The 57,671-nt window shown below is 43.9% G+C and carries 40 protein-coding genes and 1 tRNA gene (1 of these 41 running past the window's edge); 10 read left to right on the top strand and 31 right to left on the bottom strand.

Annotated elements, in window-relative coordinates; all coding sequences use genetic code 11:
- From serB to hemJ, 6 genes are all read left to right on the top strand, one after another.
- A protein-coding gene (gene serB / locus ACTXGL_RS06130; RefSeq protein ID WP_443525604.1) for a phosphoserine phosphatase SerB crosses the window boundary here: on the top strand, positions 1-1,034 show its 3' portion. It extends 154 nt beyond the left edge of the window; only the last 1,034 of its 1,188 coding nucleotides appear in the window; the start codon falls outside the window, past its left edge; the stop codon is at positions 1,032-1,034.
- A gap of 219 nt (positions 1,035-1,253) precedes the next feature.
- Positions 1,254-2,249 carry a DUF368 domain-containing protein gene (locus ACTXGL_RS06125; protein ID WP_443525603.1) on the top strand — a complete coding sequence of 332 codons (996 nt, stop codon included), beginning with the start codon at positions 1,254-1,256 and terminating at the stop codon, positions 2,247-2,249.
- A 289-nt stretch (positions 2,250-2,538) separates the two neighbouring features.
- Positions 2,539-2,931 carry an AciT family ciprofloxacin tolerance protein gene (gene aciT, locus ACTXGL_RS06120; protein ID WP_443525601.1) on the top strand — a complete coding sequence of 131 codons (393 nt, stop codon included), beginning with the start codon at positions 2,539-2,541 and terminating at the stop codon, positions 2,929-2,931.
- A 189-nt stretch (positions 2,932-3,120) separates the two neighbouring features.
- Complete coding sequence (locus tag ACTXGL_RS06115; protein WP_443525599.1) at positions 3,121-3,627, top strand: SCP2 sterol-binding domain-containing protein; 507 nt, start codon at positions 3,121-3,123, stop codon at positions 3,625-3,627.
- A 299-nt stretch (positions 3,628-3,926) separates the two neighbouring features.
- The gene (bioB, locus tag ACTXGL_RS06110; RefSeq protein WP_443525597.1) at positions 3,927-5,048 is read left to right on the top strand and encodes a biotin synthase BioB; all 1,122 of its coding nucleotides are present in this window, start codon (positions 3,927-3,929) and stop codon (positions 5,046-5,048) included.
- Between the two features lie 319 nt (positions 5,049-5,367).
- A complete protein-coding gene (gene hemJ / locus ACTXGL_RS06105) occupies positions 5,368-5,802 on the top strand; it encodes a protoporphyrinogen oxidase HemJ (protein ID WP_319050960.1) in 435 nt (144 codons plus the stop codon).
- 111 nt (positions 5,803-5,913) lie between these two features.
- On the opposite strand, the gene ACTXGL_RS06100 is transcribed toward hemJ, so the two are convergent.
- From ACTXGL_RS06100 to ACTXGL_RS06075, 6 genes are all read right to left on the bottom strand, one after another.
- Positions 5,914-6,684, bottom strand: a complete 771-nt coding sequence (locus ACTXGL_RS06100) for a hypothetical protein (protein ID WP_443525595.1) — start codon at positions 6,682-6,684, stop codon at positions 5,914-5,916.
- A gap of 263 nt (positions 6,685-6,947) precedes the next feature.
- Positions 6,948-7,439, bottom strand: a complete 492-nt coding sequence (locus tag ACTXGL_RS06095) for a hypothetical protein (protein ID WP_443525594.1) — start codon at positions 7,437-7,439, stop codon at positions 6,948-6,950.
- Positions 7,440-7,556: 117 nt separating this feature from the next.
- The gene (gene rph / locus ACTXGL_RS06090; protein ID WP_194364566.1) at positions 7,557-8,273 is read right to left on the bottom strand and encodes a ribonuclease PH; all 717 of its coding nucleotides are present in this window, start codon (positions 8,271-8,273) and stop codon (positions 7,557-7,559) included.
- Between the two features lie 182 nt (positions 8,274-8,455).
- Positions 8,456-10,255 (bottom strand): AMP-binding protein, encoded by a 1,800-nt coding sequence (locus tag ACTXGL_RS06085; RefSeq protein ID WP_443525593.1) that lies wholly within the window; start codon positions 10,253-10,255, stop codon positions 8,456-8,458.
- Between the two features lie 501 nt (positions 10,256-10,756).
- The gene (locus tag ACTXGL_RS06080; protein ID WP_443525592.1) at positions 10,757-12,484 is read right to left on the bottom strand and encodes an AMP-binding protein; all 1,728 of its coding nucleotides are present in this window, start codon (positions 12,482-12,484) and stop codon (positions 10,757-10,759) included.
- 354 nt (positions 12,485-12,838) lie between these two features.
- The gene (locus ACTXGL_RS06075) at positions 12,839-14,482 is read right to left on the bottom strand and encodes a vWA domain-containing protein (protein WP_443525590.1); all 1,644 of its coding nucleotides are present in this window, start codon (positions 14,480-14,482) and stop codon (positions 12,839-12,841) included.
- Between the two features lie 567 nt (positions 14,483-15,049).
- Between ACTXGL_RS06075 and parC the strand changes: the two genes are divergently transcribed.
- Positions 15,050-17,356, top strand: a complete 2,307-nt coding sequence (parC, locus tag ACTXGL_RS06070) for a DNA topoisomerase IV subunit A (RefSeq protein ID WP_443525588.1) — start codon at positions 15,050-15,052, stop codon at positions 17,354-17,356.
- A 231-nt stretch (positions 17,357-17,587) separates the two neighbouring features.
- Here the strand turns inward: parC and ACTXGL_RS06065 are convergent, their stop codons facing one another.
- From ACTXGL_RS06065 to ACTXGL_RS06055, 3 genes are all read right to left on the bottom strand, one after another.
- Positions 17,588-18,049: a BLUF domain-containing protein gene (locus tag ACTXGL_RS06065; protein ID WP_443525587.1), complete on the bottom strand. Its 462-nt coding sequence runs from the start codon at positions 18,047-18,049 to the stop codon at positions 17,588-17,590.
- Positions 18,050-18,359: 310 nt separating this feature from the next.
- Positions 18,360-18,833, bottom strand: coding sequence for a BLUF domain-containing protein (locus ACTXGL_RS06060; protein WP_319050971.1), 474 nt, complete (start codon positions 18,831-18,833; stop codon positions 18,360-18,362).
- Positions 18,834-19,265: 432 nt separating this feature from the next.
- Entirely contained in the window at positions 19,266-19,805 is a 540-nt protein-coding gene (locus tag ACTXGL_RS06055; RefSeq protein WP_443525586.1) for a hypothetical protein, read from the bottom strand.
- Between the two features lie 319 nt (positions 19,806-20,124).
- On the opposite strand from ACTXGL_RS06055, the gene ACTXGL_RS06050 reads away from it, so the two are divergent.
- Complete coding sequence (locus ACTXGL_RS06050; protein ID WP_443525584.1) at positions 20,125-20,964, top strand: HAD family hydrolase; 840 nt, start codon at positions 20,125-20,127, stop codon at positions 20,962-20,964.
- A gap of 66 nt (positions 20,965-21,030) precedes the next feature.
- Here the strand turns inward: ACTXGL_RS06050 and ACTXGL_RS06045 are convergent, their stop codons facing one another.
- A complete protein-coding gene (locus tag ACTXGL_RS06045) occupies positions 21,031-21,828 on the bottom strand; it encodes a 3-oxoacyl-ACP reductase (RefSeq protein ID WP_443525583.1) in 798 nt (265 codons plus the stop codon).
- A 368-nt stretch (positions 21,829-22,196) separates the two neighbouring features.
- On the opposite strand from ACTXGL_RS06045, the gene ACTXGL_RS06040 reads away from it, so the two are divergent.
- Entirely contained in the window at positions 22,197-23,324 is a 1,128-nt protein-coding gene (locus tag ACTXGL_RS06040; RefSeq protein WP_443525582.1) for an ABC transporter substrate-binding protein, read from the top strand.
- Positions 23,325-23,418: 94 nt separating this feature from the next.
- On the opposite strand, the gene ACTXGL_RS06035 is transcribed toward ACTXGL_RS06040, so the two are convergent.
- The 11 genes from ACTXGL_RS06035 to pilM form a co-directional block, all read right to left on the bottom strand.
- Complete coding sequence (locus tag ACTXGL_RS06035) at positions 23,419-24,630, bottom strand: FUSC family protein (protein ID WP_443525581.1); 1,212 nt, start codon at positions 24,628-24,630, stop codon at positions 23,419-23,421.
- 203 nt (positions 24,631-24,833) lie between these two features.
- The gene (locus tag ACTXGL_RS06030; protein ID WP_319050978.1) at positions 24,834-26,255 is read right to left on the bottom strand and encodes an FAD-dependent oxidoreductase; all 1,422 of its coding nucleotides are present in this window, start codon (positions 26,253-26,255) and stop codon (positions 24,834-24,836) included.
- 265 nt (positions 26,256-26,520) lie between these two features.
- Positions 26,521-30,984 carry a glutamate synthase large subunit gene (gltB, locus tag ACTXGL_RS06025; protein WP_443525580.1) on the bottom strand — a complete coding sequence of 1,488 codons (4,464 nt, stop codon included), beginning with the start codon at positions 30,982-30,984 and terminating at the stop codon, positions 26,521-26,523.
- Positions 30,985-31,866: 882 nt separating this feature from the next.
- Positions 31,867-32,982: a hypothetical protein gene (locus tag ACTXGL_RS06020; protein WP_443525579.1), complete on the bottom strand. Its 1,116-nt coding sequence runs from the start codon at positions 32,980-32,982 to the stop codon at positions 31,867-31,869.
- 163 nt (positions 32,983-33,145) lie between these two features.
- Positions 33,146-34,255 (bottom strand): 3-dehydroquinate synthase, encoded by a 1,110-nt coding sequence (gene aroB / locus ACTXGL_RS06015; protein ID WP_443525577.1) that lies wholly within the window; start codon positions 34,253-34,255, stop codon positions 33,146-33,148.
- A gap of 106 nt (positions 34,256-34,361) precedes the next feature.
- Positions 34,362-34,922, bottom strand: a complete 561-nt coding sequence (gene aroK / locus ACTXGL_RS06010) for a shikimate kinase AroK (protein WP_443525576.1) — start codon at positions 34,920-34,922, stop codon at positions 34,362-34,364.
- A gap of 203 nt (positions 34,923-35,125) precedes the next feature.
- Positions 35,126-37,480, bottom strand: a complete 2,355-nt coding sequence (pilQ, locus tag ACTXGL_RS06005) for a type IV pilus secretin PilQ (protein ID WP_443525574.1) — start codon at positions 37,478-37,480, stop codon at positions 35,126-35,128.
- Positions 37,481-37,507: 27 nt separating this feature from the next.
- Positions 37,508-38,041, bottom strand: coding sequence for a pilus assembly protein PilP (locus ACTXGL_RS06000; RefSeq protein ID WP_443525573.1), 534 nt, complete (start codon positions 38,039-38,041; stop codon positions 37,508-37,510).
- On the bottom strand, positions 38,041-38,760 hold the full coding sequence (locus ACTXGL_RS05995; RefSeq protein ID WP_319050985.1) for a type IV pilus inner membrane component PilO: 720 nt from the start codon (positions 38,758-38,760) through the stop codon (positions 38,041-38,043). Before ACTXGL_RS05995 ends, ACTXGL_RS06000 begins: the two co-directional genes overlap by 1 nt.
- Complete coding sequence (locus ACTXGL_RS05990) at positions 38,757-39,404, bottom strand: PilN domain-containing protein (protein WP_443525571.1); 648 nt, start codon at positions 39,402-39,404, stop codon at positions 38,757-38,759. Before ACTXGL_RS05990 ends, ACTXGL_RS05995 begins: the two co-directional genes overlap by 4 nt.
- Positions 39,404-40,459: a type IV pilus assembly protein PilM gene (pilM, locus tag ACTXGL_RS05985; protein WP_319050987.1), complete on the bottom strand. Its 1,056-nt coding sequence runs from the start codon at positions 40,457-40,459 to the stop codon at positions 39,404-39,406. The genes ACTXGL_RS05990 and pilM overlap by 1 nt, the downstream gene beginning before the upstream one ends.
- A gap of 192 nt (positions 40,460-40,651) precedes the next feature.
- On the opposite strand from pilM, the gene ACTXGL_RS05980 reads away from it, so the two are divergent.
- On the top strand, positions 40,652-43,306 hold the full coding sequence (locus tag ACTXGL_RS05980) for a penicillin-binding protein 1A (RefSeq protein ID WP_443525570.1): 2,655 nt from the start codon (positions 40,652-40,654) through the stop codon (positions 43,304-43,306).
- Positions 43,307-43,420: 114 nt separating this feature from the next.
- Here the strand turns inward: ACTXGL_RS05980 and ACTXGL_RS05975 are convergent, their stop codons facing one another.
- From ACTXGL_RS05975 to ACTXGL_RS05930, 10 genes are all read right to left on the bottom strand, one after another.
- The gene (locus ACTXGL_RS05975) at positions 43,421-43,945 is read right to left on the bottom strand and encodes a DUF6586 family protein (protein WP_319050989.1); all 525 of its coding nucleotides are present in this window, start codon (positions 43,943-43,945) and stop codon (positions 43,421-43,423) included.
- A gap of 166 nt (positions 43,946-44,111) precedes the next feature.
- Positions 44,112-48,329 carry a DNA-directed RNA polymerase subunit beta' gene (gene rpoC, locus ACTXGL_RS05970; RefSeq protein ID WP_443525568.1) on the bottom strand — a complete coding sequence of 1,406 codons (4,218 nt, stop codon included), beginning with the start codon at positions 48,327-48,329 and terminating at the stop codon, positions 44,112-44,114.
- Between the two features lie 151 nt (positions 48,330-48,480).
- Entirely contained in the window at positions 48,481-52,599 is a 4,119-nt protein-coding gene (gene rpoB, locus ACTXGL_RS05965) for a DNA-directed RNA polymerase subunit beta (protein ID WP_443525566.1), read from the bottom strand.
- 753 nt (positions 52,600-53,352) lie between these two features.
- Positions 53,353-53,724 (bottom strand): 50S ribosomal protein L7/L12, encoded by a 372-nt coding sequence (gene rplL / locus ACTXGL_RS05960; RefSeq protein WP_319050992.1) that lies wholly within the window; start codon positions 53,722-53,724, stop codon positions 53,353-53,355.
- A gap of 132 nt (positions 53,725-53,856) precedes the next feature.
- Positions 53,857-54,384 carry a 50S ribosomal protein L10 gene (rplJ, locus tag ACTXGL_RS05955; RefSeq protein ID WP_057761724.1) on the bottom strand — a complete coding sequence of 176 codons (528 nt, stop codon included), beginning with the start codon at positions 54,382-54,384 and terminating at the stop codon, positions 53,857-53,859.
- A gap of 475 nt (positions 54,385-54,859) precedes the next feature.
- Positions 54,860-55,561, bottom strand: coding sequence for a 50S ribosomal protein L1 (gene rplA / locus ACTXGL_RS05950; protein WP_319050993.1), 702 nt, complete (start codon positions 55,559-55,561; stop codon positions 54,860-54,862).
- Positions 55,562-55,993, bottom strand: a complete 432-nt coding sequence (gene rplK, locus ACTXGL_RS05945) for a 50S ribosomal protein L11 (protein ID WP_058025423.1) — start codon at positions 55,991-55,993, stop codon at positions 55,562-55,564.
- Between the two features lie 87 nt (positions 55,994-56,080).
- Entirely contained in the window at positions 56,081-56,611 is a 531-nt protein-coding gene (gene nusG, locus ACTXGL_RS05940) for a transcription termination/antitermination protein NusG (RefSeq protein WP_319050994.1), read from the bottom strand.
- Positions 56,612-56,682: 71 nt separating this feature from the next.
- Positions 56,683-57,168: a preprotein translocase subunit SecE gene (gene secE, locus ACTXGL_RS05935; protein WP_443525565.1), complete on the bottom strand. Its 486-nt coding sequence runs from the start codon at positions 57,166-57,168 to the stop codon at positions 56,683-56,685.
- A 51-nt stretch (positions 57,169-57,219) separates the two neighbouring features.
- Positions 57,220-57,295 (bottom strand) — tRNA-Trp (locus ACTXGL_RS05930).
- Positions 57,296-57,671: the final 376 nt, after the last annotated feature.

Here is a 57,671-nt window from a genome sequence, read left to right as displayed (position 1 = left end):
CGACGCAAGTGTCAGCAATCGATATTCATCAATATATTCAGTCTTGGGTAGATGAACAGCCAAGCTGGCATTTGGTGACTGTCGCAGAAGATACTGATGCCAGTTTTGTCAATATCACAGTATCTGATACGGAGCCGACGGCGGCAGATGCACAGCGCCTCCCTTTTACCAATGCTCAAGTGTACCGCTATTTGCTAGTACCCGTGACTGATACCCTGATGCATCCTGGCAAAAAGACTGCCGCCGCCCACATCATCGATGATCAGCTAACCACTCGCCTGCGTCATGATTTGTCTGAACAATACAACACTGGTATTGCAGATAGTGCTGTCGACCTAAACGTTGTCGATTGTCATATTTTGTCTGTCGGTCATATGCTGCGCACCCATAAGCTTGCTTGCTTTGACATGGATTCGACTTTGATTGAACAAGAAGTCATCGTAGAACTGGCAAAAACGGCTGGTATTGGTGAAGAGGTCGAAGCCATCACTGAAGCTGCGATGCGCGGCGAGATTGATTTTGATGAGTCATTTGCTCAGCGTGTGGCGTTGCTAAAAGGCACCTCTACTGAGGTACTTGATGATATTTGTAACCGCTTAACATTATCAGTTGGTGCACGTACCACCATCAGTGCGCTAAAAGCATTGGGCTATCATACGGTGCTGGTCTCAGGCGGTTTCACTTATTTTGCCCGCTATATCGCTGAGCAGCTGGGTATCGATGAAGTCCATGCTAACGCCTTGGATATTGAAGACAATGAAGTAACTGGTCATGTGCAGTTTCCTATTGTTAATGGTGCCAAAAAAGCCGCTATCGTCGAGCATACTGCTGAACGCTTGGGCATCAAGATGTCACAAGTGGTCTGTATCGGAGATGGTGCTAATGACCTGCCGATGATGGCGCTTGCTGATCTAGGGGTTGCCTATCATGCTAAGCCAATCGTGCAAGCACGTGCAGATGCCGCTATTAATGTGACTGGTCTTGAGGGTACGCTTTATGCACTCGGCTATCCAGCGCTTGCGCCTACTGAGTAATCACTAAACATTCTAGAGTACCTGCTAAGCTGGATTGATGTTTTTTTCATTGATCCAGCTTTTATGCGTTAGTGCATGCCTTATGAGATGGTTTTACTTCGATGGTTTAATATTCTAGTAGTACCCACCACTTATATTTTTCATTGCTTATTAGTCATTCATGCTTAGATGACACTTACTCTCAAACCATACTCACTTCCAAAAAATAAAGGACTGTTCATGACGGCACCACAATCTCCACGGCCAAACCAGCCGTCAGCAGCGCAGCTACTTGATACCAGCACGGCTCCTGTACGCAACGACAACCCAAAACAACTTTTGGGGGTTTATCTCAAAGGAATGGCTATGGGAGCCGCTGATATCGTACCTGGTGTTTCTGGTGGTACCATTGCACTGATTGCCGGCATCTATGAGCGCTTGATTAATGCGCTTAGTAGCATTGGTCCCAATCTATGGCAGATATTTCGCCAAGAAGGCGGCATCAAAGGATTCGCTGCGATTTGGCGCCACGTTGATGCGACATTTTTGTTGTGCTTACTACTTGGTATTGTCACAAGTTTTGCTACGCTAGCTGGTATCATCAAGCATCTACTGGACAACCAACCGCTCCTCATTTGGTCGTTCTTTTTTGGGTTAGTTGTCGCGACCGTATTTATCTTATTGAGTGAAATCAAGCACTGGAACATAGGCCGTGTGGCATTGTTTACTATTGGATTAATTACTGCTGTGGGCGTTAGTAGCCTGCCACTACTCGCAGCCACACCCAGTCTGCCCTATTTGTTTTTTGCAGGGGCAATCGCTATTTGTGCCATGATCCTGCCAGGTATATCAGGGTCTTTTATTTTGCTACTGTTAGGTGCTTACGATGCGGTACTAGAAGCAGTCGACACGATGAATCTAAGCGTCATCCTAACTGTCGTCGCAGGTATGGCGACTGGATTGTTGTTATTTACTCGCGCATTAAAGTGGTTATTGTCCCGCTACTATCAAGCAACATTGGCACTGCTGACAGGGTTTATCGCAGGCTCTCTAGTAAAAGTCTGGCCGTGGAAAGTAGATGTTTCGGGTGCGCTTAACAGCGAGGCAATCAATAACGTCATGCCATGGCAATATCCTACTGGTCCACACTGGGTCACCACAATTGGTCTTATGCTGATCGGCGCTGTTTTGGTGTCCTTACTATCGTGGTGGGGCAATCGTACCAATCGAGTCTAAGCGTTTGGCAGACTGTCAATTCTAAAACTGACAATCATATTAGCGAACTTACCAGCTAACAGATGACATCCCAAGCAAGCAAAACCATTTCCGTATCACTCAAAATGAGCGCCAGTCCTCACGGCGCTTAGCCTAAAACCTAGCCATCAAATATCTTAAAAACAAACTAAAAAAATCAAACGTCAACGGTTGTCGCAAAGTCGCCTATACCCTCTTTAGCTTTGTCCGATAACCTTTCATAATAGCTTCATTGGAGTTCACCTTATGAATAGCGAGATGAATGATGGTAATGACGGTTTTTTCTTTTATTGGTGTAGAGGCATGGAGTAGCACAGCTTGGCTGGGCTATGGCTTGCTGGTAGGGATGATTGTGGCACTCGCCTTATCATCACAGCGTTGGCTTTTATGGTATCTGTTTGGCGGGATGGTTTATTGGCTGAGCGTTGAGGTTATCCAGAATATCTTGGCAGGTCGCTCGATGTTATCTGCACTGTCAGAATGGCACAGCTATGTCATTGCTATGGGTATCAGCTGGTTGCCTTTGGCAGGTTGGGTGTTGTATCGAGCATTGCGTTACGACGATGTGAGCCAGTCAGTGAGTCAGCAGCGCGAGCTGGAAGCGGCACGTTATGTTGAGCATACACCTGTTTACGATGATGATTACCATCCACGCTTTCACTAATCCTGTCTTATATATGCCGCTGTCTCATTCATAATACTGACATCGAATGTTACAAGATACTTAACGCACTCTACTTAACTCCTAAAGAGTTCAAAGCATCTGATAGTTTATAATCTAATTATATATTTATTATAAAAACTGGTATAAAGTACGTTTTATTTTTATGCCCCATCCTTTAGGAGTTCCACTATGTTTACTATTCCTGTATTAGATATCAAATCTGACCCATTAGATGCATTGCTCGCAGTCGTTGGCTACCGTCTATCTATGCTAGCTGATAGCGACAACGAAGATGTCAAAGCATTGTTTGCTGATCGCAACGTCACCATTGAGTTTGCCAGTACCGAATCTGATATCGCTCGTTCTTTTAGCTTTGATAACGGACAGTTTAGTCAACAAAGTGGTCATGCAAAAGACGCAGATCTTACCATCACTTTTAAAGACTCTATGACTGGTGTAAAGCTATTGACCAAAGGCAGCTTACCTGCGTTTATGACAGCTGTTCAAGAAGGCAATCTGAGCATTGAAGGTGACTACAGCTTAATGATGTGGTTCAATAAACTGGCTAAACATATCGTGCCAGCCGTACCAGAAGAGTGCAAACCATACCTCCAAAAAGCCAAGCCTTATGTTTATAAAGCACAGCAGCTTGCTGGACATTGGGTTGGGGTTGCTAAGCATAAATTGGGTAAATAAATAATCGTAAGTCAGGTCAAATAAATCAGAGATTTAGTATTGAGCTGGTTACATAAACGGCTAATGTATTAGATCATAGTAAGTAGTAAAAAGTTTGTCATGCAGTTGAGCAGAATATAAATCCTTACTATTTATGTGCGCTACTGTGACATTTATACATACTCTCTAGCAGGGTTCTGATTTTCTAAAAAGGTTGCGGTATACTATACTGCAACCTTTTTTGTTACCTTATAAATGACAACAGATAACAATATTGATTTTACCCAATACTAACTAATATCTATAAAAGGACTTACCTTATGGCAGGACTGCTTAGCATCTCTGAACCAAACGCCGATAGCCTAATTGATGACGGCGCAATCGAGGATAGCCTAATCAATGATAGTACTTCGACAATATATAGCCGTGACGATATCGCTCAGTTGTTTGACCTTCCGTTAATGGATTTGCTGCTACAAGCGCAAACTATTCATAGAGAGCATTTCAAAGCCAATGAAGTACAAATCAGTACACTACTGTCTATTAAGACGGGTAACTGTCCTGAAGATTGTGGCTATTGTTCTCAATCGGGTCACCACCGCGACACGACAAAGCTACAAGCAGAAAAACGCATAGAAGTGGACAAGGTCATCGCTGCAGCAAAACGTGCTAAAGCAGCTGGCTCCTCACGCTTCTGTATGGGTGCGGCTTGGAAGCATCCAAGCGCCAAAGATATGCCTTATGTGGTAGAGCTCGTTAAGGAAGTCAAAGCATTGGGGCTTGAGACCTGTATGACGCTAGGTATGCTCGATACCAATCAAGCAACGCAGCTCGCCGATGCAGGACTGGACTATTACAATCATAACTTAGATACTTCGCGTAGCTATTATGAGCAGGTGGTCAGCACACGTAGCTATGACGAGCGTTTGGATACGATAGAAAACGTGCGCAACTCTGGCATCAATGTCTGTAGTGGCAACATCGTTGGCATGGGCGAGAGCCGTGATGACCGTATTGATTGGGTTCACGAGCTACTCAAGATGCCAAAAGCACCTGAATCTATTCCTGTGAACTTGTTGGTTCCTATTGCTGGGACACCAATTGGTGATAAAGTGTTGGCGGAAGGTCAATTGTCAGTACTTGAGTGGATTCGTACCATTGCTGTGGCGCGTATTTGCTGTCCAACCAGTTACGTGCGTTTGTCTGCTGGTCGTGAGAGTCTATCAGACTCTGAGCAAGCCCTAGCCTTTATGGCAGGTGCCAACTCTTTCTTTTATGGCGACAAGTTACTGACGACTGGTAATGCAAGTCAATCAGGCGACGATAGACTCATGCGTGAGCTTGGTCTAACCAAGCAGTTTGCCGCCCCAAGAGCACCTAAAGTGTTACCTGTAATGGATGCAATGAACGGTCATCAAACCCAAGTGGTATTGGCTGACTAATGTGGCCATGTGCAGTTGCTATGCATTAACAACATGCATCAGTAACCTGCATCCATAATCTGCATTTGACGTATCAACAGTTAGCCCTAACAGACAGTATATGAAAATAAGCCTAGGGCGTTTCCCTATTTTAAAAATGGAGATAGAAATAAGATAAATCGCAGGCAAACAAGGAAAATGGTACAGACAATATCGAGATATTGACCAGCTATTTGACGCCGTTTGTCAAAGATTTAACCATTTTTAGCCCATTTAGTGATAAAAGTTTGAATTAGGGACACGCCCTAGTAACACATGGCTAATAACAAGAGATTAAGTAATGGCAGATTATTTCAACTGGATCAAGGCGGCACATATTATTTCGATGGTCTGCTGGTTTGCGGCGATTTTCTACTTGCCGCGCCTGTTTGTTTATCATGCAATGAGTGATGATACCATTAGCCAAGAGCGCTTTTCTATTATGGAGCGCAAGCTATATCGCGGTATTATGACACCATCGATGATCGCGACATGGGTATTCGGTCTATGGATGTTGGGGCTGGGCTGGGATGTCTACAAAACCCAAGGCTGGTTACATGTCAAATTGCTATTAGTAGTGCTGCTGTCAGGCTATCATGGCGCTTGTGGGTTTTATCGTAAGAAGCTGATTGATAATCCGCATTATAAAACTCATAAATTCTGGCGCTGGTTCAATGAAGTACCTGTCTTTGCCTTAGTGATTATCGTGATTTTGGTCGTGGTAAAACCGTTTTAGGTTCAGAAGAACCATTTAACCTGTAAAACAAAAGCGTCCGTAACTTCAATGAGTTGCGGACGCTTTTTTATTCAATTATAGAACATGTTGTCAAACTGGAAATATCAAACACTAAACACTAGGGCGCATAATTTGATAAACATTGCTTAAATCATAAACACGGTAGCGCGCAGGCTCACGGCGATTTTCGCCAGCATAGCTCAGTATTAATGCTTGCTTGGCACGCTCATCGACCCAACCGACGAACAGTCCACTATGCTCGACGCCATTGTAACCATGATTGATATAATAGAGCCAGTCGCCTGCTTCAATCTCACTGCTACTAGCATAGGGCCCTTGCGCATAAGTGCCTTTGTGTATGGTATCACGCGATACCCCTGCCCGATTAAATACAGCATTTAAATAGTCCCAGCAGCCACCTTGAATAATCGTGCGCTCGTTAAGTGCCATTTTGCGGGCCGTACTCACTACCTCACGCGCAGCCCTACTGCTTTGCGTTTCAGCACTACTTAGTAGCGGCAAATACTCGTTATCGACGTTGTCATAATTCCCTGATAAAAACGCAGGCAATATTTGAGGCGCCTGACGCTGCATCTCAGGGTACTGATAAGTAGAACTCGTAGCGTAGTTGTTATTGTATGTTGGCAATACTTCGGTAGAGCGTCGAGGTAAGCTTGCACGTTGAATGGTAGAGTGTGTACTTACTTTGACAGCAGGGACTGCTGGATAGGATGATGTATAGCGTGTATGGGTATCAGACTGAACTGACTTTTGCGCAATAAGTGCACTCATACTATCTGCATGGGCTTGTCCGGTGATACTACAGGTAAATAACAACAAACTGCACGACGCTGCGACTGACGGTATAGACAAACGCGACATGACTAACTCCTGGTCAAGAAAGTATCAATGACAGTATAAGTAATAGTAGGATTAATGTTTATACGCTTACTTATAAACCATTTAGATAGGCGTCTGCAAGCACTATTCGCTTTAGATGGGCGATAGACGGTGCAAATATAATGATGGATGGCACTATTGGAGAGGCGCGCAGAGTAGAATTTAAAATGACATTTGGGTTAGGAATTTAGATGATACGAAGATAATAGCTGTGATTTCGCACCGTATGAGAGTGAGCGATCATATCAGTTACTTTTCATTTTGATATTTACGTGACGTTTGGTCAGCGCCTGCCCTTCTAATATAGCTTTCGTTGCTTTTACTTCTTGAATACTTTCAAAACCTGCAATATGGTATTTACGGACGTCACTATCATCAACAATCTGTAGGGTGTCACCATTTATCACGATTTTATCATTATCAGTGAGATGGATATGCTCACGCTTGCCTAAATTGTCATGAACCAGCTCACCAGCGCGCACCCACAATGTACCACTGCTGATCACACCGCTCATGGCTTTCTTATGCTGCTGGCGTTTTTTGTTAAATACAAAGCTACCGATGATAAGTAGTGCCAGCGCACCAATCGCCAATCGTTCAGACAGTAGACTCATTGCCATAGCCACCGCGACCGCGCCTATCAGTAGTGCAGACCCAAACCAGAACATACCATTGTCAGCAGTACTTGGCTGACCCTGTAAGGTGATTTTGGCGCCATCGTCAGTCAGCTTAAGCATGCATTTTTACCTATTAATAGATACAGGAGATATTTTTTAATAAAAAACTGCCTATCAGAAGCTAACAGGCAGTTATTGAAACCAAAGATAAAGACAGCGTACTATATGATAACTGGACTACCAGCCAAGCGCTGTCTGTTGCATCTTAATCAATTCAGCGATGCCTTTTTCTGCCATTGATAGCATAGCGTCTGCTTGTGCACGAGTGAACGGCTTTTCTTCAGCAGTTCCTTGCAGCTCAATAAACTCGCCTTTTTGAGTCATAACCACGTTCAAATCAGTGTCACAACTAGAGTCTTCTTCGTAGTTCAAATCCAGATAAGCTTCGCCGTCTTTCATACCGACAGAAACCGCAGCGACCAATCCGATGAGTGGATCTGCTTTAAGTTTTTTGCTCTTTTGGATGGTTTCTAACGCATCAATCAGTGCAATTGCCGCACCAGTGATACTGGCTGTACGAGTACCACCATCTGCCTGTAATACATCACAATCAAGATAAATGGTGTTTTCACCGAGCTTACTTAGATCAATCATGGCACGTAAGCTACGACCTATCAAACGCTGAATCTCTTGGGTACGACCTGATTGCTTACCACGGGCCGCTTCACGCTGATTACGGGTGTTGGTCGCACGTGGCAGCATGCCGTATTCAGCCGTAATCCAGCCTTTGCCTTTACCTTTGAGCCAGCGCGGCACGCCAGATTCGACACTAGCCGTACAGAGTACTTTGGTATCGCCAAAACTGACCAGTACGGACCCTTCAGCATGCTTAGTATAGTGGCGCTCAAAGCTGATAGAGCGAAGTTGGTCAAGTTCACGATTGTCAATACGCATAAAAATTCCTAGTACGATGTTGTAAAAGCAGTGTCATAAAAGCGCACTGTCGATGGCTAATGAACCAATTAATAGGTGCTTGTCTGACTAAAATCTTAAGATATCCTAACGTGGTAGCAGCGCAATAGCAAGATTCACACCAGCTATCGCGCCATTCATTAGGGGATAATCGACGTTGAGAGCTATTCTAAGCCTTCCATCTTACGCAATTCTTTACGTAGGATTTTGCCAACGTTCGACTTTGGTAATTCATCAACGAACTGTATGTGACGTGGACGCTTGTAACCAGTCAGCTGTTTTTTGCCGTAATCGAGCAGCTCTTTTTCGGTGACCTCACCTTTTTTGACCACGAACAGCTTTGGCTCTTCGCCGCGTTCATCATTTGGCACACCGATAGCACCGCACTCGACCACAGCTGGGTGCTCGCTCATGGCTTCTTCGATCTCATTTGGATAGACATTAAAGCCAGATACCAAAATCATGTCTTTTTTGCGATCGACGATTTTGATAAAACCTTTTTCGTCCATGATACCGATGTCACCTGTCTTTAAGTAGCCATTAGCAGTGAATGATTCGGCCGTCTCTTGCGGACGGTTCTGATAGCCAATCATGACCTGTGGACCTTTGACACAGATCTCACCGCGATCCCCCATAGCCACTACATTTTCTTCTTCATCGATTAGCACAACATCAGTACTAGGCGCAGGGATACCGATCTTTCCCGTAAACTCTGCAATAGTCATCGGATTGAAAGCGACGACTGGTGAGGTCTCAGACAAACCATAGCCTTCAACAATCGGCAGACCAGTGATTTTGTGCCACTCTTTGGCGACGCTCGGCAATACAGACATACCTCCGCCGATAGAGGCTTTTAGATTAGAAAAATCTAAGCCAGCAAAACTCTCTTTATGTACTAAGCCATTGAACAGTGTATTTACGGCTGGGATAAAAGACGGTTTGTATTTCCCCATCTCTTTGATAAGACCATCAAGATCGCGCGGGTTAGGAATGAGCAGACCAGCATAACCTTGGTACATGCTGCATATGCCGCACACCATAAAGGAGAATACATGGTATAGCGGTAGCGCCGTCAAGATCACATCTCTGCCATCCACATCATCATCAAATGCGCTATTCATCAATGCGCTGACCTGTAGCATATTGGCGACTAGGTTGCCATGTGACAACATCGCACCTTTAGCCACACCTGTCGTACCACCAGTATACTGTAGCAACGCCACATCATCTAAGTTCAACTCAGGACGCTCATACTTACTGGCAGATACCGCGCCTAATGCGTGCTTAAAACTTACGCTATTTGGAATGCTATAAGGAGGAATCATTTTTTTGATATGGCGAGCCACAAGATTGACCACGGTCCCTTTTACTGTGCCCAGCATGTCACCAACTTTACAGACGACGACATGCTCAACTTGACCTTTGTCTTCTGCGTCTTGGTAGGTTTTTGCAAAATTTTCAACGATAAACAATGCTTTGGCACCGCTGTCATGCAACTGATGCGACAGCTCGCGACTGGTGTACAGCGGGTTTACATTGACCAGTATCATACCGGCGCGAATAACGCCCAAAGCCACGACTGGATACTGCAAGATATTGGGCATCATGACCCCAACTTTATCGCCCTTGACCAGACCTAACGACTGCAAATAACTGGCAATCTGGCGGCTATATAGATCTAACTGCTTAAAACTAATAGACGCGCCCATGCAGATATAGGCTGTTTTTTGCCCATAACGGCTAAAGTTACGCTCGAATACATCAAGTAAAGAGGTGTTGTCCTCTGGCATATCGATGGTCGCATCGATGCTATAGCGCTCATACGCGCTCAGCCACGGACTGTCACTGGCGATGGTAGGCATAGTAGGAAATGCATTATCCTGATAAGTATATTCAGATGTATTGCCTGTGCCATTGGTCTCAGCGTTGTTGCCTGTCGTCTCTTTATTGATGTTATCCGTCATAATTTTCCCTAAATGTTACCGTTGAAGACATAGAATATTCTATATAAAAACACCATTTTTTATATTTGGTTTATGATAATACGCTCGTAAATAAACAGCAGTTAGCCTCAAGCTATTTACCGTTCACAAGCGGTATCATGCGTAAGCTTTGTAGACCGAAAAACATCACTTAGCGCATAATAAATGATATTAAGCCTCGGTAGGGCAAAGTCATAATGATCATAGTCGTTTTGCAAATCATACTAAGTAAAATTAATACTCTGTTGTAAATAAATACAAAAATATATCGGTGGGCACTATAGCAGTTTTGCCACAAATTCTCTATCTATACCACTTGAGCGGGAATGTTCACAAAGATTACGAATACAAAAAATGATAAGGCAGCATAGAGCAACCTTATCATTTTGATTATAACGGCATTGATCATTCTAGTATTTTATAAGTAAACGTTATTAATGACTGTACTCATAAAATAGTTGTCTGACACTGAGGATTGGTAGCCTAGCCGTTGTTTTTCTCTTCGAGCGCACGTAGGTCTTTACGTAGGATTTTACCGACGTTAGATTTTGGTAGCTCATCGATAAACTCAACATGGCGAGGACGTTTGTAGCCAGTTAGGTTTTCTTTACCGTAAGCGATGACTTCATCCGCTGTTAGGCTATCGTCACTACGTACCACATAAATCTTTGGCACCTCACCACTCTTCTCATCATCAATACCGATAACACCACACTCCAAAATTTTTGGATGTATCGACATTGCATCTTCTACTTCGTTTGGATAGACGTTAAAGCCAGACACCAAAATCATGTCTTTTTTGCGATCGACAATCTTAAAGTAGCCTTCCTCATCCATAACCCCAATATCACCAGTACGGAAGAAACCATCCGAGGTCATAACCTCAGCAGTCGCATCTTCGCGTTTCCAGTAGCCTTTCATTACCTGAGGACCACGGATACTAATCTCACCGCGCTCACCTAGAGCAACTTCATTGCCTTCTTCATCCAAGATTGCCATATCAGTGGCAGGCATCGGCAGACCGATGTTGCCTGAAAACTCGCCTGTACCATGTGGGTTTGCTGACGCCACTGGCGAAGTCTCTGACAGACCATAACCCTGAACGATGACGTTACCCGTTACTTGTTCCCACTTGGTCGCAGTGTCTTTTAGTACTGCCATACCGCCGCCCATAGACATCTCAAGCTTACTATGGTTTAACGACTGAAACTCTTCGTTGTTAGCAAGCGCGGTAAACAATGTATTTACTGCTGGGAAAAACGCTGGCGGATAATCTTTGTATGCTTTGATCAAGCTTGGTAGATCACGCGGGTTTGGTACGAGTAGACCAATACAACCACGATATAAGCCATACATACCACAAACGGTAAACGAGAAAATATGATATAGCGGTAGAGCAGTCATAATAACCGGCTGCTCGTTACCCTTCTCAAACTTCTCAAAAGCATCACCTAGATACGTATCGCTCTGAATCAGGTTGGCCACCAAGTTACCATGCGTTAGCATCGCGCCTTTGGCGACACCAGTAGTACCACCAGTATACTGCAGTACAGCGACATCATCGAGACCGATGTTATTGGGACGCTTATAGTTTGCAGCAGAAAAGCGGTTCATTGCTTTTTTGAACTTAACACTGCCTTTGATATGATAGTCAGGTACCATTTTTTTGACATGACGTACAACAGCATTAACAATAAATCCTTTGAGCGGACTCATCATATCGCCCATTGAAGCCACAACAACATGGTCAACTAAATCCTGACCGATGTCTTCATAAGTTTTGGCAAAGTTCTCAAGTAAGATCAGAGCTTTGGTATCTGAATCTGTTAACTGATGCGACAGCTCTTTAGTCGTGTAGAGTGGATTGACGTTGACCAACGTCATACCAGCACGCAGCACGCCCAGTACAGCAACAGGCAGCTGTAAAATGTTGGGCATCATCACCGCAACTTTATCGCCTTTTTGCAATCCTAGTGACTGTAGATAGGCGGCGACTTGTTTACTATAGAGATCCAACTCTTCGTAAGACAGCTTTACATCCATACAGACAAATGCTGTCTTTCCAGCATAGTTGATGAAGTTTTGCTCAATGATATCGATGAGAGACGTATTGGCTGGTGGCATATCGATATCATACTGAATGCCTAGCTTTTCATACGTTTTTACCCATACTTTGTCGTCACGACGAGTCATGTTACCTTGATTTTCCATAATCTTTTCTCTCCTAGTAATAAACATTACCGTCCACTCATGCAAATCGCAATATGATACCTATGCGAAAAATCAGAGCACAAGCTTGCCATCATAATGGTCAGCGAGACTAAGATATAATCATACGATGATAAGCGGACAATATAGTGGTAAGTAGCCCTTTGTTCATTAACATACACACTTTGTACAGACTACTCAATATAAAAGATTGCTACACGAGTTCTCAAACTGGCTTGACTGCTACTATTGACATAAATATCAATCATTTACATAGTTAGCAACCAATCCTACCCTACAAATTGAGCATGGTGTGTTTTTTACTTTTAGTAATACTTTTGGCATGGTACAGGCCTGTTATCGGGTACTCTCAAGCGCACCGGCCAGCTCAGTCAATGTCAAAAAGTTGCGACGAATACCATCTTTGTCGCTACTTGCTCTAGCGTCGATGGTGTTCTGCACGAGCTTGGCAGTATCATCATATTGCCAATTGTTTATATAATCGCTCTGGTTTAAACGCTGACCAAACCCTGCCACGGCTATCGCAAATTGGGTATCCATACTGGCTTTGGTAAGTACCTGAGCAGCGTTCACAATCGGCTGGTTAATCAGTTTTGAGCGGCTGCCTGTAGGATCCTTATAACGTATCTTTAGATAACCAAGCTCATTGGTTCTTTTACCTTTGTTGATACTGGCATTCATCTCTTTATCATTACTCGTCCCATAACGCCTATCACTATATAAGCCTTTTTGTCCTGTTGGTGTCACTTCAAAAAGCGCAATGACCGCTTTGCCAGCGCCCAGCTCACCTGCATCGACTTTGTCATTGTTAAAGTCTTGCTCATCAAGCACACGATTTTCGTAACCGATCAAGCGCCACTCACTTACCACATTAGGGTTGAACTCTACTTGTACTTTGACGTCTTTGGCAACGGTATTGAATGTCGCTGCTAGCTCATCACCAAAGACCTTTTTAGCTTCTGTTAAGCTATCGATATAGCTATAATTGCCATTGCCGTTATCTGCCATTTGCTCCATCATATAGTCGTTTAGATTACCGCGACCAAAGCCGACAGTAGATAACGAGATGCCACGGTCACGATTGGCTTTGACCACATCTAGCATGTCATCGACATCACTAATACCAACATTAAAATCGCCATCGGTCAGCATGATAATACGGTTGATACCAATCTTTTTCATTGCTTGTTCAGCTTGTCTATAAGCCAGCTTTAGAGCGTCTTCGCCGTTGGTTGACCCTGCCGCATTCAAGCTATCAATTGCAGCAAGTATTTTTGCTTTTTGGTCACCCGTAGTCGCAGACAATGCCACATTAGTACTGCCTGAATACGTCACAATACTAATGCTGTCTTGAGCACGCATCTGCTCTGTCAGCAGCTTGAGCGAGGATTGCGCTAGTGGCAATTTGTCACGCGATGACATAGAGCCTGAGACATCGACTAAGAATACGAGGTTGGCAGGTGGCATAGACTGCGTGTCAGTCTTATAAGACCCATTTTTTTCAACGGCTTTGATACCGATCTTGACTATTCTATTGTTCTGGTCGGCGCTATCCCATGGCGACTCAACAACTTCAGTTGCCACAACAAATGGCGCGTTGCCGATGCGCTTAGCATCATCAAATTGATAATTGAAATAGTTAATCAACTCCTCTACCCGTACAGCATCAACTGGAGGAAGCTGACCTTCGTTTAGGTAGCGGCGCACGTTGGCATAGCTGCCTGTATCTGTATCAATAGACAGTGTCGATACTGCCATATCGGTCGTACGGTGCACAGGGTTGGCGGTGTTTTCTTGATAGTTGTCTCTTGTTTTTGGCTGTATTGCTATACTAGGCAAAGGACGAATACCCAACTGAGGCGCAGCACGTATCATCATCTGTGAGGCATTGGTTACACTCATCTTGTTTGGCGCAATCATCATAGACTCTGATACCACGACTGTGTCCTGACCGACGGAGCTACTGGTCACAGTTGACACGGAGCTGTCTCTCTGCGATGAGCTGCAGGCTACAAGTCCTAAACTGGCGATAGTGGCAATAGTGACTGTTAAGAATGTGCTTTTAGGTAAGTTCTTAGGTGAGCTTTTGACTATATGCCTGGTCGTGTTTTTCGCAGCGTTACGTATTGGTATTGATGATAAATGGTCAGATGACATAGCAGATTTTCCTTATTGTAAATAGGTCAATGGCGACGTGTCCTTGTCGATAGTATAAACTTGCCAGCTAATAAATTTTTATAGCCAATATAATGAGATATTTATTAATAACTTAAAAAAATATTAGATTTACTATACTCAACTTAACGGGCGAAAGCTACGTGTCAAAACACTATACTGGAAGTCTATAAAGGTAAGTCATAAGCACGTCACGAGCTGTCGTATATTCTGACATACGCCTTTTTAATTGGCTCAATATCCTTTACGATAGCACTATCTTAATTTTAAGTGGATGTTGCGCCGAACCCAGTAGACACTGCGACGCCTATTCACGCTATGCATCACTATATAAACCATACTAATTAAAAATCTATAAGCGAAATCTATTTTATGTCTGATGTTATTGATAATACGATTGCTCCACCCATTGCTAATGAACCGATGGATACTCGCTCAGTTGCAGAATTCACTGAGCAGGCGTATCTCAACTACGCCATGTACGTCATCATGGATCGGGCACTACCCAATATCGCCGACGGTCTAAAACCTGTTCAGCGCCGCATCGTCTACGCTATGAGCGAGCTTGGCCTAAAGTCCTCTGCTAAAGCAAAAAAATCAGCACGTACTGTCGGTGATGTACTGGGTAAGTACCATCCGCATGGGGATAGCGCTTGTTATGAGGCCATGGTACTGATGGCACAGCCGTTCAGCTATCGCTATCCGCTCATCACAGGTCAAGGCAACTGGGGTAGCCCAGATGATCCTAAATCCTTTGCGGCTATGCGTTATACCGAAGCAAAAATGTCAGCTTATGCCAATACCTTGCTTGCAGAACTCGGTCAAGGCACGGTCGACTGGCAAGATAACTTTGACGGCACCATGCAAGAGCCAACTACCCTACCCGCTCGCTTGCCTAATATACTATTGAACGGTACGACAGGTATTGCAGTCGGTATGGCAACGGATATCCCGCCACATAATCTCAATGAAGTGGTGCGCGCAGCGATTCGTTTATTGAAAAATCCTGAGCTGTCCGTCAAGCAGATTACGCAATCGATACCAGCACCTGATCTGCCAACCCCAGCTGAGATCATCACTAGCAAAAAAGACTTGCAGGCGATGTACGAGACTGGTCGTGGCAGCTATAAAATGCGTGCCACGTTCCATATCGATAGCAAAGAAAAGAATCTCGTCATCATTGATGCGCTGCCCTACCAAGTCTCAGGCAACAAAATCCAAGAGCAAATAGCTAAGCTTATGACGGACAAAAAACTGCCTTGGATCACCGATATTCATGATGAGTCGGATCACGAGAATGCTTGCCGTATCGTATTGGAACTACGCTCGACGCGGGTCGATGTCGAGCGTGTCATGAGTCACTTGTTTGCCAGTACAGACCTAGAGAGCAATTACCGCGTCAATATGAATATGATTGGCCTCAATGGTAAACCGCAGGTCAAAAACCTAAAAGAAGTGTTAGAAGAATGGCTCATCTGTCGCCGTTCAGTAGTCACTCGCCGTTTGCAGTATCGTCTTGATAAAATCGATAAGCGCTTGCACATTCTGGCAGGTTTGCTGATTGCATATCTTAATATCGACGAAGTCATTCGCATCATTCGTGAAGAAGACGATCCAAAAGCGACACTGATGCAGGACTATGACTTAACTGATATTCAAGCCAATGCAATCTTGGATATTCGTCTGCGTCAATTAGCAAAGCTAGAGGAAATTGAGCTGCGCCGCGAGCAAGATGAATTGGCTGCCGAGCGTGCCACTATTCAAGAGTACTTGGATAATCCAGACAGTCTGACCAATCTGATGATTGATGAGCTGACTGCCGATATGAAAGAGCATGGCAACGAGCGCGTATCACCATTAGCAGAACGTGAAGAAGCACAAGCCTTAAAAGAGTCTGACCTGGTGCCGAGTGAGCCTATTACTGCCATCTTATCAAAAGCAGGCTGGATTCGTGCTGCCAAAGGTCATGACGTAGACGCCGCTGGTATGAGCTATCGTTCAGGTGACAGCTATCAAGCCCATGTGCGCGGTAAATCTAATGAAAAAATCTACGTACTTGACAGTACTGGACGCAGCTACAGTGTCGATGCGCACAACCTCGCCTCAGCGCGCGGTCAAGGTGATCCACTAACCAGTGTATTGAAGCCGCCAGCAGGTGCCAGCTTTGAGCAGCTATTGACGGGTGCTGACGATCAACGCATCATTCTTGCCAGCTCGCAGGGCTATGGTTTTATCAACACTCTTGGTAATTTAGACAGCAATCAAAAGGCAGGTAAAAATGTCATTAATCTAGCTGCTGATAGCCGTCTGCTGTCTGTTGCTCGTATCGATGCACCAGTAAAAATGGCGGATAGTACTGATGACGAGACCACCAAGCTAGATATAAGTCCTGATCATGTCGCTGTGGTAACCAATGCCGGATATTTACTGATATTTGCCCTCGATGATTTGCCTGAACAGGCTCGCGGTAAAGGAAATAAGCTGATCAAGTTAAAAGATGGCGAAGAGGTACTCGCCATCACGCCACTGAGTCAACAAAATAGCCTTGTCATCACCGCTGGTAAACGCCATGTGACACTAAAGCCGAATGATTTGGCTAACTATACAGGTAGTCGCGGCAACCGGGGTGGACAGCTGCCAAGAGGATTTCAGAATGTGACGAGCGTTGAGGTTGGGTAGTTTTAGTCTCTCAAGTTTAACCAAGCCCAGTTACCACACATTAAAAAGCCGCCTATATGATATAGGCGGCTTTTTTGTACTATTAAAGGTTTGCACTATCACGAACAAGAATTTGTATAACTAGAGAAAAGTAGCTAACCATATTGAATGTCAAAGCTATGAGCTACTGACACTAGAAGCTATTAAAACTAAAGTGGCAAAATACCATTTTAACGAACACATACACTCAGTTTAAATTTCACTAAGCTGCTTATCTGTAAAAAGCGCATCCATAAAGCTTATGATGCGATCCTTTGACATAAGATAGGGATTGAAATCAGTTCCTGCCGAAAAATGTTTGAGGGTATGCACTTCGTATTCAGGACCTGACGTTAAATATCTAATCAAAAAACCATCCCATTTACGTACTTCCACTTCTTTAATTTCTACTACATGAATTGATAAATGCGGACGTTCTGTGATGATTCTGGTTATCAGCTCGTTGACATCAAGTCTTGAACCTTCAATATTTTGAATAATATAGTTATCATTGATGGCAAGTGCTGAAGTTATACCGCTTTGCTCGTTGTTTCGTCTTGCTATCTCAAACGTACGAGCCATTTTGACACCATTGTCTTTTTCGCGGTTTTTACCAATATACGTCAAGCTGGTGAGAATGTGAGCACCATTTTTATTTCTCTCGTCTGAAATCATTCCCTTCTCTCTTCTGAATTAGAATTCAATAAATCTGTGCATAAGATATCTAATTAAAAAATCCATTTAACTTAAGATACTATTTAAGAATCACCCTAATCAATAGCCTCTTAGTTTTTTTGTTATATGACTGTTAATTGATAACCTTAAGTTATTAATTATCGAAAATCCAGCTTGTATTTTTATTCAATTTTAGCTTATTAAACTCTAAGAACAGCACTTACAATACCCTTCTTTAGGAGATCTGTAGCGAGAATAACTTATCAACTCTCCTTCCCAACCCTCTTTTGATCGTTAGGTGGTTATGTCATCATAAAGTTTTTTGGTCTGCAAAAATTTCGTGCAAAAAGTTTTCAATCTGGCTACTTCTCATGAGATAAGGGTTATAGTCAGAGCCTGCTGAGAAGCTTTTTAAGGCATACAACTCATCCTCATTACTTGACGTTAAATGTTTGATCAAAAAACCGTCCCATTGACGTGATTCTATTTCCTCTATGTTGATAATATTAGGAAAGATGGTTGAATGCTCATCGAATATCTTGTGTAAGGCAGTGCTGATGGCAGGCCTTGTTCCTTGAAAACTTTGGACAAAATAGCCTTCACTAATAACCAACGCTGAAACGATACCGTTTTCTTCAAAATACCTCCTCCAATACTCAAGTGCACGAGTCAACTCGATACCTGAGTCTAGATCGACATTTCTGGCGATGTATGTCATGTTGATAAGGATATGTTCGCCATTTCTTTTTTTGTTTTCTGGAACATGGCTTATAATAGAAGACATAAAATACCTCATTTATAAAAATGATAATCTAAATTAAGATACATTTTGAAGTTAAATACAATCAATAAAAATTTTTAGCTTTTGATGATTTTGAAATTATAGCTTAAACATTTTAACACGATACCATACCAATATTCGTCATAGTAAAATAACACTACAACTCTTGGCATTACTAGGGCGATAGCATTATTCTAATCAGTTAAAAGTTTAATCCATATTTCTTTATAACACTAATTCAATCCCAAAATAGCACTAGCTGGGTTTTTCTTGTTGAGTTGATGACGTTTTAGTATCTGTTTACTAATTTTAATCAATTTTTCCACCATTTACTGTCATATATTTAACACATACAGCTAGATTGCATTGATTAAAAACCCGCTTATAAACGCTGTATAAAAAACTCTTTGTATTTAATTTTAGATTATCTATATATCAATAGCGACCCATCTCAACGGTTGTCTCAGCGAGTACCGTATCACCTTGCCATGCCTGCACATCCACCGTATAGAGGTGGTTTTTGCCACCTGAGCAAGGTGGTTTGTAGGCACCGCGAATATCGCCCTTACGGCTACGATACTCTGCTATCATCTCAATACCGACTGGCACTTCATAAGTATGCCCGAACACACGTGGTACTTTGGCATTCATTGCGCCTTCTGGTAGCGCAAACTCTACGATACCATGTCCACCACTTTGCATACGCTTATTGCTGACGTCGTTATAAACGAACACCAAGCTCTCTGCACCTGTTGGAATATTTGAGACAGTCATACTGGGTGTGGCTGGACTTTTGCCATCGTAGTTCAAACATTGCTGCCCTTCAGGTATTGTTTTACCATTCCAAATAGCATCGTCAAATGTAACATCCATCGCAAAGACATGCGTAGATAAGGCTAACGTTGTACAAACCATAAGCGTTTTTGTGGTGAGTGACTTTATAGTAGAAATATTAATAATAGTAGAAACGTTCATATTTATTCCTTTAAATAGCTGATGCGTTAGCGACGTACCATGATTAGTATATTGCTAACTGTTGGCGGTGGTTTGGTACTAACCTACTAGTTAAACTGCCCTATTAGTAAAACTACGCTATTCAGTGACCGATATCGTTGGGGGTTTTGTTACATTTTTGGACAAACGTCAGTCAACCTTAACACGATAGCATCGAGCACTTGATTGTCAGATGACTTTACAACATCACAGGTTACGCTATGAGTATTTATCTCTTTAGCGCTGTTGTAGTAGTATTTAAATCATGAGTATCTAAACGACCAAAAATAATAGGATCATCATGTTTATCGAAGATAAAATTGCCAAAGAAAATATAACCACTAAGACCCCAGCGCCCAAAATCATATTTTTTGATATTGATGATACTTTGAGTCGTGGCGGTATCATTGCTGCACACAATAAAACCACCCTTGAACAGCTAGCAGACACTGATATTAAATTGGTGATTTCGACTGGTCGCTCCAAAGCTATACTGCCCGAAGATATTCTGGGTCTGCTTGATGTCGGCGTATTGGACGCTATTATTTGTATGAATGGACAATATAGCTTCGATAAAAACGGCCGAATCAGCCACTATCCATTGACGGATGGGCAAGCGGAAAAAATCGTGCGTCTTTGTGAGCAGAGCCAGCTCATTCATAAGTTTGACTCCGCCACTCATATCGCATGGTCGGGTGAAAACGATCGATTACGTCAGTTCAATGCGATAACGCCCAATTCTATCGTTGACCCTGAGTACTATCAATCAAACACCATCTATCAGTGTTCTGTATTTTTTAATAACCAGCAAGAAAAGATGCAGAATATTGACTTTGCACAGTACGACCTAAAGCTGGTTCACTGGCATCAAATTGGCGCAGATATCTTACCCGCGGATGCCTCTAAAGCCCGCGGAATAAAAGATGTATGTGCATATTATGGCGTAGAGGCAAGCGACTGCATGGCGTTTGGTGATGGGTTTAATGACCTTGAGATGTTTGATTTGGTTGGATTCGCCGTGGCGATGGGCGATGCACAACCTGATCTGATAGAGCGTGCTGATTTCGTCACGGGGACAATCGAAGAGTATGGTATACAAGCAATATTAGAGCCATTTTATGCGGTGCCCGTAGCTAAATAAACCGTAGCCAAATACAAGCATCGCGCTTATTGATTTGGCTACTTTGACTCGCATTAATCATACAATCTAAGGCATAGTCAGACCGCCATCAACAGCAATTGATTGTCCAGTAATAGCCATACTCAAATCAGATGCCATAAGTAATACGGAGTTGGCAAAGTCAGCTACCGAAGTTGCTTGACGCAGCGGCGTGGTGATCGCGATATAATCGAACACGTCTTCAGTCGTCAAGCTACTCGCATCGGTTGTCTTTAATAACCCGCCTGCCAGTAAGTTCACACGAATACCATATTGCCCAAGCTCGCTTGCTAAATTACGCGTCAAGCCAATCAGTGCAGATTTTGCCGTAGTATAGTCGTAATAAGTGACGACAGGGTTGTAGACAAGGTTGGTTGAGATATTGATAATTTTACCCATCTGCTGTGTTTTCATCTGTGGCAATACGGCTTGTGTTGTATTGACTGCGCCTTTGACAATACCATCCATCTGCTGCGAGAAATGCGACCACTTGACGGTTTCAATACTGGTGTATTCAGCACTTGGGTCAAACTTGTAATACGGTAAGGCATTGTTGACCAATATATCGATATGACCATAACGGCTGACGACCTCAGCAGCCATTGCTTGTACTTGCTCAAGCTCAGTAACATCTGCCTGATAAGCAAAGGCCTGTCCGCCCGCCCCTACGATATCAGCAACTACCGTATTGGCGGCGTCTACGCTGCTTAGATAGTTGACACAGACAATGGCGCCTGCTGCTGCCATTTGCTGGGCAATCTGTGCACCAAGCCCGCGACTAGCGCCAGTGACAATTGCAACCTTATTGGTGAGTAGCGCTGGTATAACAGAGGTGTGTTCAGACATCGTATTGCATCCTTTACTATTGTGGTGTGTTCAATGTTCTATAGGTTCGGCTGTGAGACTATGCTGGTCTTTATACTGCTTCCTATACCCATTGTAGTATGGTTATATACTATCATCACTCAGCTTATCATTGGCAATGACCTAAAAAACCTGCTTAGCACGCGTTACCTCTACACTTAATGTATAAGTCTATTCGATGAGCAATATTCACTGTTTTTATTAGTATGACTCCGCACTGTCTTGGTAATTGCCCTTTAAATCGCATGGAATAATAACCATAATAGGGTTATTGGTGACGCTATTCATCTATCGTTTTGCTATTTTCATTTTCTTTTTACTTTGTATTGTCTTTATTTAGGAGAGCTATTTTGACTCATTTATCATCGTTTCACCCAGACAACCCAACCCCTATCGGACGTATCGTACCAAAGGCACTGCTAGCAGCAGCGATTGGTTTGGCACTGGCCAGTTGTAGCAGTTCTGATAACGCTGCAGATGGTAGCGCTGCGGCGAGCAATGAGACGCTCAACTTGTACAACTGGTCAGAGTATATGCCGCAAGAGATTTTGGATGGATTTGAAGAAGAGACTGGCATCTCGGTCAATTACACCACGTTTGACTCTAATGAAGCGATGTACGCCAAACTCAAACTGCTTGATGACTCTAGTCAATACGATCTGGCAATACCCTCAACGTATTATGTCGAAAAAATGGCGAAAGAAGGACTGTTGCAAGAGCTAGATAAGTCTAAATTAAGCAACTTTAAAAACCTCGATACGTCATTTACTAACACCAAAGTCGATCCTGAAAATAAGTACTCTATCCCTTATATGTGGGGTAGCACCGGTCTTGCGATAAATGGTGATAGTGTCGATCCTGCGACTGTAAATAGCTGGAATGACTTATGGGATCCTAAGTACAAAGGTCAGGTGATGCTGACCAACGATGTACGTGAAGTGTTTGGTATGGCTTTGCTGACGCTTGGCTACTCGGGTAACAGTAGCAACCCTGACGAGATCGAAGCGGCTTATGATAAGCTGACTGACTTGATGCCAAATGTCAAGACCTTTAACTCTGATGCAACACGTATGCCCTATATTGAGGGTGAAACGTCGCTTGGTATGACTTGGAATGGCGAGGCTGTCATGGCAAATGACGAGGGTCTGACCAGCTTGGTTTATAAATACCCAAGTGAAGGCGCGATATTGTGGATGGATAACTTTGTTATTCCAAAAAACGCCAAACAAGTTGATGCAGCACACAAATTTATCGATTATCTGCTGCGTCCTGAAAACGCTAAGATCGTTAGTGAAGAGATCGGTTATGCCTCACCAAACATGGCTGCGCGTGAGCTGATGGACGACAGTGTTCAGAACAACCCGACAATTTATCCTTCTAAAGAAGTCCTTGCACAAGCTGAGTTCCAAGAAGATGTAGGCGACGAAGCGTTGCAGGTATATCAGCAGTACTGGGATAAACTAAAAACTGGTCGTTAATAGCCATAGCTTAGTAACGATTTAGAGTTTTAGAAATAAAGTAAATCTTTAAGAGCAAAACGCTGATCCTAAATGGTCAGCGTTTTTTTGTGCGTTATAAGTGCAAATCTGTCTCACCGCCCTGCTCTTTCATCCGGCGCTGCTCACGGCGCTGATAACCCAAACCTGACGCTGCAAACCAGTGAGGCTTACAGGTCTGTAGCAAATCACTCAACTGCTGCAGCTGCGTCTGCAAAGTCTGCGTCAACCAAAAATATCCCTGCCATTCAAACGCCAAGTGCTGCACGCTTGGGTACTCCGATACAGCAATGCGAGTAATAGGACGAAACACTTCGTCGCTCGGGCTACGTAGCACCGCTGCGATATGCTGCATAGCTTGCGTCAACTCATGCTGATAATGTATCAATAGCACATGGTTTTCTTCATCTATCTCGATATTCGCCAAGCGCGGTGCAGCACTCAACAATAAATCAATCGTACCAATGATATTACGATGCGTGCGCTGAATCGTCTCTAGCGTCTCTTTTTCAATCCCTGACTCACTTGCTGTTGCGGCGATATGAGGGCGTACGGCTAGCAGGCGTTTATTGATTTGCTGCAACGCGTTGACTAGTGCTCGATCGACAGGCACCTCCTCTACAGGAAAAGCTACTGGGTTTACCTTTTGGACAGAATCATCCACTACCCCATCTGCTGCATCAATATGATGACCTACGCCCGCGTAGAGACTGCTACAGGCGTCGAGATTGCTGCTCAGCAAGAACCGCCACATCAAAGTCGATTTCAGTGGCAAAATAAGCGTAACCGCAACGGCAACACCTGTACCCAACAAAATATTTAGAGCACGGTAAATACCATCTTGACCAATACTGTTATTGCCCAAGTCAGAGACAATCATCAGCATGGTAATACCCGTCAGCAGTCCTGTATATCCAAGCTTTCTGACAGCTAGATAGCCAATGATACCGCTTAGTAGACCGATGAGCGCATAGTCTACCCATAGCCATGCGCCTGCATTTTGATTGAACCATAGTACGCCAAGGGCAGCAGCAATACCGAATAGCGTACCTAATATGCGCTCTTTTGCCTTAGTATAGATCGCACCTTGATACTGCAACAAACCAAGAATGATAAAAACCGTAATGGTCGTCCACTCTCCATGTGGCAAACCAGTGAGTTTGTTGACCAAAAAAGCCAGTATTACGGCCGCACCCAAACGAATAGCGTGCAAAACATCTGCATGCTGATATCGAACATAAGGTTCAGTAAATGGAGCAGTAATACGCTGGTAAAGGGTTGGTTTCACGCAAGGCTACTCTTTTTAGTTGATAAGCGAGATAGATGACTATTAAAACAGATCATACAGCACATAGATTGCTCACAAACATGCTAGCAGTTGAACCTCCATTTACAAAGCATTAATCAAAAAAAACGCCTTTTGCCTATTAAAGACAAAAAACGTTCAATTATGAACCAAAGCCATAAGTGGCTAAGCTTAGGTAAATATAACTACACTTCCAAAAAGTCTAGGATACCTTCCGCTGCCTGACGACCTTCCCAAATCGCCGTGACGACCAAATCAGAACCGCGAACCATATCGCCCCCAGCAAAGATCTTTGGATTTTTGGTTTGGAACTTGTAAGGCTGCTCTTCAAGAGCCAGTACAAGACCATTGAGATCCATTTCAACCTCATAACCTTCAAACCAATCAGCAGGACTGGGTCTAAAGCCGAATGCCATAATGACCGCATCACATGGGATAATCTCTTCAGAGTTAGGAATGGGCTCAGGACGCCTACGACCGCGGTTATCTGGCTCACCTAAGTGAGTCGTCACGACCTTAACCCCATTAACCTTACCATTTAAGCCAATGATTTCGGTAGGCTGACGGTTGAATAAAAACTCAACGCCTTCTTCACGTGCATTGACTACTTCGCGGCGTGAGCCAGGCATATTTTCTTCATCACGGCGATAGGCACAGACCACTTGTTCAGCACCTTGGCGAATACTGGTACGGTTACAGTCCATCGCTGTATCGCCGCCGCCTAGTACCACCACTCTTTTGCCCTTGAAGTCGATATACTCTTCGGCATCTTTTTCCCAGTCATTGCAACGGTTTACATTGGCAATCAAGTAATCTAGCGCATCATAAACGCCTGTCAGCTCTTCACCTGCAAAGCCGCCGCGCATATACGTGTATGTTCCCATACCCATAAAGACCGCGTCATACTCAGCCAATAGCTCGTCAATAGTGACGTCAGTGCCGATCTCAGTCTCTAAGCGGAACTCCATACCCATGTCTTCAAAGATCACACGGCGATTGCGCATGACGTCTTTTTCCATTTTAAACTCAGGAATACCAAAAGTCAGCAAACCACCAATCTCAGGACGCTTATCAAAGACGACAGGTTTGACGCCATTTCTGACCAAAATATCTGCACAGCCAAGACCCGCTGGTCCTGCACCAATGACCGCGACTTTTTTGTCTGTCCAAACGACTTCAGACATATCTGGACGCCAGCCCAATGCAAACGCAGTATCGTTAATGTATTTTTCTACATTGCCGATAGTCACGGCACCAAAGCCATCATTCAGCGTACAAGCGCCCTCACACAAACGATCTTGAGGGCAAACACGACCACAAACTTCAGGCAACGTATTGGTACGGTGGCAGAGTTCAGCTGCTTGAAAGATCTGTCCTTCGGTGGCCAGTTTTAGCCAGTTAGGGATATAGTTATGGACTGGACATTTCCACTCACAGTAAGGGTTACCACATTCAAGGCAACGATGCGACTGCTGTGCAACGGCTTCGTTTTCGAACGGTTTATAAATTTCGACAAACTCTGTTGAACGTGTGGCAATGTCTTTTTTGGTGGGATCAAAACGAGGTACATCTAAAAACTGAAAATTATTTTCTAAGCGTTTTGCCATGGTGCTATCTCTTTTATCTAAGGTTCTTTTATAGTGAGCGGCGACCATCAGCAATGTCTCATTTATCTGCTACCCTATTTGGGTTAACACTGAGACTTATGATGTACTGTGGTCGCTTACCTGCTAAAAACCTGTGAGTTAAACGTCTCTAAAAACGGAACGCTGGCTAACCTAATCAAAACTATCGATACTCTATGCCTACCAAGTAGCGATCATAAAGTCATAAATAGCAAATGATCGTTACTGAGTAAGCATTACAGATCGACTACTGAGGATCTGCCATAGTGGTTTTGAGGAGGCTTGCGATATTTGCCGCTTTTGGCTTCACCAAATAGAACTTACGAACGTAATGTTCAAAGTCATCTAGTATGGTCTGGCCCCATGCGCTACCTGTTTTTTCTACGTGAGTCTCAATCACTTGTTGCAAGTGAATACGATGCTCTTCGGTTTGCTCGCTTGAGATACGGTTGAGATCGATCAGCTCATGGTTACAGCGATCAAAGAAATCTCCTTCCATATCGAGTACATAAGCAAAACCACCGGTCATACCAGCACCAAAGTTGAGGCCAGTACGTCCAAGGATAGTCACGATACCGCCTGTCATGTATTCACAGCAATGATCACCTGTGCCTTCGATGACAGCATGCGTACCTGAGTTACGTACCCCAAAACGCTCACCTGCTGTACCAGCAGCATATAGCTTACCGCCTGTTGCCCCGTATAGGCAGGTATTACCAATGATGGCGGTTTCTTGTGCTGTAAAGTTCGAATTTTTTGGCGGGTAAATAACAATCTCACCGCCTGCCATACCTTTACCGACATAGTCATTGGCATCGCCTTCAAGCTCAATATTCAGACCGCCCGCATTCCATACACCCAAGCTCTGACCTGCTGTACCAGTAAGACGAAGCTTGATCGGCATATCACTCATGCCAAGGTTGCCCCATACTTGTGCAATCTCACCAGAGATACGAGCACCGATAGAGCGGTCACAGTTACCAACGAAATAGTTGTAATCACCGCCTGAACCTTGGCGAATATTCACAATCATATCGCTAATCATCTGTTCAGCAAGTAACCCTTTATCAAATGGCTCGTTACGCTCCACTTGACACGTCTGGGCTTTGCCCACACTAGCTGGATGACTAAATAGCAATGGGGTCAAATCAAGATGGCGCTGCTTTTCAGTATTGCCTTCTAAAATATCGAGCAAGTCAGTACGACCGACCAGCTCTTCCATACTACGAACCCCTAGCGCTGCTAACCATTCGCGTGTTTCGGTCGCCACAAACTTAAAGAAGTTAATCAGCATTTCTGCTTCGCCAATGAAATGCTCATCACGCAGTTTGGCTTTTTGGGTAGCTACGCCTGTTGGGCAGTTGTTCAAATGACAGATACGTAGGTATTTACAACCAACCGCAATCATCGGCGTGGTACCAAAACCAAAGCTTTCTGCACCAAGAATAGCGGCCTTGACGACATCCAGTCCTGTTTTTAAGCCACCATCAGTCTGAACACGTACCTTATCACGTAATCCATTCACTCGTAGAGACTGATGAGTCTCAGCCAGACCCAGCTCCCATGGTGAGCCTGCATGGTGGATAGACGATAGCGGAGACGCTGCTGTACCACCATCATAACCTGAGATAGTAATCAGATCGGCATAGGCTTTTGCAACGCCCGTTGCGATTGTTCCCACACCTGGACGCGACACCAATTTAACTGATACTAATGCGTCTGGATTGACTTGTTTTAAATCAAAAATCAACTGCGCCAAGTCTTCGATAGAGTAAATATCGTGATGCGGCGGCGGTGAGATCAGTGTCACTCCTGGCACCGAATAACGTAAACGTGCAATCAGCGCGTTTACTTTACCACCAGGCAGCTGTCCACCTTCACCTGGCTTAGCGCCTTGAGCAACTTTAATCTGCATCACCTCAGCTGAGCGTAGATAGGCAGGCGTCACGCCAAAACGACCAGAGGCAACTTGCTTGATTTTTGAGTTGCGCAGCGTACCGTAACGCGCAGGATCTTCGCCGCCTTCACCAGAGTTTGAGCGCCCACCGATGGTATTCATAGCCATCGCGATTGACTCGTGCGCTTCAGGAGATAGCGCGCCTAACGACATACCAGCTGAATCAAAACGGGTTAAAATCTCAGAGATATCCTCTACATCATTGACATCAATACTGTTGTCAGTTTTGAGTTGCAACAAATCACGTAACGTCGCAACCGGACGGCTATTGACCAGATTGGCATAATTCTGATAGTTCTCATAATCACCTGTACGTACTGCTGTATGTAGGCTGTTGATCACATCAGGGTTAAAAGCATGGTACTCTTTGTTAAAGACAAACTTGAGCAAGCCACCCTGATCTAGTGGTGCACGGCGCTTAAATGCATTGGCAGCCAGTTGCGCTTGGTCAGCAGCAAGATCTGCAAAGGTAGCGCCTTTGATACGGCTTTGTACGCCTTTAAAGCATAGATTTACCACTTCTTCTGATAGACCAACTGCTTCAAACAGCTGTGCCCCGCGATAAGAGACAATGGTAGAGATACCCATTTTCGAAAGGATTTTTAGTAAGCCTTTATCCAGGCCTTTACGGAAATTGACGCGTGCTTGGATCGGATCACCAAGCAGCTCACCAGTAGCAACCAAGTCATCAATGACATCATATGCTAGGTATGGATACACACAGGTTGCACCAAAGCCAATCAATACTGCTATTTGATGCGAGTCACGAGCAAGACCTGTCTCAATCACTAAGTTGGCATCGGTACGAATACCCTGAGCGATAAGGTAATGGTGTACGGCGCCAGTAACCATAATAGCGTTGGCCGGTACTTTGTCTGCATCGATATCTCTATCAGATAAGACAATCAACGTATGACCTGAGCGGATGTTATCTGCCACTTCCTCACAAATAGCGACGATAGCATCAGATAGCTCCAGAGTACGGTCATAGTTTAGATCAATACGGGCCATCTTAAACGCTGGATCATCCAGTTTTTCAAGCTGCTGCATCTTGCTGGCTGACAAAACTGGTGACGACAAGATAATACGGTGCGCGTCTCTCGCTGATGGTGCAAATACGTTAGTCTCAGCACCTAAGCATGTCTGCAATGACATCACAATAGATTCACGGAGTGGATCGATTGGTGGGTTGGTTACCTGAGCAAACTGCTGACGGAAAAAATCACCGACATGGCGAATTTGCTGTGACAACACTGCCATTGGCGTGTCATCACCCATCGAGCCAACTGGTTCCTGACCGTTTTCGGCATTGGGGCGAATGATTTCTGTACGCTCTTCATTGGTGATGTGGTACATCTTCTGTAAGGCTTTTAACTTGTCACCGCGGCACGATTGCGTGGCCAAAGTTTCTTCTAAGCGCTCATCATCACGAACACGCGTCGCCTCTTCACGTAACCACCTACGGTACGGATGTGCGTTTTTCAGTAAGTTTGCAATGGCTGTGGTATCCATCACTTGACCTGTTAGCGTATCGATTACTAGCATCTGACCAGGCCCAACACGGCCTTTTGCCAATACGTCCGTTGGCTCATAATCCCAAACGCCAACCTCTGAGGCAACAGTGATATAGCCATTTTTGGTAGTTACCCAACGTGACGGACGTAGACCGTTTCTATCAAGCATACAAACGGCATAACGACCATCTTGAATCACGAGTCCTGCTGGACCATCCCACGCTTCCATATGCTGCGAGTAAAACTCATAAAACGCGCGTAAGTCCATGTCCATACTATCGACATTCTGCCATGCAGGTGGCACCAAAATCGACATTGCATGGAACAGATTCATACCACCAGACATTAGCACTTCAAGCATATTGTCTAAGCTTGATGAGTCAGAGCCTGTACTATTTACAAGTGGTGTCAGCTCATTCAAGTTAGGCAGTTTATCTGATTTGAGTTTTGGCGTACGTGCTTTAGACCAGTTGCGGTTACCTGTGATGGTGTTCAATTCGCCATTATGGGCAAGGTAACGGAATGGCTGTGCCAATGGCCAGCGCGGCAATGTATTGGTGGAGAAACGCTGATGGAACACAACGATATGTGACGCCAGGCGCTCATCTTGTAAATCTAAAAAGAATGCTGGTAGATCTGAAGGCATCACCAGACCTTTATAGATAATTGTCTGGCAACTCAATGAACAGACATAAAACAGCTCGTCGTCAGCCAAGCGCTGCTCTGCTTTTTTGCGTGCGACAAACAGCTTACGATTAAAGTCATCCGCAGCCAAATCATCTGGCGCGTTGACGAATACTTGCTTAAAGTCTGGCAACGTTTCACGGCCAATATCACCGACGATGCTCAAATCAAGTGGCACATCGCGCCAGCCAGCTACTTCTAATCCTTGGGCTTTAATCTCATCGCTTAGCACTTGCTGGCTATGTTTGGCTTTATCATCGTCCAAATTGACGAACACCATACCAACAGCAAAATTATCTGTGATTGCAAATTGCTGCTCATGGGCAATCTGTTTAAAAAAGTCGGTAGGCGTTGCTAATAGCAGGCCACAACCATCACCAGTTCTACCATCAGCTGCTACGCCGCCGCGGTGTGTCATACAACTTAAACTATGAATGGCGGTTTTTACCAAGTCATGGCTGGCTTGACCTTCAATATGAGCAATCAGACCAAAACCGCAATTATCAGAAAAATCATCTGGCGTGGCCAGGTGTGTTTGCGAGGAAATCATCGACATAGCTTGTCCTTTTAAGTAGACGGGCAACTTACACCTCCAATGCGGAATATAAGCTGGTACCCGTAGGCAGAACGGGCTGATAATGGATATTCGGGTTTTCTCGAATTAGTAAATGGCGCGAGGCTCAATAGACATCATGCTCTAGCAGCAAGTAAACCCCTGACCCTCCTGGTCATTAGATAATGTCGTGACATATGCTTCATATATTAATAGACAGTAAGTAGCAGCCCTTGGCAACGGGGTAACTTATACTCCTAAATGCCAGTTACTTACTCATTAATATCTTATGTCATTCGTTTAAGCATCGTTTGTTATGTTGTCATGTCTAGCAATGAAGGCTGGACATCTGACCATTTAATAACCGTGCATTTGGTTCGTTTTGAATATCTGACGCTCTGTATTCAAGCGCTTTATTCACCCTAAAAAGAGTGATAATAAGAGAGGTTGCGTCACTTACGATAACTTTATTGTAGATGGCAAGTAGCCGCGCTTGAGACAACAAATTATAGTTACAAAACCAAAAAAACCTTGGATTTATAACTAAATGATTGTTTAATAAACAGTTTTTACGATAACTATACAGAACGTCGCCCACAGTTATATTAGTTAATGATTCACAAAAAATCTAGTCTTTTCTGTCGATTCATCAGCCATAATTTGTAAGAAGACTTATTACTATTGGTTATAGGATAGACAACAACGCTATTAAAAATTTAATGTAATAAGACCATATAAGGCTTCGCTGCGTTGATATATATCAGTTTATCTCCGTTGATATCTCTTTTAAATTATTCAGACCTACTATTAGCAACCTAGAAAATAGCACAAAAAAACCCACTAGCTATTTGGCTAGTGGGTTCTATAAGCAACGACAAATAAAGATCAGTTGCTTTTATCTTCTATCAGTGTCTTTATGCTATCACTGTTATTTTTAGGTGCGTTTGTGCTAGCAGGTTTATTGGTAGCGTTTGAGCTGTTACTGGTGCCAGTATTAGCTGTGCTTGGTGGTTTTGGTGCAGGTACGACTGGTGGTTTTTTACTAGTCGTATTGTTTTCAGGTGCTGGCGTTACTGGCTTTTTGTTGTCCTGTTTTGGTTTATTGGCATCATTTTCAGTTTTTGCTGGTGCTTCAGGAGTAGACTGTGGCTCTCCTCCAACGGTACGCTCTTCAGTAACGGATAGCGTGGCTGAGGTATCGACTGACTGGCGGATGCTTTCTTCTGTACTGCGGCTACTACTAGCGGTACTCTGACTGCTTTGACTAGACCCGCTATCGGTAGCTTGATTGTTACTAGTATTATTGACTGCTTGAGCCTGCTGACGTGCTGGTACTTCACGTTTAGTCGGCTTAAGATTCACAGCCCGCGTACGCTTGGTACTCAAGTCTTTTACTGGATCAGGGCGTTCGTAGTTATCGATAATACTGACATATCGATTGATCTCTTCTGGCAGCACTCGCACATTAGCAGGTAGCTTAAAATCTACCAATTTAGATGCGCCTGCCGCTTCTTGTGGACTACTCATCAGTCCATAAGTCAACATATAACGGATTTGTTTTTCTTCATCAAGGTAGCGAAAATAAGCAAACTTATCACGATCCGCACGGCCTTCAAGATAGCTGACAATCACATCATTCTCAGCAACGTTCATCACCTGCACGGTCCACTTGCCTTTATTAGCGAGTAAGTAACGCTTATCCTTGAACTCATCAGGATAGTTACGTAAATCACGGACAGTTGCATCAAAACTGATTGGCTGCACATCCGTATCAAGCTCATGTAGCGACTCGATCTGCAATGGCTGTTCAAACTCTTCTGCTAGCATTTGCGGCACTGATACCGGCTCGTTTTCGATTTTGGCACCCATTGCTGGTGTCTGACTGAGCATCCACACTAGGGCGGTAACAACGCCCAACAGCAGCGTCACTACTAGCCAAATCAATGCTTGACGACTGTGTGACTGCCTAGCGGTACGCGTCGTCGATTTTGATGCTGCCATGGAGATATCCTTGGTAAAAACACATTTAAGAGGAGTGTAGAAATACTCATTCTAGCAGAGGTGCCGTCAGTAACCTTAATAACCTCAGTACTTATCAAAAACGCTCATCAAAAGTGTTTACCAACGCTTGATATAAACAACTGATCGCTAAGATTTTGATAAACTATGCGCTATGTTGTGATAACACTTCAGATAACAGTGCCGAATCGAAATCATTAGTTAACACCGCACTGCCTATTGATTTTAACAAAATCAGCCTGATTTGTCCGTGTTTGACTTTTTTGTCGTGACCCATTAAATTCAGAGCCGTTTGTGCATCAATTGCAGGCGGCGTAATTGGCAAATTACCTAGAATTAGAACGCGTCTAATGCGTGCAACATCATCATGGGTCAACCAACCGATTTTTTGGGATAATTCAGCAGCTTGCATCATGCCAGCGGCTACTGCCTCACCGTGTAACCAATTGCCATAACCTTGATGAGTCTCTATCACATGACCAAAGGTATGTCCAAAGTTAAGCAATGCACGTACACCGGATTCTCTTTCATCTTGCGCTACGACATCTGCTTTGTATTGGCAGCAGCGCTTCACGGCTTCACCAAGCACAGCCAAATCTAGTGCCATCATCGCTGGCAAATTCTCTTCAAGCCATACCAAAAATGCATCGTCCATAATAAGCGCATATTTGATGATTTCAGCAACGCCTGCCGATAGCTCACGCGCAGGTAAGGTTTTGAGCGTACTCATGTCTGCAAGCACCATCTGCGGCTGCCAGAACGCGCCAATCATGTTTTTGCCTTGTGCATGATTGATACCCGTCTTACCCCCGACACTAGAATCAACTTGTGATAATAGTGTTGTTGGAATTTGGATAAAGTTCACTCCTCGCATAAAACTGGCTGCAGCAAAACCTGTCATATCACCAATCACGCCGCCGCCAAGCGCAATAAGTGTGACGTCACGATTGAAGTGCTCTGTCATTAGTGCATCATAGATCTTATCAATGCTTTGCTGGTTCTTGTATTGCTCACCATCTGGCAACACACAAACCTTTACTGTGAATTGCTCTGCCAGCTCGTCTTCCAATGCTTTTAGGTACAGGGGGGCGACCGTATCATTGGTGACAATTAATACTTGGCGACCACTGATATAAGGGGCAATCTGTTTTGCCATACTACTGTTTTCTGCCTCAGCATCTTCAGTAATAACAATTGGATAGTCATGGCTCTGAGCGTGAACAGTTAGGCGATCATGAAATAGTGATGCTGTCATGAGACACTCCTTAAGCATTTTTATTAGGGTAAAAGTAACTGAATTGACAGGTCGATACTATTGTTAACAGTTAAAATTATTAAAAATTAACATCTATAATATCGACCTATTTCTCATTATCTGTCAGCGATGCATCAGTACAGTCAAAAAACGTGGTTAGCTGCTGCAATAACTGATTGACCATATGGCGTGGGTAGGTGTGACCAGTGGGCATAATAATATGCGAAACCTGACGATATAATGGGTCACGAATGCTATATAGCTCTTGCAAGATTTTTCTGGGATTAGGCTGTTGTAGGAGTGGTCGCGATTTGTCTTTAGCAGTGCGTGCCATTTGTACATCAACGGGTGCATTTAGATAAACCACAATGCCACGTTGTTTTAAAAACGCTCGGTTTTCGGCACACATGACCGCACCACCGCCTGTCGCTAATACGATTTGGGGCGTTTGAGTCAATTCATCAATGGCACGTGTTTCACGCTCACGGAAACCTGCTTCGCCTTCTTTGGCAAATATCCAAGCAATATCGGCACCTGTTTGCGATTCAATATACCAATCGCTATCTACAAAAGTTCGACCCAGTTGCTTGGCAAGCAATTTGCCAATCGTTGTCTTCCCTGCTCCCATCGGTCCCACTAAAAACACCGACGGCAATTCCTGCACCATAATACTCACTCAGCTAAATTAGCTATGATACAACGTCATTGATATTCTGGCTAGTAATGCGCCATGATTATTGTCAGTAATATTTAGAGCGTCCTGCCCATTAGCCAATGTAGGTATATCGCAATCTTAGAGATATTTGATTCGCGCACAAAAAAAGCAAGCACGATGGCTTGCTTTTTAACTAAGGCGCAATAGATAGACGGTTAGTTCAGACGACTAGTACCATCATTGATCAGTTTTGGTGTGATAAAGATGAGTAGCTCTTCCTTGTTGTTATTACGGACATCTCTACGGAATGCGCGACCGATGTATGGTAAATCACCTAAGAAAGGCACTTTGTCTACATTATTGTTGGTACGGTTTCTAAATATTCCGCCCAGTACAACCGTTTGACCATCTTCGATAGTGACGTTGGTTGATATAGAGTCTTCATTGATAGCAACGATGCCATTAGTGAACACTGGCGTGCCGTTGGTGATAAGCAACTGCAAGCCAATCTTACCATCAGGTGTGATGTTCGGTGTGGCCTCCAAGCTCAATGCTGCTTCTCTGAAGCTGGTCGTAGTTGCACCGCTAGCTGAGGCTTCCTGATAAGGAATCTGTGTACCAGAAGAGACTTTCGCGGTTTGCTTATCAGCGGTCAACACTTTCGGCGTAGAAATGACCTCACCGCGATTGTCTGCTTGCAAGGCGGACAGTTCAAGGTCGAGCATGTAATCAGAAATATTTAGTAAGCCAAAGGCAATGCTGCCAGCCGCATTATCAATACCCAAATCCACATTGAGGTTGTCAGGACTAGTGATATCATAAGAAGGGTAAGAAACCGTTTGTCCGTTAATTGTCGTGGTTTCTATATCAAAATCTTTAAGATCTGCTAACGTCTGATTACTACCACCAACCAATAAGTTACGGTTAGTAGCTGCGCCACTAGACAAGATACCCCAGCTTACGCCAATCTCTTTACTGAAAGTATCAGTGGCGCTCACGATACGCGCTTCAATCATGACTTGTCGAACAGGAATATCGATTTTACTGATTAATTTGTGGATATTCTCAATGCTATCCGCCACGTCTTTAATGATGAGTGTGTTGGTACGCTCATCAATCGTTACCGTGCCACGACTGGATAATAACGTATTGTTGTCATCTACTCGATTTGACAGACTACTGTTGTTATTCGATGCGCCGCTGCCTTGAGAAATAAGTGTTAAGACATCTTGTGCTTTTGCATAGCTCAGACGAATATATTCAGTACGGAGCGGTGCATAAGATTGAACCGCTTGTTGTGCTTCTAGCTCACGAGCTTCTTGCTCTGCAAGCTCTGTAGAAGGCGCGACCAAAATGACATTACCGTTTTCGCGCTTACCTAAATTTTTACTTTTTAAGATAATATCAAGCGCTTGATCCCAAGGTACATTAATCAGACGCAACGTAATATTACCAGCGACTGAATCGCTAGCCACAACATTCATCTCAGTAAACTGCGCTAAGATATCTAGAACACTACGAATTTCAACGTCTTGAAACTCCATAGACAACGGCTCGCCGCTATATACTCTTTCTTCAAGCGTCGGCTCACGTAGCAGCTCAGGCCTATTGATACTGATATTTAATTGATTGCCTGACTGGTAAGCTTGATATTCGTAGTCCTCAGTCATGTTGATAGTGACAACACCATTTTGACCTTGGTTTTTTGTATCAATACTACTAACCAGACCACTATTAATATTTAATCGACGCAACAGGTTTCTAGGAACCGTACTGCCCGTTAGGCGTACCACAAGCTTGTTACCCTGACGCTGTACGTCCACTGGGATGGCTTCATTGGCCAGTACCATACTGACGTTGCCACCACCGTCACTACCTGCCGAAAAATTGACCGCGCTTAGACCGTCATAACTGTACTGTCTACTTACTTGTGAGGAAGCGAGCTGCGGATTTAGTAGTGGATTAACTCTTACCACCATCGTGTCGGCTGGCACTTCGTTTTTTACTACTGTGGTACTGGTTGTTTGGACAGCCGCCACAGGAGTAGCACTCGTCTCGACAATTGGTGTCACGACTGCCGTGGTGGTTATACCATTGTTGTTATTAAGGACATCTTGTATAGGGTCATCAGTTACCACTGGGCGGTTAGGATCAGTAATCGTCAATAGTAGATCATTACCCTCAATCGCTGTGGTGTAATTTCCTGACTGTTTGAGACCAACGATAAGGCGCGTTGTGCTATCGCTACTCAACGTGGTGACATCGTTGACCATACCAATATTGTATTCGTTAAAGCGACTAGTAAGACCGTTTTGCACTTGTTCAAAATCTAGTACTAAGCGGCTAGGATCATCAAGTTGGTAGGCTGCCGGCAATACAGGTAGTCCTGCAAACCCCAAACGCATTTGTGTCACTGCTGGTGCCGTTTGTACCACAGAGACATTATTGATACGCTGAGCCGCATGAGCGCTACTGCTTACTGCTACCATGCTCACTGCCAATGCTGAAATGGCAAAAGCAGAAGAAACGCGGTTACTCATCGTCATTACCTTGTTATTGCGTACTGTCATTATTTATTCCTCAAAAAATCTGCCGACTTAGCTTATGGGGGATACCAGCGACTGGGGTTTTTCAACAAACCCTGCGCGGCTGTCTGGCACAATTTCAATCAAGTTAATCTGGGTCGGCGTGATTTCAACAATACGGCCGTCATTCAATCCAAGATAATCACCTACCTTTACACTAGCAACTGAACCATCAGGGCGTTGTACCAATGCGTATCGCTGACCTTCGGGTGAAACCACGACTCCTCGAAAGATCAGTTGCGATAACTCATATTGCTCAAGTGGTTCTTTGACCCTTGTAATGTCTGGGCGGACGCCATCAATAGACGTCGTAGGACCTTGTACATTGACCAAGCTTGGCGGTAGAAAAGGACTACGCTGCGCGCTGGCACTATAGACAAAATCTTCTACCAGTTCAGCTTGAGGCGGTGGTTCGATAGGCTGTGCTGGCTGGTTACGAATATCAGTCATCGCTTGCTCTGCCATTCCGATACGGTCAGCACAGCCAGCCATAAATACAGCTGAGACACTCAAAGCCAACAACATGGGTAATTTTTGTATACTCATTAGTTGCCTCCTGCGTTTGTATCAGTAGCGACTGCTGCTTCATCTTCAGGAGCAGCTTCTTTGGAACGATAAGTCTTCGTTTGCAGTACCAAATTCAGTTCTGGTAAAACATCCAAACTCGGCTGCGGGTTACTCACTTCAAAATCATGCATAGTAATGATTCGAGGTAATGCAGCAAGGCCACTGATAAAGCTACCAAATTGATGATACTCACCCAAAGCCGCGATACGGATCGGCTGCTCAATAAAGAATTCGTTTTCAATCTCAGGCTCTACTGATATATCTTGGAAACGAATATTACTACCGACACCTGTCATATTGATACCTTCTACCAATTCTGACACACGGGTATCTTTTGGCAACTGATCTAACAAGGTATTAAATTCAGTTTCCATTTGCACAACTTGCGCTTGATAAGCTTCTAAGTGACGCGCACGTGACTCTTTTTCACGGTAGCTGTCAAGCAAGGTCTGTTGCTGACTCTCAGCTGCCTTGATCTCATCTATTTTGCTGCTAATTGGTAGCGCCCATGACAGTGCCGCGATAAAGGTAATAATAAGACCAATTACCGTTACCTTTACTGGTAATGGCCAGCTGCCATAGTTCTCAGAATCCAACGATTCAAAGCTGCGGCGGAATTCATTTAAGTCAAACTGCTTTTTCGGTTTTAACGCCGTTTTCTTAGTTTTGACTAGGCTTTTCTTGCGGACAAGCTTCATAACTCCCCTCCCACACCATCTTCAGCAGGAACAGGTGTCTCAGATTGTACTTTAGTCGTTACCACAAACTGCACATAACTGTCTTCAGGGTATACAGGACGTGGTTGTTCGCCAGTAGCGACAGTGTTATTAAGTACTGGGGCTGCTTCATAAGCACTGATATTCTGCTGAATATTACTCACTGCCGAGTTACCCATCCACTTACTACTATCTAAGTTACGAATCAAGCTCGACACAATGTTTGGGTTATCTGCAAGGCCTGTCAAAGTCAAAACATCGCCTTCGCGTTTTAGGTTGTTCAAATATAGTGCTGGTGGAATGGCACGAGCCAAGTCATCCCATAAGCGTACAGGAACCGGACGGCGACCCTGCAAGTCCTGAATAACCTGCATACGCGAGATAATATCTTCACGGCGCTGCTCTAAACTGTCAATTTCAGTGAGTGCCGTATCTAAGCGTGCGTTTTCTTGTTCAATTAATGCATTGGCATCAAGCTGCTCATCGAGCTCATTATTGAAATAGCTCCATGAAGCAAATGCAGCCAGTAAAGTGAGTAGAGTCACTGCGACTACCAGAGTCATAAACTCTTTGTTGCGACGGTCACGCTCTTCTTGTCGCCAAGGTAAAAGGTTAATACGAGCCATTAGTCAAAGCTCCTTAACGCAAGACCGCATGCAGCCATTAGGCTTGGTGCATCAATGGTCAATTGTTCATTATCAATATTAGGCGCAATGGTCATATTGGTAAATGGATTGGCCACACTAACACTCACCCCGAGTTTTTGTTGTGCCAATCCAGCGAGACCTGCGATAGAGCTACTACCGCCTGCAAGTACTACATGGTCAATACTGCTGTACTGACTAGAAGAGAAATAAAACTGCAAAGAACGAGTGATTTGTTGAATGGTACTTTCTATAAAGGGGGTCAAGATTTCAGGATAGTAATCATCAGGTAAAGTACGTTCACGCTTGCTCAGCGTTGCTTCTTCAAACGATAATCCGTAGCGATTCTGGATGGCTTCTGTCAGTTGCACCCCGCCAAATAACTGCTCACGACTATAAATAAACTCGCCATTTTTTGCGATATACAAGGTAGTTTGATTATGACCAATATCTACCAATGCAACCAACTCTGGCATGTTTGGCAGATTGTCTACCATCAACCCAAAAGCGCGTTCAATAGCATGCGACTCAATATCCATGACCTTGGCTTGCATACCACCAAATGTGAGGGCATCAACACGTTGGTCGACGTTTTCTGAGCGAGAGGCTGCGAGCAACACTTGCACCATATTGTCATCAACTAAAGACGGGCCTAGCACCTCAAAGTCGAGATTGACGTCTTCTAGTGGATAAGGCACATACTGGTCAGCATCCAAACGTATCTGTGCTTCGCGCTCAACATCGTTTAGTACCATATCCATGTCAATGATTTTGGTAATGACAGCAGATCCTGACACAGCTGTTGCCGCATTACTGCCCGCTACCTGGCACCGTCTCGCTAGACTGGCTATAATGTTGCCAACCGCTTCTGTGTCTACTAAGAGTTTGTCAACGACTATACCTTCCGGTATTCTCTCGATACCATAAGATTTGAGATGGAACATGCCTTGTTGGCGCTGTATGTCAACCAACTTCACTGAAGTGGCACAAATATCCACACCAATCAAATGTCGACTTTTAGAAGTAAATAGCCTCACAAACTCTATACCTTATATTAAGTGTACAATCTGATAGTTATTTGTAATAATTGAATACAATACTTTACTTAATTGATAGATTCAAGCGTTTAAAAATATATTAAGGCCTACTTACACATTTATTATGACCTGCTGATTTTGTTCAAGGTATAATGAGTTATCCGCTACAAACTCTAATTAATAAGTCTTATTATGGCCAAAAAAAATGCTACCGCTCGTCTCATTCACTTTTTGGTGGGGCTTTTTGTCGCTTGCCTAGCATTGGCAGTCATCTTAGCACTTGCTGTGCCCATTGGTTTTTATGGCATGGCGATGTATTTATCGCCGACTCTGCCTAGCACTCAAGAAATCAAAACTGCCAACCTAGAAATGCCATTGCAGATTTATAGTAGCGATGACAAATTGATTGGTCAATATGGTAACCGTTTATCATTGCCAGTCACTTTTGATGAAATACCAAAAGATTTGACTCATGCTTTTTTAGCAGCAGAAGATGCTTCTTTTTTTCAGCATAGTGGTATTAGTATCAAAGGGCTTGGGCGCGCAGTTACTGAAGTTGTGACTGATGACGATAGTCAAACTGGTGGATCTACTATCACCATGCAGGTCGCCAAAAATTACTTTTTGAGTCCAGAGCGTACCTTAAATCGTAAACTGACGGAATTATTTTTAGCACGTAAAATCGAAGACGAGCTGAGTAAAAATGATATTTTAACTCTATATGTCAATAAGATTTATTTGGGCGAAGGCGCTTACGGCATTCGCGCTGCTGCCAAAAAGTATTATAGTAAATCATTAGACAGTTTAAGTATTGCTGAGATGGCAATGCTTGCCGGTCTACCAAAAGCCCCTTCTAAATACAATCCTGTTGCCAATCCTACGCGGGCTTTGACTCGCCGCAACTGGATTATTGGCCGTATGCATGAGCTTGGCTACATTACCAAGGCTCAACATGATGAAGCCGTAAACTCACCTGTGGGCATCAAACTATATCAAGAAAAGCTTGATGTAAATATGCCTTATTTAGCAGAAATGACGCGTGCTACCTTAGTTGAACGCTACGGTGAGCAAGTCATGCATGGCGGTTGGCGCGTACGTCTCACGGTCGATAGCAAAGCACAAACAGATGCAGAAGCTGCCATACTAACAGGCTTAGTGGCCTATGAGCACCGTCATGGTTGGCGCGGTGCCGAAGCAAATGACGAGCCTCTCGAAAATTTCCAGCGCTATAGCAATATGTCCCCTGCTAAAGTTACCAAAGTCAACGCTCGTAGTTTTGAAGCGACCTTGAAGTCAGGTGAAAACGTAACAGTCAACTGGTCTGGTATGCGCTGGGCACGTAAATATATCTCTGCCAACCGTATCGGTTACTACCCTGATAATGCCAGCCAAGTGGTCAGCAAAAATGATATCGTTCGCGTAATACCTACTAACAATGGCAGTTGGCAACTGGGTCAAATACCTGAAGTACAAGGTAGCTTGGTTTCTTTGAATCCAGAAACTGGTGCTGTCAATGCCTTGGTAGGCGGCTTTGACTTTAACCACAGTAAATTTAACCGAGCCTTACAAAGCTGGCGTCAACCTGGTTCAACCATTAAACCGCTTGTCTACACCGCTGCTTTAGAAAAAGGCTATCGTCCAGATAGTATTGTCTCAGATCGTCCTATACAAGTAGGGGACTGGAAACCTAAAAACTCGGACGAACGTTTCTTGGGCGATATCACCTTGCGCCGTGGTTTGTACCTGTCTCGCAACTTGGTTTCTATCCGCTTACTACAGGCCATTGGTATCTCCGATGCCCGTAACTTACTAGATGAGTTTGGCTTAGACAAAGAAAAACTACCAACGACTTTATCGCTAGCACTCGGCGCAGGACAAGCAACTCCTTTACAAATGGCAACGGCCTATTCGACCTTTGCCAACGGTGGTCATCGTGTACAGCCCTACTTTATTGAGCAAATCTATAACTATAAGAACGAGCTACTATTCCAAGCCAACCCTCTCCAAGCCTGTGCATTGTGTTTCAACGAGCAACTCGAAGAGGTCAATAAAACGCTATTAGAGGAATACAATCAATCACTCGAAGATGAGACTAGCACCACCGATGAGTCGACTACTGAAGACTTAGAGAGTGATGGAGAGACTGAAGAAGAAGCTACTACTGTTGCTGATGATACGATCTACAACGCAGGTCCACAGTCAGATCGCTTAAAAGCGCCTGCTGTACAGTACATCATGGCCAAACAAGCACCGCGAATACTAAAACCTAGAGTCGCATTTGAGATGGCAGATATCCTACGTGATGTCGTGCAGCGCGGTACTGCAGTACGAGCAAAAGCTTTGGGACGTGATGATATTGGCGGCAAAACTGGTACCACCAATGAAGCTAAAGACGCCTGGTTTGCAGGGTTTCATCCTACCAATGCAACAGTAGTATGGATGGGCTTTGATCAACCGACATCTATGGGTCGCCGTGAGTACGGTGGCGTGGCCGCCCTGCCCGTTTGGATAGACTTCATGAAAGCACAGCTCGAAGACACACCAAATCAGTGGGTATCTATCAATAATCGCTCAAAATCTAAAAAGCAACAACAGCAAATTATAGAAATGACTGATGATGGCATTGTCTCTAATGCTGCTGACGATGATGAGTTGTCCGATACCAATCAACCTGCAAAACCGGTTAAAACTCAAACCCAGCAGCGCAAACCAACTGCCCCTGAACCTATCGAAAACTCAAGCATTTCACAGACACAGGCATCGGGCAACAGTCGGAGTACTGACGGATCATCACAAAATGCTTTGTCAGCAACACCCGTTCAGCGTATGCCACCAATGCCAGAGTAGTTTCTATAAATTTATAGCACGTATTTAGAGCAAAAAGACCTGTCCAGTAATCACTGAACAGGTCTTTTTTTATGCTATTAGTTATTATCTCATTTATACTTCCAAGCAGTTTTATTAGAACTCAACCATCCCTGCACGCAACTGCTCAATCAACTCTAAAAGCTGTTGACGCCATTCGCGTATCGTGGCCTCATCAGGTAGCCACTGATTCGATAGAGTAACAACATTAACAATAAGATCTGGTGATACTGAGTTGTCGTTTGGTGTATTGTCTACAACAGTATCTGGTGGTACCGCATAGAGACAGCGTTGATAAGCACGCTCTATATTTGCCACAAAACCTTGCTGCTGCAATTGCTGTAAGCGCTGAATCTCAGGAGATACTTGCGTACGCTCGCTCAGTGCTTGCTCAATATCGAGCAACGTTGGTGCAGTCATGTTTAAACTATAGAAATGACCCAGTTCTTGAATAAATGCTAATAGTGCGCCATGCAAATGGAAAATAGCGGTTTCACAATGTGCCTGGTATAACTGCTTGTCATTGGAACCGCCTGCTGCTTGGCAAGATAAACGACAAAAATATAGCTTTTGATTGGTTCGATCTGCTTGGTATTTAGCGACGCGTGTTTTACCTGCCATTTGCTAATTGTCCTTTTATAAATAGTGAATTAGAGCCTATTTCCCAGTGTACTATTTTTTTAGATGATAGCACCATGCCTTTCTCAGTTTTTTACACGCACAAAAAAGCCAGCAACTTAGGCTGGCTTTTTATCAAATTAAGAATGAATCAAGATACTTAATACGATTAGTTGTCTTGATTCAACTCTTGAGCAAATGCTTCATCAAAGCTAGCGAAGTCTTTGCTATCAGTGCTTGCAGTCATATCGAAAGCGGCATTAAGATCTTTATCTTGTAGCTTCTGATCTGCTGCTTCTTTACGTGCCTTGTGGTAAGCGAGCCCCGTACCTGCAGGAATCAAGCGACCAACAACCACGTTTTCTTTCAGACCACGTAGCTCATCCACTTTACCAGTCACAGCAGCCGCAGTTAGTACACGGGTTGTCTCCTGGAATGACGCTGCTGAGATAAAGCTTTCAGTTGCAAGACTTGCTTTGGTGATACCTAACAATTGACGCTCAAACTGTACTGGGAATTTATCTTCCGCTTCTAGCTTCGCATTCAATGCTTTGATATCTGCATACTCGACCTGATCACCTTTGAAGTGACTTGAATCGCCGCCGTCAGTGATTTCAACTTTACGCAGCATCTGACGAATGATAACTTCGATGTGCTTGTCGTTGATTTTTACGCCCTGCAAGCGATAAACGTCCTGTACTTCATTGACGATATAGTCAGCAAGCGCAGTTTGTCCTTTCAGACGTAAGATATCATGCGGGTTTTGTGGACCATCAGCGATAACCTCACCACGTGCTACTGTCTCGTTTTCAAAGACGTTGATTTGACGCCATTTCGGGATTAGCTCTTCATGTACTTCACCATCTTCATTAGTAATAATAAAGCGGTTTTTACCCTTGGTCTCTTTACCGAAGCTAACCACACCAGTCATTTCTGCCATGATGGCGTGATCTTTTGGACGACGTGCTTCGAACAAGTCAGCAACACGTGGTAGACCACCAGTAATATCTTTTGTACCAGAAGACGCTTGTGGTACACGGCCTAGAATCGAACCGGCTGCTACTTTTTCACCGTCGCTTACGCGGATGATCGTTTCAGCTGGTAAGAAGTAAACCACTTCTTTGCCTTCATCAGTGTTCAAGATAATCGCAGGACGTAAGTCTTTTGCTGAGCTTGAACGGTCACGAGTCGCTAGAATCTCAAACGAGCTCATACCAGTCGCATCATCAACTTTTACTGTTGCAGTCATACCATCAGTGATGTCACTGAAGCGTGCTGTACCAGCAAATTCTGTGATAATTGGATGCGTATGCGGATCCCATTTAGCGATAGTTTGACCGCCTTCAACCTGCTCTTCGTCTTTTACAAGGACGCTTGAACCATATGGTACTTTATAGCGCTCACGCTCACGGCCAAGCTCATCGGTCAATGCGATTTCAGCTGAACGCGATACGATGACTAAGTGACCATCAGTATGCTGTACTGTTTTCATGTTCTCAAAGTGCGCTTGACCAGCATTACGTACAGAGATGCTGTTATCTACAGAAGCTGAGCTCGCGGCCCCGCCCACGTGGAACGTACGCATGGTTAACTGAGTACCCGGCTCACCGATAGACTGAGCAGCCATAACACCAACTGACTCGCCAATGTTCACTTTATGACCACGTGCAAGGTCACGACCATAACACTGTGAACACACGCCATGTTCGATATTACAAGTAATAACTGAGCGCACCCAGATATCATCGATTGCGTTGTTATCTAGAACGTTAACCCAGTACTCATCAATCAATGTACCCGCTGGAATCAAGATCTTATCAGCATCATCATTGTACGCAACATCGCGTGCAGTAACACGGCCCAGTACTAGCTCACCTAGCTTCTCAATGATTTCACCACCTTGGATATGTGGTTTCATGAGTAGGCCTTCTTCGGTACCACAATCATCGCTGGTGATAACCAAATCTTGCGCCACATCAACCAGACGACGAGTTAGGTAACCCGAGTTAGCTGTTTTCAGTGCGGTATCCGCTAGACCTTTACGTGCACCGTGAGTTGAGATGAAGTACTGTAGTACGGTCAAACCTTCACGGAAGTTAGCTTTAATCGGTGTCTCAATGATTGAGCCATCTGGTTTCGCCATCAGACCACGCATACCTGCCAACTGACGAATCTGTGCCGCACTACCACGAGCACCAGAATCCGACATGATGAAGATAGAGTTGAATGACTTCTGCTCGTCCTCTTCACCTTGTGCGTTGATAACTTTATCTGTTGCCAAGTTGTCCATCATCGCCTTAGCGACTTTGTCATTAGTACGTGACCAAATGTCAACGACTTTGTTATAACGCTCACCAGCAGTTACGAAACCTTGCTCGAACTGATCTTCGATCTCGCGAACTTCGCCTTCTGCCACTTCGATAATATTCTTTTTCAGTGGTGGAATGACCATGTCATCGATACCGATAGACACACCAGATAGCGTTGCTTGAGCAAAACCAAGATACATCAGTTGGTCAGCAAACATAACACTTTCTTTAACGCCAACTTTACGGTAGCAAGAGTTAATCAAACGAGAGATGTTTTTCTTCGTCATCTCTTGGTTACACTCATCAAACGTCATACCTTTAGGCATGATGTTCCAGATAAGTAGACGACCAGCAACCGTATCTTTGATACTGATCTCTTTGGTTTCGTTGCCGTCTTCGTCAATTTGCGTCTCAGTAACACGCACTTTGATCTTAGCGTTTACATGTAGATCGTTTGAACCAATTGCACGCAATGCTTCATTAACGGTAGCAAAAATCATGCTCTCGCCTTTGGCATTGATAGACGAGCGACTGATGTAATATAGACCCAGTACAACATCCTGAGATGGTACGATGATCGGATCACCATTCGCAGGTGACAAGATGTTGTTGGTAGACATCATCAAGGCACGTGATTCAAGCTGTGCTTCTAGCGTCAATGGCACGTGAACGGCCATTTGGTCACCATCGAAATCGGCGTTGAATGCAGTACAAACAAGCGGATGCAACTGGATTGCTTTACCTTCGATCAATACTGGCTCAAATGCTTGCAAGCCCAAACGGTGAAGTGTTGGTGCACGGTTCAAGAGTACTGGATGCTCACGGATAACCATGGCCAGCATATCCCACACTTGTGGCTCTTCACGCTCTACCATCTTTTTAGCAGCTTTAATCGTAGTCGCTAGACCATGAGACAATAGCTTGTTATAAGTAAATGGCTTGAATAGTTCTAGTGCCATTTTCTTCGGTAGACCACACTGATGTAGACGTAGTGTTGGACCTACAACGATAACCGAACGACCAGAGTAATCGACACGCTTACCAAGTAAGTTCTGACGGAAACGACCTTGCTTACCTTTGATCATATCTGCCAAAGATTTCAATGGACGCTTGTTACTACCAGTGATGGCACGACCGCGGCGACCGTTATCAAGCAACGCATCTACTGACTCTTGCAACATACGCTTTTCGTTACGTACGATGATATCAGGTGCGCTTAGCTCAAGTAGACGCTTAAGACGGTTGTTACGGTTGATCACGCGGCGATATAGATCGTTTAGATCTGATGTCGCAAAGCGGCCACCTTCTAGCGGTACTAGAGGACGCAAATCTGGTGGTAGTACTGGCAAGATATTCATTACCATCCACTCAGGCTTATTATTAGAATCACGGAATGCTTCTAATAATTTGAGACGCTTAGACATCTTCTTAAGCTTAGTCTCAGAACCAGTTTGTGGAATCGCTTCACGTAGCTCATCAATTTCAAGATCGATATCGATGTCTTTTAATAGGTCTTGAACGGCTTCAGCACCCATCTTGGCTGTGAATTCGTCACCAAACTCTTCAAGCGCTTTGTAATAATCTTCATCATCAAGCAACTGGTACTTTTCTAAGCTAGTTAGACCAGGCTCAGTTACGATGTAGCTTTCAAAATATAGAACACGCTCGATATCACGTAGCGTCATGTCTAGCAATAGACCGATGCGGCTTGGTAATGATTTCAGGAACCAGATATGCGCCACAGGACTGGCTAGGTCGATATGACCCATGCGATCACGACGAACTTTAGCAGTGGTAACTTCAACACCACATTTCTCACAGATAACGCCTTGGAACTTACGGCGCTTATATTTACCACATAAACATTCGAAATCTTTTACTGGGCCAAAGATTTTGGCACAAAAAAGACCATCACGCTCAGGCTTGAACGTGCGATAGTTAATGGTTTCAGGCTTTTTCACTTCGCCGTGCGACCATGACTTGATGACGTCAGGTGAGGCTAAAGTAATTTGAATGCTATCAAACTCTTGGTTACCGTTGCCGGTAGGGCTTTGCATGATATCGAGTAAATCTTTCAAGTTGCTTCTCCGTTATCTTTATAATCATCTGACAGCGTACTATAGACGCGGATGAGATGAATGAAGGCAATGAATAGGGTTGAGACAAATCACTAAAAGCAGCAGCAACAAAGCAGACTGCCTTTAGTGGACAACTAAGTTAAACAATGGGTTAGTTGCTTTGTTTTAACTCAATATTGATACCCAGTGATTTGATTTCTTTGGTCAGTACGTTGAACGACTCAGGCATGCCTGGATCCATATACTGCTCACCATCAACGATGTTTTTGTACATACGCGTACGGCCTTCAACATCATCCGACTTCACCGTTAACATTTCTTGCAACGTGTACGTCGCGCCATAAGCTTCTAGTGCCCATACTTCCATCTCACCAAAGCGCTGACCACCAAACTGAGCTTTACCGCCGAGTGGCTGCTGCGTCACTAGAGAATAAGAACCCGTTGAACGCGCATGCATTTTGTCATCAACCAAATGGTTCAATTTAAGCATGTACATGTAACCAACGGTTACTTTACGGTCAAACTTCTGACCAGTACGACCATCATACAGTGTCTGCTGACCATCGCGATCCATACCAGCAAGCTCAAGCAGATCTTTGACTTGGCTTTCTCTTGCGCCATCAAATACCGCTGTACCCATTGGGACACCGCCACGTAAGTTAGCTGCTAGCGCCATGATGTCGTCATCATTCAAGCTATCAAGATCAACTTGCTCACCGCCAACTTGGTTATAAATTTTATCCAAGAAGTCGCGTAGCTCTTTGATTGCTGCTTGAGATTTGAGCATACCGTCAATCTTCTCGCCCAACCCTTTCGCTGCCATACCCAAATGCGTCTCTAGAACCTGACCGATGTTCATACGAGATGGTACACCAAGCGGGTTCAATACGATGTCAACGGTATTACCATTTTCATCATAAGGCATGTCTTCAACTGGCATGATGCGCGATACAACACCTTTGTTACCATGACGACCAGCCATCTTATCACCAGGCTGAATACGACGCTTAACCGCTAGATATACTTTAACGATTTTTTGTACGCCATGTTGCAGGTCATCACCAGCAGTCAATTTGCGTTTTTTCTCAGCAAATTTCACATCGATATCTTTTTGCTTATCAACCAAGTAATCAGAAATCTGGGTCAAACGCTCAGAGATTTCTTCTTCTACTGGTTGGATATCAAGCAATGTCTCAAGGCTCATGTCTTTCATGTCAGCCAAAGCCATTACCGTACCCGCTTTTAGACCAGCCCCGCCGCTGACTTTTTGGCCATCTAAGAGATTACCAATACGGCCACGTGCTGCTTCTTCAAAGATACGTAGCTCTTCTTTCAAATCTTTGCGATAGCTATCAAGCTGCGATTTTTCAATCGCTCTTGCGCGTGCATCTTTTTCAACGCCATCACGAGTGAAGACCTGTACATCAATAACCGTACCTTTACTTGAAGTTGGTACGCGTAGTGAAGTGTCTTTCACGTCAGCCGCTTTTTCGCCAAAGATAGCCCGTAGTAGTTTCTCTTCTGGCGTTAGTTGTGTTTCACCTTTTGGCGTCACTTTACCAACTAGAATATCACCAGCGTCAACTTCAGCACCGATATAAACGATACCTGCTTCATCAAGGCTTGATAACGCTGCTTCACCAACGTTTGGAATATCAGCAGTGATCTCTTCTGTACCTAGCTTGGTATCACGAGCCACACAAGTCAATTCTTGGATATGAATAGTAGTGAAGCGATCTTCTTTCACGACTTTTTCAGATAGCAAGATTGAATCTTCGAAGTTGTAACCATTCCACGGCATAAATGCGATGCGAATGTTCTGACCAAGTGCAAGCTCACCAAGATCCGTTGAAGGACCATCAGCCAAGATATCACCCAAAGCAATCTCATCACCTTGGTTAACGATAATACGTTGGTTGATACAGGTGTTCTGGTTAGAGCGCGTGTATTTGATCAAGTTATAGATATCGATACCCGCTTCACCAGCAGTCATCTCGTCTTCGTTCACACGAACCACGATACGTGAGGCATCAACATCTTCAATCACACCGCCACGCTTAGCAATAACACAAACACCAGAGTCACGAGCAACATGACGCTCCATACCGGTACCCACTAGCGGCTTATCAGCACGTAGCGTAGGAACTGCCTGACGCTGCATGTTCGAGCCCATCAAGGCACGGTTAGCATCATCATGCTCTAGGAACGGAATCAAACCTGCTGCAACCGATACGACCTGACTTGGCGACACATCCATATGCGTCACTTTTTCTGGAGGCATACGAACAAATTCACCATAGCTACGTACACTGACCATCTCGTCAGATAACGCGCCTTCTGGAGTTATTGGTGAATCAGCCTGTGCAATGACCGTACCGACTTCTTCAATAGCTGATAGATACTCAATAACGTCAGTCACTTTACCATCAACCACACGGCGATAAGGTGTCTCTAGGAAACCAAAGCTGTTGGTTTTAGCAAAGGTCGCTAGTGAGTTGATCAGACCAATGTTTGGACCTTCAGGAGTCTCAATAGGACATACACGGCCATAATGGGTATCATGTACGTCACGTACTTCAAAGCCTGCACGTTCACGAGTAAGACCACCAGGTCCTAATGCTGATACACGGCGCTTATGAGTAACTTCAGACAACGGGTTGTTCTGATCCATAAACTGTGACAACTGGCTTGAACCAAAGAATTCTTTCACTGCAGCCGCAACTGGCTTAGAGTTGATCAAATCTTGTGGTGACAAGTTATCAGATTCCGCTGAGCTTAAACGCTCTTTTACCGCACGCTCAACACGTACTAGACCAACACGGAACTGGTTTTCTGCCATTTCGCCAACTGAACGAATACGACGGTTACCTAAGTGATCGATATCATCGACATCGCCGCGACCATTACGAATCTCGATAAGCTCTTTTAGAACGTTAACGATATCGTCGTTGGTCAATACACTGCGTTCACGCTGTACATCAGGATCATCAGTGTTATCAAACTCTAAACCGAGACGACGGTTGAACTTCATACGGCCAACGTTTGACAAGTCATAACGATCAGCGTTGAAGAACATGCTTTCAAATAACTTTTCGGCAGTTTCAACTGTTGGTGGCTCACCTGGGCGCATGACTTTATAGATTTCGATCAACGCTTCTTCACGGCTCGACGTGCTATCCGCACGTAGCGTATCAGCGATATAACTACCTTGATCGATATCGTTCGTGAATAGGATACTGAACTCTTTGATGGCACCACTGGCTTCAAATGAGTTCAATTTAACCAATAACTCATGGTCAATTGGCGTGTTTGCTTTAGCGATAATTTCGTCATTAACAACGATATCTTCGGCTAAGATACGCTCATATAGATACTCATCAGGCACAGCGATTTTCGTCATACCTGCTTCTTCAAGCTGACGAATGCGGCGTGCATTGATACGTTTGCCCTGCTCTACGATAACGTCACCTTCAGGTGATACGATATCAAACTGCGCCATTTCGCCACGCAAGCGATCAGCAACTAGATCAATTTCGAACGTCTCTTCGGCTTTATAAACAGCAACTTTATCAAAGAATAAATCTAAGATTTCAGAAGTGGTCAGACCAAGTGCACGCAGAATGATCGATGCAAGCAGCTTACGGCGACGGTCAATACGAGCAAATACTAAGTCCTTTGCATCAAATTCAAAATCTAACCATGAACCACGGTAAGGGATGATACGTGCGTTATAAAGCACTTTACCACTTGAATGCGACTTACCTTTATCATGATCAAAGAAGACGCCAGGTGAACGATGTAGCTGAGAGACGATAACACGCTCAGTACCATTGATAATAAAGGTACCGTTCGCAGTCATCAAAGGCATCTCGCCCATATAGACGCTTTGCTCACGGATATCTTTGATAGCGGCTTTGCTATCTTTGTCTTTGCTGTCTTTGTCTTTGATGATCAAACGGATTTTGACACGCATTGGCGCAGCAAACGTTGAACCACGTAAGATACACTCACGCTCATCAAATTCAGGCGTGCCTAAATAGTACTCAACAAATTGCAACTCAGCGTTACCAGAGTGACTCTCAATTGGGAAAATAGAGGAATACGCAGCTTGCAAACCAGTATTCTCACGAGCTTTTGGCTTTTTGTGCTCTTGCAAAAATTGCTCGTAAGAATCTACTTGAATAGACAGTAAATAGGGAACGTCCATTACAGTGGGCAATTCAGCAAAACTTTTGCGAATACGCTTTTTTTCAGTATAAGAATATGCCATCGAGAGTCCTTACAGTAAACGTGGAAACAAATTAAAAGCGCGGCTAGCATGCATAAATAAGATGCACACTTAGCGACGTAAACGATAATATAAAACGGGTCTTCGTGTTCAGTTCATGTCTTTTCTGTCAATTACTACTTTACTCATCAGTGCTTACCTAGCACATTTCACTTAATATCATTGTTGATTGCTATATTCATGGTAGGTGAATCAGTCTATATGACTGTTGCGACCAAGAAATTCAACATCATATAATATCTTGCCTATCAGGCTAAACTTACAAATACTTTGCTAGAAATAGAGTCAGCTGAGATTGCATATAAACTACTTGCCATCTAAACTACTTCTAAATAAGCTACTTACTACCAAACCATGACCCTACACGTATAAGCGGTCTATGAATCTAAATGCCGACAATAATGCCACACCAAGTAGGCACCTTAAGATCAACAGCTTTTTTCAGAATTAAGAATCGGGGTAACTATAACTTTTAGAATCAGTATAAACTATAGTGTTGATAGGAAAGCATGCAGACACAAAAAAATGCCAAACATCTACGGACGTTTAGCTCATATTAACTGATTTCAAAAACTGGTATGTGTGCTTGCATGTATATCGTCTGTCCTTTTGATGGGTATCCACCGTGATGTTGCATACGTATGTTGGCAGACACAAAAGGTCAAGCTACGAATTATAATAAAAAAAAGCTGGCAATGCAAGGCATTACCAGCTTTTTTTAGTACAGTGTTAAACTTATTTTAGTTCAACAGTTGCACCAGCTTCTTCAAGCTTCTTCTTCAACTCTTCAGCTTCAGCTTTAGATGCAGCTTCTTTGATTGGAGCTGGAGCGCTTTCAACCAAATCTTTTGCTTCTTTCAAGCCAAGGCCAGTCGCTTCACGTACAGCTTTAATTACAGCTACTTTCTTCTCACCAAAGCTAGCAAGAACTACGTCAAACTCGTCTTTTTCTTCAGCAGCAGCAGCAGGACCAGCAGCAGCAGGTGCAGCAGCGGCAACAGCAGCTGTTACGCCGAATTTTTCTTCCATGTCGCTGATTAGCTCAACGATATCCATTACTGACATTTCAGCGATTGCATTTAACACGTCATCTTTAGATAGTGCCATGAGAACTCTCCGTTATCTGATAAAAATTAATTGATTCTAATATCGCTTTGACCGCTTGCCACGATTTCAAATAGGTGTGGCAATAAAGTGCAATCAAGGTTAGCGATGTTAAAGTTACGTTAAAACAAGCAATTAAGCAGCTTCTTTTGCGTCTTTGATTGCCGCTACAGTGCGAACGAACTTGCCAGGAACAGCGTTCATAGTCTGGACAAGCTTGGTCACTGGTGCATTCATAGTAGCCATCAAGATAGAGATTGCTTCGTCGCGAGTTGGTAGCTTCGATACGCGCTCTAGCTCTTCTGGACCATAAACTTCACCACCGACTGATACTAATTTGGTCTCTAAAGCTTTGTTATCTTTGCTAAAGTCGAAAACGACTCGAGCGGCAGATCCCAAATCTTCCATAGAGAAAGCCAAAAGTAGTGGACCAGTCATACGGTCTGACATGCTCTCAAACTTAGTGCCTTCAAAAGCGCGTTTTGCTAGTGTATTTTTCACCACTTTCAAAACAACGCCTTTATCACGGGCTTGTTCGCGCAGCTTAGTAAGCTGTGCAACACCAATTCCATGATACTCGGCAGCTACTGCTGAGTAAGCATTAGCAGCAACTTCAGACACTTCAGCCACAACTTGTTGTTTTTGTTCTAGCGTTAATGCCATAAGTTGACTCCTTTAATCTTATCAATCTACTAATAGTAAAAATGCTAAAAACCGAAGTTTATCTGCCTTTGGACTAAAAGCTACGACTGACTTGATACGACACATTACCAGATGATTCGATTAATAAAAAAAGTATCAACTGGTAACGACTGATTACGGCACCGTTATCAGAATGACGTTAAGTAATAGTTTGGAGATCGTATAAACAATCATACCGCCCTATTGCCTCGTGTCTTAAACTGTGTGGGCCACCGTCTGCGTAGGACAACTAAGATTTTCATCTGTCATCGATTAACAAAAGTGACTCATAGTCATAAGCAACTATCCGAAGATCATTACTCATGACGTTAAACCACTCTCTACCTACGGTCTTAGACAGCGTAGCAAATGCTACGCTGACCTAATTCTTTAAAAATTCTTTATGCTCATCATTCAAAATATTCGACGTGCAAATATTAGAAGATAGAGACTCTAATTATTTTGCAGTGCGATAAGGTACTGGATCGATCGTTAGACCTGGACCCATAGTGCTAGACAAAGTAATTTTCTTGATGAAAGTACCTTTAGACGTAGCAGGCTTAGCACGCTTAAGATCTGAGATTAGTGCTTGAGCATTTTGGATAACTTGCTCAGCAGTGAAACCTACTTGACCGATAGTGGTGTGGATGATACCAGCTTTATCAACACGATACTGCGCTTGTCCCGCTTTTGCGTTAGTCACAGCTTCAGCAACATTTGGCGTTACCGTACCAACTTTTGGGTTAGGCATTAGGCCACGTGGACCTAGGATCGTACCCAATTGTCCAACAACACGCATTGCATCAGGAGCGGCGATAACAACATCAAAGTCCATGTTACCGGCTTTGATTTCTTCTGCTAGGTCTTCAAAACCAACGATGTCTGCACCAGCTTCTTTAGCGGCTTCAGCAGCAGCACCTTGAGCGAATACAGCAACGCGTTTGGTTTTACCAGTACCAGCAGGTAGATTAGTTGCGCCACGAACCACTTGATCAGATTTACGTGGGTCAACGCCCAAGTTTACTGCGATATCAATAGATTCTTTGAATTTTAGCGCTGGCAAATCATTTAGGATTTGAACCGCTTCTTCAAGCGTGTATTGCTTTTCGTTATCAATACGGCTTTGAATTTCTTTTTGACGTTTGGTTAGCTTGCTCATTTACACACCCTCCACGGTAATACCCATTGAACGTGCAGTACCAGCGATGGTACGGACAGCAGCATCAAGATCAGCAGCAGTTAAATCTGCATTTTTGGTCTTAACGATTTCTTCTAGTTGGGCACGGTCAACTTTACCAACTTTAGCTGTGTTCGGTGTACCTGAACCTTTAGCAATACCAGCAGCCTTACGTAGTAAGTATGCAGCAGGTGGTGACTTCATGATGAAGGTAAAAGACTTATCGCTGTATACCGTGATCTCAGTTGGGATCGGTAGACCTGGCTCTTGGCCTGAGGTCGCAGCGTTAAATTCTTTACAGAACGCCATGATGTTCACGCCTTTTTGACCCAAAGCTGGACCAATAGGTGGTGAAGGATTAGCTTTGCCTGCAGGCACTTGCAGTTTGATGTAACCATCAATCTTCTTAGCCATGATACTCTCCTAAATGGGTAATAACGCCAAGCCAAATCATTATCTGATGTGACGGGAGGCTCCCCGGTTGATGAAATTTTTGCTGAATTAGTCTAGTTTTTCAACTTTACTAAACTCAAGCTCAACCTGTGTAGGTCGATTAAATACGTTTACCGTTAGATGTAGCTTAGACTTTTCGTAATCGACCTTTTCGACCATTCCTTTGAAATCAGTGAATGGACCGTCGATAACCAATAACTCTTCGCCCGGCTCAAATAGCGTCTTAGGACGTGGGTCAGTTTCAGTCTGGTTCAAACGGTTTAAAATGCGGTCAGCTTCTACTTGCGTAATCGGTGCAGGCATCTCAGGCGTACCACCGATGAAGCCCATAATACGAGGACAGTCTTTTACGATGTGCCACGTATTATCGTTCATTTCCATCTGGATCAATACATATCCTGGAAAGAACTTACGCTCACTTTTACGTTTTTTGCCGTCTTTCATTTCGACGACTTCTTCAGTAGGAACCAATACATCACCGAATGACTCTGTAAAGTCACTACGGTTAATACGATCAGTTAATGAACGTTGTACTTGTTTTTCATATCCTGAAAACGCTTGGACAATATACCAACGCATATCACGCTCCTGATCGTTATAAATAAGTTGTTGTAAGTAAATGTCTCGCTAATGGTCACCAATACGCGCCATTAACCGATAAAGATACCAACGAACCAATTAAAGAAATTATCTAATAACCAAATAAAAAACCCAACAATCCCGATCACGACAATCACTTGCCATGTGTATTGAAAGGTTTCGTCTTTACCTGGCCATGTCACTCGGCGAAGCTCAACAGCCGCATCTTTTAATAATATTTTAAAAGCGCGACCTTGATGCGTCAATGCCAAGCATACTAATGCAAATACAATAAGTGCAACAATAATACCAATACGTACCCAAACATCATTAGCTGGTTGCCAATAGCCTGGTAAGTATTGATTAACGAGAGTCGCACCGATCAAAACAGCTGCAGCAAGTAGCCACAAAATCAAATCTTTTATTGAACCAGTCTTAGCCACTTCAACAGCAGTAGTACCGCTCGCTGAGACGTGCTTATCTTTAGACAGCATTCCACCAGCAACCGCCTTGGCATCAGATAACTTAGTCTCGAGGTTATCTTGATCATTGCTCATAAAGAACTCGCTTCGGAGATGGTGGGGTACAACAAAGATGAGATAAGAAGATGGCAGGCGATGTAGGACTCGAACCTACAACCCTCGGTTTTGGAGACCGATGCTCTACCAATTGAGCCAATCGCCTATGGGTGTAAAGGACAGCATTATACAATATTTAGCATAGAATGCAAGCCTTTAGCGGTAAAATTATTAGTTTTACCTGATTTGTCACTTAACTAACAGAGTTATCGTACTAACAGTGTTTTAACTTTCGCTAAAAGTAGATACTCGTTTTAAGTGCAGCGCTAATATAACAATCTATGAGATAGATTACAATACATTGTATAGTAAATAAGTGACTGGTCTCATCGGCTAAACTAACGATTCTATATCTCAGCTAAGCTATTACTTCATTCAACTACGACATCACACACAACGCAACCCACAAAAAAAGCCACCCTAAATAGGGTGGCTTTTTTATGACTAGCTCATAAGCTCATTACTGAGACTTAATGATTAGT

This window comes from Psychrobacter sp. T6-6, assembly GCF_052258185.1.
GTDB lineage: Bacteria > Pseudomonadota > Gammaproteobacteria > Pseudomonadales > Moraxellaceae > Psychrobacter.
Note: the sequence above shows the minus strand (reverse complement) of the source record. Positions and strands in the feature narration are given on the sequence as shown.

Excerpts from the sequence above, each read along its gene's own strand:
- ACTXGL_RS06125 (WP_443525603.1), top strand. The coding sequence starts at position 1,254 with ATGACGGCACCACAATCTCCACGGCCAAACCAGCCGTCAGCAGCGCAG.
- aciT (WP_443525601.1), top strand. The coding sequence starts at position 2,539 with ATGACGGTTTTTTCTTTTATTGGTGTAGAGGCATGGAGTAGCACAGCT.
- ACTXGL_RS06115 (WP_443525599.1), top strand. The coding sequence starts at position 3,121 with ATGTTTACTATTCCTGTATTAGATATCAAATCTGACCCATTAGATGCA.
- bioB (WP_443525597.1), top strand. The coding sequence starts at position 3,927 with ATGGCAGGACTGCTTAGCATCTCTGAACCAAACGCCGATAGCCTAATT.
- hemJ (WP_319050960.1), top strand. The coding sequence starts at position 5,368 with ATGGCAGATTATTTCAACTGGATCAAGGCGGCACATATTATTTCGATG.
- ACTXGL_RS06100 (WP_443525595.1), bottom strand. The coding sequence starts at position 6,684 with ATGTCGCGTTTGTCTATACCGTCAGTCGCAGCGTCGTGCAGTTTGTTG.
- ACTXGL_RS06095 (WP_443525594.1), bottom strand. The coding sequence starts at position 7,439 with ATGCTTAAGCTGACTGACGATGGCGCCAAAATCACCTTACAGGGTCAG.
- rph (WP_194364566.1), bottom strand. The coding sequence starts at position 8,273 with ATGCGTATTGACAATCGTGAACTTGACCAACTTCGCTCTATCAGCTTT.
- ACTXGL_RS06085 (WP_443525593.1), bottom strand. The coding sequence starts at position 10,255 with ATGACGGATAACATCAATAAAGAGACGACAGGCAACAACGCTGAGACC.
- ACTXGL_RS06080 (WP_443525592.1), bottom strand. The coding sequence starts at position 12,484 with ATGGAAAATCAAGGTAACATGACTCGTCGTGACGACAAAGTATGGGTA.
- parC (WP_443525588.1), top strand. The coding sequence starts at position 15,050 with ATGTCTGATGTTATTGATAATACGATTGCTCCACCCATTGCTAATGAA.
- ACTXGL_RS06065 (WP_443525587.1), bottom strand. The coding sequence starts at position 18,049 with ATGATTTCAGACGAGAGAAATAAAAATGGTGCTCACATTCTCACCAGC.
- ACTXGL_RS06060 (WP_319050971.1), bottom strand. The coding sequence starts at position 18,833 with ATGTCTTCTATTATAAGCCATGTTCCAGAAAACAAAAAAAGAAATGGC.
- ACTXGL_RS06055 (WP_443525586.1), bottom strand. The coding sequence starts at position 19,805 with ATGAACGTTTCTACTATTATTAATATTTCTACTATAAAGTCACTCACC.
- ACTXGL_RS06050 (WP_443525584.1), top strand. The coding sequence starts at position 20,125 with ATGTTTATCGAAGATAAAATTGCCAAAGAAAATATAACCACTAAGACC.
- ACTXGL_RS06045 (WP_443525583.1), bottom strand. The coding sequence starts at position 21,828 with ATGTCTGAACACACCTCTGTTATACCAGCGCTACTCACCAATAAGGTT.
- ACTXGL_RS06030 (WP_319050978.1), bottom strand. The coding sequence starts at position 26,255 with ATGGCAAAACGCTTAGAAAATAATTTTCAGTTTTTAGATGTACCTCGT.
- gltB (WP_443525580.1), bottom strand. The coding sequence starts at position 30,984 with ATGTCGATGATTTCCTCGCAAACACACCTGGCCACGCCAGATGATTTT.
- ACTXGL_RS06020 (WP_443525579.1), bottom strand. The coding sequence starts at position 32,982 with ATGGCAGCATCAAAATCGACGACGCGTACCGCTAGGCAGTCACACAGT.
- aroB (WP_443525577.1), bottom strand. The coding sequence starts at position 34,255 with ATGACAGCATCACTATTTCATGATCGCCTAACTGTTCACGCTCAGAGC.
- aroK (WP_443525576.1), bottom strand. The coding sequence starts at position 34,922 with ATGGTGCAGGAATTGCCGTCGGTGTTTTTAGTGGGACCGATGGGAGCA.
- pilQ (WP_443525574.1), bottom strand. The coding sequence starts at position 37,480 with ATGACAGTACGCAATAACAAGGTAATGACGATGAGTAACCGCGTTTCT.
- ACTXGL_RS06000 (WP_443525573.1), bottom strand. The coding sequence starts at position 38,041 with ATGAGTATACAAAAATTACCCATGTTGTTGGCTTTGAGTGTCTCAGCT.
- ACTXGL_RS05995 (WP_319050985.1), bottom strand. The coding sequence starts at position 38,760 with ATGAAGCTTGTCCGCAAGAAAAGCCTAGTCAAAACTAAGAAAACGGCG.
- ACTXGL_RS05990 (WP_443525571.1), bottom strand. The coding sequence starts at position 39,404 with ATGGCTCGTATTAACCTTTTACCTTGGCGACAAGAAGAGCGTGACCGT.
- ACTXGL_RS05980 (WP_443525570.1), top strand. The coding sequence starts at position 40,652 with ATGGCCAAAAAAAATGCTACCGCTCGTCTCATTCACTTTTTGGTGGGG.
- ACTXGL_RS05975 (WP_319050989.1), bottom strand. The coding sequence starts at position 43,945 with ATGGCAGGTAAAACACGCGTCGCTAAATACCAAGCAGATCGAACCAAT.
- rpoB (WP_443525566.1), bottom strand. The coding sequence starts at position 52,599 with ATGGCATATTCTTATACTGAAAAAAAGCGTATTCGCAAAAGTTTTGCT.
- rplL (WP_319050992.1), bottom strand. The coding sequence starts at position 53,724 with ATGGCACTATCTAAAGATGACGTGTTAAATGCAATCGCTGAAATGTCA.
- rplJ (WP_057761724.1), bottom strand. The coding sequence starts at position 54,384 with ATGGCATTAACGCTAGAACAAAAACAACAAGTTGTGGCTGAAGTGTCT.
- rplA (WP_319050993.1), bottom strand. The coding sequence starts at position 55,561 with ATGAGCAAGCTAACCAAACGTCAAAAAGAAATTCAAAGCCGTATTGAT.
- rplK (WP_058025423.1), bottom strand. The coding sequence starts at position 55,993 with ATGGCTAAGAAGATTGATGGTTACATCAAACTGCAAGTGCCTGCAGGC.
- nusG (WP_319050994.1), bottom strand. The coding sequence starts at position 56,611 with ATGCGTTGGTATATTGTCCAAGCGTTTTCAGGATATGAAAAACAAGTA.
- secE (WP_443525565.1), bottom strand. The coding sequence starts at position 57,168 with ATGAGCAATGATCAAGATAACCTCGAGACTAAGTTATCTGATGCCAAG.